This window comes from Roseixanthobacter pseudopolyaromaticivorans (genome assembly GCF_043195145.2).
Taxonomy (GTDB): domain Bacteria; phylum Pseudomonadota; class Alphaproteobacteria; order Rhizobiales; family Xanthobacteraceae; genus NCEH01.
Genome location: NZ_CM195539.1, coordinates 4,588,686 through 4,644,588, shown reverse-complemented (window position 1 = coordinate 4,644,588; position 55,903 = coordinate 4,588,686). Strand labels below are relative to the sequence as shown.

The 55,903-nt window shown below is 66.7% G+C and carries 54 protein-coding genes (2 of these 54 only partly in view); 44 read left to right on the top strand and 10 right to left on the bottom strand.

All coding sequences use genetic code 11. From position 1 onward, the window contains the following. The 6 genes from V5F68_RS21630 to V5F68_RS21605 form a co-directional block, all read left to right on the top strand. On the top strand, positions 1–802 hold the 3' end of the coding sequence (locus tag V5F68_RS21630) for a branched-chain amino acid ABC transporter ATP-binding protein/permease (protein WP_394015343.1). 953 nt of this gene lie to the left of the window's left edge; 802 of the gene's 1,755 nt are visible here — the last part of the coding sequence; its start codon lies off the left edge, out of view; it ends in the stop codon at positions 800–802. Beyond that, on the top strand, positions 789–1,520 hold the full coding sequence (locus V5F68_RS21625; protein ID WP_348845668.1) for an ABC transporter ATP-binding protein: 732 nt from the start codon (positions 789–791) through the stop codon (positions 1,518–1,520). Before V5F68_RS21630 ends, V5F68_RS21625 begins: the two co-directional genes overlap by 14 nt. Positions 1,521–1,599: 79 nt before the next feature. Then, positions 1,600–2,544 carry a 3-hydroxyacyl-CoA dehydrogenase gene (locus V5F68_RS21620; protein WP_394015344.1) on the top strand — a complete coding sequence of 315 codons (945 nt, stop codon included), beginning with the start codon at positions 1,600–1,602 and terminating at the stop codon, positions 2,542–2,544. Between the two features lie 54 nt (positions 2,545–2,598). Further along, positions 2,599–3,879, top strand: coding sequence for a 3-oxo-tetronate kinase (gene otnK, locus V5F68_RS21615; protein ID WP_394015345.1), 1,281 nt, complete (start codon positions 2,599–2,601; stop codon positions 3,877–3,879). Positions 3,880–3,882: 3 nt separating this feature from the next. Beyond that, positions 3,883–4,515: a 3-oxo-tetronate 4-phosphate decarboxylase gene (gene otnC / locus V5F68_RS21610; RefSeq protein ID WP_394015346.1), complete on the top strand. Its 633-nt coding sequence runs from the start codon at positions 3,883–3,885 to the stop codon at positions 4,513–4,515. Between the two features lie 16 nt (positions 4,516–4,531). Then, a complete protein-coding gene (locus tag V5F68_RS21605) occupies positions 4,532–5,215 on the top strand; it encodes an aspartate/glutamate racemase family protein (protein WP_394015347.1) in 684 nt (227 codons plus the stop codon). Between the two features lie 243 nt (positions 5,216–5,458). Here the strand turns inward: V5F68_RS21605 and V5F68_RS21600 are convergent, their stop codons facing one another. Beyond that, positions 5,459–6,421 carry a LysR family transcriptional regulator gene (locus tag V5F68_RS21600; protein ID WP_348845673.1) on the bottom strand — a complete coding sequence of 321 codons (963 nt, stop codon included), beginning with the start codon at positions 6,419–6,421 and terminating at the stop codon, positions 5,459–5,461. A gap of 346 nt (positions 6,422–6,767) precedes the next feature. On the opposite strand from V5F68_RS21600, the gene V5F68_RS21595 reads away from it, so the two are divergent. The 7 genes from V5F68_RS21595 (at position 6,768) to V5F68_RS21565 (ending at position 15,187) form a co-directional block, all read left to right on the top strand. Next, entirely contained in the window at positions 6,768–7,916 is a 1,149-nt protein-coding gene (locus V5F68_RS21595; RefSeq protein WP_394015532.1) for an ABC transporter substrate-binding protein, read from the top strand. 241 nt (positions 7,917–8,157) lie between these two features. Next, complete coding sequence (locus V5F68_RS21590; RefSeq protein WP_348845674.1) at positions 8,158–9,033, top strand: branched-chain amino acid ABC transporter permease; 876 nt, start codon at positions 8,158–8,160, stop codon at positions 9,031–9,033. Continuing rightward, positions 9,030–10,823, top strand: coding sequence for a branched-chain amino acid ABC transporter ATP-binding protein/permease (locus V5F68_RS21585; RefSeq protein ID WP_394015348.1), 1,794 nt, complete (start codon positions 9,030–9,032; stop codon positions 10,821–10,823). Before V5F68_RS21590 ends, V5F68_RS21585 begins: the two co-directional genes overlap by 4 nt. Next, positions 10,820–11,566: an ABC transporter ATP-binding protein gene (locus tag V5F68_RS21580; protein ID WP_394015349.1), complete on the top strand. Its 747-nt coding sequence runs from the start codon at positions 10,820–10,822 to the stop codon at positions 11,564–11,566. The genes V5F68_RS21585 and V5F68_RS21580 overlap by 4 nt, the downstream gene beginning before the upstream one ends. A gap of 55 nt (positions 11,567–11,621) precedes the next feature. Then, the gene (locus V5F68_RS21575) at positions 11,622–12,317 is read left to right on the top strand and encodes a cyclase family protein (protein ID WP_394015350.1); all 696 of its coding nucleotides are present in this window, start codon (positions 11,622–11,624) and stop codon (positions 12,315–12,317) included. Positions 12,318–12,465: 148 nt separating this feature from the next. Beyond that, positions 12,466–13,872, top strand: a complete 1,407-nt coding sequence (locus V5F68_RS21570) for an amidase family protein (RefSeq protein WP_394015351.1) — start codon at positions 12,466–12,468, stop codon at positions 13,870–13,872. Positions 13,873–14,122: 250 nt separating this feature from the next. Continuing rightward, entirely contained in the window at positions 14,123–15,187 is a 1,065-nt protein-coding gene (locus V5F68_RS21565; RefSeq protein ID WP_394015352.1) for a fumarylacetoacetate hydrolase family protein, read from the top strand. A 55-nt stretch (positions 15,188–15,242) separates the two neighbouring features. Here the strand turns inward: V5F68_RS21565 and V5F68_RS21560 are convergent, their stop codons facing one another. Together V5F68_RS21560 and V5F68_RS21555 are read right to left on the bottom strand one after the other, a co-directional pair. Then, positions 15,243–15,659 (bottom strand): VOC family protein, encoded by a 417-nt coding sequence (locus V5F68_RS21560; RefSeq protein ID WP_394015353.1) that lies wholly within the window; start codon positions 15,657–15,659, stop codon positions 15,243–15,245. A gap of 72 nt (positions 15,660–15,731) precedes the next feature. Continuing rightward, entirely contained in the window at positions 15,732–16,484 is a 753-nt protein-coding gene (locus V5F68_RS21555) for a GntR family transcriptional regulator (RefSeq protein ID WP_394015354.1), read from the bottom strand. A gap of 368 nt (positions 16,485–16,852) precedes the next feature. On the opposite strand from V5F68_RS21555, the gene V5F68_RS21550 reads away from it, so the two are divergent. The 18 genes from V5F68_RS21550 to V5F68_RS21465 all read left to right on the top strand — a co-directional run bounded on the left by V5F68_RS21550 (position 16,853) and on the right by V5F68_RS21465 (position 34,399). Then, positions 16,853–17,551 carry an HpcH/HpaI aldolase family protein gene (locus tag V5F68_RS21550; RefSeq protein WP_394015355.1) on the top strand — a complete coding sequence of 233 codons (699 nt, stop codon included), beginning with the start codon at positions 16,853–16,855 and terminating at the stop codon, positions 17,549–17,551. A gap of 45 nt (positions 17,552–17,596) precedes the next feature. Further along, a complete protein-coding gene (locus V5F68_RS21545; protein ID WP_394015356.1) occupies positions 17,597–18,478 on the top strand; it encodes a polysaccharide deacetylase family protein in 882 nt (293 codons plus the stop codon). An 8-nt stretch (positions 18,479–18,486) separates the two neighbouring features. Then, positions 18,487–19,194 (top strand): fumarylacetoacetate hydrolase family protein, encoded by a 708-nt coding sequence (locus V5F68_RS21540; RefSeq protein ID WP_394015357.1) that lies wholly within the window; start codon positions 18,487–18,489, stop codon positions 19,192–19,194. Positions 19,195–19,197: 3 nt separating this feature from the next. Next, on the top strand, positions 19,198–20,094 hold the full coding sequence (locus V5F68_RS21535) for a polysaccharide deacetylase family protein (protein WP_394015358.1): 897 nt from the start codon (positions 19,198–19,200) through the stop codon (positions 20,092–20,094). After that, complete coding sequence (locus tag V5F68_RS21530; protein WP_394015359.1) at positions 20,091–20,951, top strand: branched-chain amino acid ABC transporter permease; 861 nt, start codon at positions 20,091–20,093, stop codon at positions 20,949–20,951. Before V5F68_RS21535 ends, V5F68_RS21530 begins: the two co-directional genes overlap by 4 nt. A 50-nt stretch (positions 20,952–21,001) precedes the next feature. Continuing rightward, positions 21,002–21,925 (top strand): branched-chain amino acid ABC transporter permease, encoded by a 924-nt coding sequence (locus tag V5F68_RS21525; RefSeq protein ID WP_394015360.1) that lies wholly within the window; start codon positions 21,002–21,004, stop codon positions 21,923–21,925. A 37-nt stretch (positions 21,926–21,962) separates the two neighbouring features. Next, positions 21,963–23,219 carry an ABC transporter substrate-binding protein gene (locus V5F68_RS21520; RefSeq protein WP_394015361.1) on the top strand — a complete coding sequence of 419 codons (1,257 nt, stop codon included), beginning with the start codon at positions 21,963–21,965 and terminating at the stop codon, positions 23,217–23,219. Positions 23,220–23,359: 140 nt separating this feature from the next. Continuing rightward, on the top strand, positions 23,360–24,115 hold the full coding sequence (locus tag V5F68_RS21515; RefSeq protein ID WP_394015362.1) for an ABC transporter ATP-binding protein: 756 nt from the start codon (positions 23,360–23,362) through the stop codon (positions 24,113–24,115). Continuing rightward, entirely contained in the window at positions 24,108–24,812 is a 705-nt protein-coding gene (locus tag V5F68_RS21510) for an ABC transporter ATP-binding protein (RefSeq protein WP_394015363.1), read from the top strand. The genes V5F68_RS21515 and V5F68_RS21510 overlap by 8 nt, the downstream gene beginning before the upstream one ends. Positions 24,813–24,823: 11 nt before the next feature. Next, positions 24,824–25,042, top strand: coding sequence for a hypothetical protein (locus V5F68_RS21505; RefSeq protein ID WP_394015364.1), 219 nt, complete (start codon positions 24,824–24,826; stop codon positions 25,040–25,042). Then, positions 25,039–26,451, top strand: a complete 1,413-nt coding sequence (locus tag V5F68_RS21500) for an amidase (protein WP_394015365.1) — start codon at positions 25,039–25,041, stop codon at positions 26,449–26,451. The genes V5F68_RS21505 and V5F68_RS21500 overlap by 4 nt, the downstream gene beginning before the upstream one ends. Positions 26,452–26,706: 255 nt before the next feature. Next, positions 26,707–27,555: an ABC transporter ATP-binding protein gene (locus V5F68_RS21495; protein ID WP_394015366.1), complete on the top strand. Its 849-nt coding sequence runs from the start codon at positions 26,707–26,709 to the stop codon at positions 27,553–27,555. Further along, positions 27,542–28,393, top strand: coding sequence for an ABC transporter permease (locus V5F68_RS21490; protein ID WP_394015367.1), 852 nt, complete (start codon positions 27,542–27,544; stop codon positions 28,391–28,393). The genes V5F68_RS21495 and V5F68_RS21490 overlap by 14 nt, the downstream gene beginning before the upstream one ends. 34 nt (positions 28,394–28,427) lie before the next feature. After that, positions 28,428–29,408, top strand: coding sequence for an ABC transporter substrate-binding protein (locus V5F68_RS21485; protein ID WP_394015368.1), 981 nt, complete (start codon positions 28,428–28,430; stop codon positions 29,406–29,408). Positions 29,409–29,438: 30 nt separating this feature from the next. Beyond that, complete coding sequence (locus V5F68_RS21480) at positions 29,439–30,146, top strand: GntR family transcriptional regulator (RefSeq protein ID WP_394015369.1); 708 nt, start codon at positions 29,439–29,441, stop codon at positions 30,144–30,146. Positions 30,147–30,162: 16 nt separating this feature from the next. Continuing rightward, positions 30,163–31,866, top strand: coding sequence for a thiamine pyrophosphate-requiring protein (locus V5F68_RS21475; RefSeq protein WP_394015370.1), 1,704 nt, complete (start codon positions 30,163–30,165; stop codon positions 31,864–31,866). Positions 31,867–31,898: 32 nt separating this feature from the next. Next, entirely contained in the window at positions 31,899–33,407 is a 1,509-nt protein-coding gene (locus tag V5F68_RS21470; RefSeq protein WP_394015371.1) for an aldehyde dehydrogenase, read from the top strand. Then, positions 33,407–34,399, top strand: coding sequence for an amidohydrolase family protein (locus V5F68_RS21465; RefSeq protein ID WP_394015533.1), 993 nt, complete (start codon positions 33,407–33,409; stop codon positions 34,397–34,399). Before V5F68_RS21470 ends, V5F68_RS21465 begins: the two co-directional genes overlap by 1 nt. A 64-nt stretch (positions 34,400–34,463) precedes the next feature. Here the strand turns inward: V5F68_RS21465 and V5F68_RS21460 are convergent, their stop codons facing one another. From V5F68_RS21460 to V5F68_RS21445, 4 genes are all read right to left on the bottom strand, one after another. Then, a complete protein-coding gene (locus tag V5F68_RS21460) occupies positions 34,464–35,975 on the bottom strand; it encodes a tripartite tricarboxylate transporter permease (RefSeq protein WP_394015372.1) in 1,512 nt (503 codons plus the stop codon). Positions 35,976–35,986: 11 nt separating this feature from the next. Next, positions 35,987–36,505, bottom strand: a complete 519-nt coding sequence (locus V5F68_RS21455; RefSeq protein WP_394015373.1) for a tripartite tricarboxylate transporter TctB family protein — start codon at positions 36,503–36,505, stop codon at positions 35,987–35,989. 268 nt (positions 36,506–36,773) lie between these two features. Continuing rightward, entirely contained in the window at positions 36,774–37,781 is a 1,008-nt protein-coding gene (locus V5F68_RS21450) for a Bug family tripartite tricarboxylate transporter substrate binding protein (protein ID WP_394015374.1), read from the bottom strand. Between the two features lie 68 nt (positions 37,782–37,849). Further along, positions 37,850–40,816: an FAD-binding and (Fe-S)-binding domain-containing protein gene (locus V5F68_RS21445; RefSeq protein WP_394015375.1), complete on the bottom strand. Its 2,967-nt coding sequence runs from the start codon at positions 40,814–40,816 to the stop codon at positions 37,850–37,852. Between the two features lie 230 nt (positions 40,817–41,046). On the opposite strand from V5F68_RS21445, the gene V5F68_RS21440 reads away from it, so the two are divergent. Then, complete coding sequence (locus V5F68_RS21440) at positions 41,047–42,255, top strand: pyridoxal-phosphate-dependent aminotransferase family protein (protein WP_394015376.1); 1,209 nt, start codon at positions 41,047–41,049, stop codon at positions 42,253–42,255. A gap of 79 nt (positions 42,256–42,334) precedes the next feature. Further along, on the top strand, positions 42,335–43,177 hold the full coding sequence (locus V5F68_RS21435) for a GntR family transcriptional regulator (RefSeq protein ID WP_394015377.1): 843 nt from the start codon (positions 42,335–42,337) through the stop codon (positions 43,175–43,177). Here the strand turns inward: V5F68_RS21435 and V5F68_RS21430 are convergent. Further along, complete coding sequence (locus V5F68_RS21430; RefSeq protein ID WP_394015378.1) at positions 43,166–43,987, bottom strand: carbon-nitrogen hydrolase family protein; 822 nt, start codon at positions 43,985–43,987, stop codon at positions 43,166–43,168. The two genes, V5F68_RS21435 and V5F68_RS21430, sit on opposite strands and share 12 nt — an antisense overlap. A gap of 42 nt (positions 43,988–44,029) precedes the next feature. Beyond that, the gene (locus V5F68_RS21425) at positions 44,030–44,659 is read right to left on the bottom strand and encodes a TetR/AcrR family transcriptional regulator (protein WP_394015379.1); all 630 of its coding nucleotides are present in this window, start codon (positions 44,657–44,659) and stop codon (positions 44,030–44,032) included. A gap of 269 nt (positions 44,660–44,928) precedes the next feature. Between V5F68_RS21425 and V5F68_RS21420 the strand changes: the two genes are divergently transcribed. The 6 genes from V5F68_RS21420 (at position 44,929) to V5F68_RS21395 (ending at position 50,322) form a co-directional block, all read left to right on the top strand. Further along, complete coding sequence (locus tag V5F68_RS21420; RefSeq protein ID WP_394015380.1) at positions 44,929–46,014, top strand: putative urea ABC transporter substrate-binding protein; 1,086 nt, start codon at positions 44,929–44,931, stop codon at positions 46,012–46,014. A 30-nt stretch (positions 46,015–46,044) separates the two neighbouring features. Beyond that, complete coding sequence (locus V5F68_RS21415; RefSeq protein ID WP_394015381.1) at positions 46,045–46,863, top strand: ABC transporter permease; 819 nt, start codon at positions 46,045–46,047, stop codon at positions 46,861–46,863. A gap of 1 nt (position 46,864) precedes the next feature. Next, positions 46,865–47,713 (top strand): ABC transporter ATP-binding protein, encoded by an 849-nt coding sequence (locus V5F68_RS21410; protein WP_394015382.1) that lies wholly within the window; start codon positions 46,865–46,867, stop codon positions 47,711–47,713. A 44-nt stretch (positions 47,714–47,757) separates the two neighbouring features. Then, a complete protein-coding gene (locus V5F68_RS21405) occupies positions 47,758–49,071 on the top strand; it encodes an NtaA/DmoA family FMN-dependent monooxygenase (protein ID WP_394015383.1) in 1,314 nt (437 codons plus the stop codon). A 61-nt stretch (positions 49,072–49,132) separates the two neighbouring features. Continuing rightward, complete coding sequence (locus V5F68_RS21400) at positions 49,133–49,729, top strand: malonic semialdehyde reductase (protein WP_394015384.1); 597 nt, start codon at positions 49,133–49,135, stop codon at positions 49,727–49,729. Positions 49,730–49,779: 50 nt separating this feature from the next. Further along, entirely contained in the window at positions 49,780–50,322 is a 543-nt protein-coding gene (locus V5F68_RS21395) for a flavin reductase (protein WP_394015385.1), read from the top strand. Positions 50,323–50,371: 49 nt separating this feature from the next. On the opposite strand, the gene V5F68_RS21390 is transcribed toward V5F68_RS21395, so the two are convergent. Next, on the bottom strand, positions 50,372–51,382 hold the full coding sequence (locus V5F68_RS21390; RefSeq protein ID WP_394015386.1) for a 4-hydroxythreonine-4-phosphate dehydrogenase PdxA: 1,011 nt from the start codon (positions 51,380–51,382) through the stop codon (positions 50,372–50,374). 167 nt (positions 51,383–51,549) lie between these two features. On the opposite strand from V5F68_RS21390, the gene V5F68_RS21385 reads away from it, so the two are divergent. From V5F68_RS21385 to V5F68_RS21365, 5 genes are all read left to right on the top strand, one after another. Beyond that, positions 51,550–53,073, top strand: coding sequence for an aldehyde dehydrogenase family protein (locus V5F68_RS21385; RefSeq protein WP_394015387.1), 1,524 nt, complete (start codon positions 51,550–51,552; stop codon positions 53,071–53,073). Between the two features lie 10 nt (positions 53,074–53,083). Next, positions 53,084–54,025: a 3-hydroxyisobutyrate dehydrogenase gene (gene mmsB / locus V5F68_RS21380; protein WP_394015388.1), complete on the top strand. Its 942-nt coding sequence runs from the start codon at positions 53,084–53,086 to the stop codon at positions 54,023–54,025. A 197-nt stretch (positions 54,026–54,222) separates the two neighbouring features. Beyond that, positions 54,223–54,978 carry an ABC transporter ATP-binding protein gene (locus V5F68_RS21375; protein ID WP_394015389.1) on the top strand — a complete coding sequence of 252 codons (756 nt, stop codon included), beginning with the start codon at positions 54,223–54,225 and terminating at the stop codon, positions 54,976–54,978. Continuing rightward, complete coding sequence (locus V5F68_RS21370; protein ID WP_394015390.1) at positions 54,968–55,684, top strand: ABC transporter ATP-binding protein; 717 nt, start codon at positions 54,968–54,970, stop codon at positions 55,682–55,684. The genes V5F68_RS21375 and V5F68_RS21370 overlap by 11 nt, the downstream gene beginning before the upstream one ends. Positions 55,685–55,705: 21 nt before the next feature. Further along, positions 55,706–55,903: the start of a branched-chain amino acid ABC transporter permease gene (locus V5F68_RS21365; RefSeq protein WP_394015534.1), read on the top strand. The gene runs 690 nt beyond the window's last position; only the first 198 of its 888 coding nucleotides appear in the window; its start codon is at positions 55,706–55,708; the stop codon falls past the right edge of the window.

The following is a 55,903-nucleotide window of genomic DNA, read 5'->3' as shown; positions in this document are numbered from 1 at the left end:
CCCCGCCGACACCAGCCCGGTGACGCCCCTGCCCCTGCTCAGCCGCACCGGCACCATGTCGGCCGACGTGGTGCTGGATGTGACCGGGCTCGCCAAGCATTTCGGCGGCCTCAAGGCCCTGGACGGCGTGGACTTCAAGGTCCGCAAGGGCTCGGTGCATGCGCTGATCGGGCCCAACGGCTCGGGCAAGACCACAATGCTTAACGTCATCACCGGCCTCTATGTGGCGACGGCGGGCCGGGTGAAGCTGCTGGGTCAGGACATCACCGCCCTGCCGCCCCACGAGCGCACCAAGCGTGGCATGTGCCGCACCTACCAGAACATCCGCGTGTTCCGCGGCCTGTCGGTGCTGGAAAATGTCACCATCGGCGCCGAGCGGCCCGGAAACGACATCTCCGGCTCCGATGCCACGGTGGAGCGGGCGCTGGCCGCGCTCGACTTCGTCGGCTTGCGCAATGTGGCGCACCTGCCGGTGGGCGACCTGCCCTATGGCCACCAGCGCTATGTGGAGATCGCCCGCGCGCTCGCCGGCTCGCCGGAAATCCTGCTGCTGGACGAGCCCGCCGCCGGCCTCAACCTGACGGAAAAGGGCGAGATGGCGGAGCTGCTCAAGCGCCTGAAGGGCCATGGGCTGACCATCGTCATCATCGACCACGACATGAAGCTGATCGAGCAGGTGGCCGACCGCATCACGGTGCTGAATTTCGGCCGCGGCATCGCCGATGGCGATCCCAAGTCCGTGCTCAGCCATCCCGAAGTCATCGCCGCCTATCTGGGGGAGCCGCAAAATGAAGCTGCTTGAGATCAAGGGGCTCACCGCGCGCTACACCGCGAGCGACGTCCTCAAGGGGTTGAACCTCACCGTGAACGAGGGCGAGATCGTCGCCCTGCTCGGCTCCAACGGCGCCGGCAAGAGCACCACACTGCGCTCGATCTCCGGGCTGATGCCCAACACCTCCGGCGAAATCACCTTCGCCGGCACCTCGATCCTGGGCATGAAGACCGGCGCCATCGCCCGCCTCGGCATCGCCCATGTGCCGGAGGGCCGGCGCCTGTTTCCCGGCCTCACGGTGCGCGACAACATCCTGCTCGGCTCCTCGAACCGCTCAGGCGTCAGCCGCGCCCAGTTGGAGCGGGAGGCCGACGAGATGTTCGCCTTCTTCCCCGACCTGCAGCGCCTGGAACACGCCTATAGCTGGACCCTCTCCGGCGGGCAGATGCAGATGGTCGCGGTGGCGCGCGGCCTGATGGCCAAGCCCCGCCTGCTGCTGCTGGACGAGCCCTCGCTCGGCCTCGCGCCGAAGATCGTGCAGCAGGTGTTCCGCATCATCGCCCAGATCCGCGAGCGCGGCACCACCGTGCTGCTGGTGGAGCAGAACGCGAACATGGCGCTCTCCGTCGCCGACCGCGGCTATGTGCTGGAGGCGGGCGCTCTGCTGGTGTCCGGCAAGCCCGACGAATTGTGGAACAACGACCAGGTGCGCGCCGCCTATCTCGGCGGGTTCGCGGCCTCGGCGTAATGCCCGGCGGCTCGCCGCCTCTCCCGAACCGGCGGCGCCGTCCGCCGCCGGCTTCATCTTCCAACCGGGACATTCCCAGATGACGAAAATCGCTCTTGTCGGCTGTGGCCTTGTGGGAGGCTCCTGGGGCCTCGTATTCGCGCGCGCCGGCTTCGACGTGACGCTCTACGATCCCTCTCCCGCTTCCCTCCAGGCCGCGCTCGATTTTGCCGCCGGTGCCGCACCCGGCCTTGCCGAACAAGGCCTGCTGAACGGCGAGACCCCGGCCGCCGTGCTCGCCCGCCTAAAGCCCGCCAGCAGCCTCGCCGAGGCCGTGCGCGACGCCGACTATATCCAGGAAAGCGCGCCGGAGCGCCTTCCCATCAAGCAGGCGCTCTATAAGGAACTGGCCAAGCTGGTGAAGGCGGACGCGGTGATCGCCTCCTCCACCTCCGGCCTGCCCGCCTCCTCCTTCACCGCCGACATCGAGGGACGCGAGCGCTGCGTGGTGGCCCACCCCATCAACCCGCCGCACCTCATTCCGCTGGTGGAGATCATCCCAGCGCCCTGGACCGCCGTGAGCGTCGTCGAGCGCACCGATGCGCTGATGAAGCAGGTCGGCCAGGTGCCGATCCGCCTCAATCGCGAGATCGCCGGCTTCGTGGTCAACCGCCTGCAGAGCGCGGTGCTGGGCGAGGCGTTCCGCCTGGTGGAGGACGGCATCGTCTCCGCCACCGATGTGGATGCCGCCATTTCCGAAGGGCTCGGCCTGCGCTGGTTCTTCATGGGCCCGTTCGAAACCATCGATCTGAATGCCCAGGGTGGCGTCGCCGATTATTGCGCGAAGCTCGGACCCATGTATTACGATCTCGCCAAGGAACAGGCCGACCCGCGCCCGTGGAGCGAAGCGCTTGTCGCGCAGGTCGAGGCGCAGCGGCGCGAGAAGACTCCTGCGGACAAGCTCGATGCCCGCAAGGCGTGGCGCGACCGCTGCCTCGCCGCTCTGGTGAAGGCCAAGCGCGCGGTCCTGAAGGAAAACGCCTGACCGGCGGCGGAGAACCCTCCGCCGCCCCACGCCACCGCTCAGAGAGTGCCCGCCATGCTGCTTGGAGTTATCGCCGACGATTTCACCGGGGCGAGCGACATCGCCAACACCATCGCCAAGGGAATCGCGCCTGAAGGCGGCCTCAAGACGGTGCAATATCTCGGCATTCCCACCGTTCCGGCGGCGGATGACGTGGAAGCCTGCGTCATCTCGCTGAAGAGCCGCTCCATTCCGGCGGCCGAGGCGGTGGCGCAGTCGCTGGCGGCGCTCGACTGGCTGGAGGCCCAGGGCTGCCGCCAGGTGATCTTCAAATATTGCTCCACCTTCGATTCCACCCCCGAAGGCAATATCGGCCCGGTGGGCGAGGCTTTGGCGCAGCGGCTCGGCGAGAAGGGCGTAATCGCCTGCTCCGCTTTCCCCGATGCCGGGCGCACCATCTACAAGGGCCATCTGTTCGTCGGCGACCGGCTGCTGAACGATTCCGGCATGGAGCATCATCCGCTCAACCCCATGACCGACGCTGACCTGCGGCGCTGGCTGCAGCTTCAGTGCAAGGACCCGGTCGGGCTGGTGGACTGGACGGTGCTCCAGCGCGGCCCGGAAGCGATCCGCGCGGGCCTCGCGGCGGCGGCGGAGAAGGGCGAGCGGCTCGTCATTGTCGATGCCCTGACCAATGCCGATCTGCTCGCCATCGCCGCCGCCTGCGCCGATGCCCGCCTGATGACCGGCGGCTCGGGCATCGCCCTCGGCCTGCCGCGCAACTTCATCAAGGCCGGCCTCGCCAAGGGCGGCAACCCGGCGGTCGACCTGATCGGCGGGCCGGAAGCGGTGCTGGTGGGAAGCTGCTCGCGCGCCACGCTCCAGCAAATCGAGATCCATCGCAAGGACCACCCGGTGCTGGCCATCGACGTGGACAAGGTGATGGACGGCTCCATCACCGCCGGCGATCTGGTCGCCTTCATCCAGGCGAACCCCGGCAACGCGCCGCTGGTCTATTCCTCCTCGAAGCCCGAGCAGGTGGCGGCGCTGCAGGAAAAGTACGGCCGCACCGAGGTCGCCCACAAGCTGGACGGCATCTTCGCGCAGACCGCCAAGGCGCTCTACGACGCCGGCATGCGGCGCATCGTGGTCGGCGGCGGCGAGACCTCGGGCGCCGTGGTCTCCGCGCTCGGCGTCACCTCGTTCCGCATCGGCCCGGAGATCGACCCCGGCGTGCCGGTTCTGGTGGCGGAAGATGGCACCGGCCTTGGAATGGCTTTGAAATCCGGCAATTTCGGCGCGCCCGATTTCTTCGGCAAGGCGCTCGGCGCCATCTCCGGCACGGTGGGAGCCTGAGCCATGGATGAAGCCGCCACCCGCGATCTCTTGGTACGCCTCTCGCGCTCGCTGTTCGAGCGCGGCTATTCGGTGGGTTCGGCGGGGAACATCTCCGTCGCGGTTGAGGACGGGGTGCTCATCACCCCGACCAATTCCTGCCTCGGCTTTCTGGAGGCCGGCCGCATCTCCAAGCTCGATCGGGACTGGCAGCACGTTTCCGGCGACAAGCCCTCCAAGGAAGTGTTCCTGCATCGGGCCTTCTATGAAACGCGCCCCGGCACCGGCGCCGTGGTGCACCTGCATTCCACCTATGCGACCGCCCTCTCCTGCCTGCCGGAGATCGACCCCGCCGACTGCATCGCCCCGCTCACGCCCTATGTGGTGATGCGGGTCGGCAAGGTGCGCCTGCTGCCGTATGTGCGGCCAGGCGATCCGGCCATGGGCACCATGATCCGCGAACAGAACGGGGAATGCGCGGCGGTGCTGCTGGCCAATCATGGTCCGGTGGTCACCGCCAAGGACCTCCAGGGCGCCGTCTATGCCGCCGAGGAGCTGGAGGAGACCGCCAAGCTGCTCGTGCTGCTGCGCGATCGCAATCCGCGCCTGCTGACCCAGGCGCAGATCGACGAGCTGAACACCGCTTTCCCCAAATAGGCAGAGCCGCTTCACGATGACGATGCCGTCGCCCACCCCGCGCACCCTGGCGCTCATCCATACGGTCGCAGGCCTGGTGCCGGTGTTCGAGCACCTGACCCGCCAGCACCTGCCCGGCTGGGAAACCTTCAACATCGTGGATGAAAGCCTGCTGCGGAACACCATTCGCACGGGCGAGCTCTCCCGCCTCACCATGCGCCGTTTGGCAGGCACTGTGTGGTCGGCGGTCGATGGGGGCGCCGATGCGGTGCTGGTCACCTGCTCCTCCCTCGGGCCGGCGGTGGATGCGGCGATCCCGCTCTGCCCGGTGCCGCTGTTCCGGATCGACGACGGCATGGCCTTGGCGGCATTGGAGAAAGGCACCCGCATCGGGGTGCTGGCCACGCTCTCCACCACCCTCGTTCCCACCACCGACCTGTTGAAGCGCCATGCGGCGCAGGCGGGGGTGCGGGTGACGCTGACCAGCGGCGTGTGCGAGGGCGCGTTCGCCCGCCTGACGGCGGGAGACCGGGCCGGACACGACGCGCTGGTGCGGGCGGAACTCGCCGCCATCGCGCCGAAGGTGGACGTGGTGGTGCTGGCCCAGGCCTCCATGGCACGCGCCCTTGAGGACCAAGGGGATAACGGCTTTTCCCTCCCCATCCTCACCAGCCCGGAACTCGGGGTGCAGTATGTGCGGCGCGCCCTGGAGCGGGCCTGACACGGCGGTACCCGACGTTGCGGATGCGCCACCCGCCGCGCAAACGTTTCACGTGAAACCAAGGGCTTGCGGCGGACGAACCGCGGTTTAAAGACGCTTCTCCGCGCTTCTCGGGCCGACCACACCGCGATTTCGGGCGAACGTTCGCCCGACATTTCGGCGCACGCGGAATCCGTCCAGCAAACGTACCCTCGCCCACCGCGCCGCACGCACGGCCTGCGGCCGGCGCCTGTTTCCCGCTGCCTATTTCGCCAGCGCGCGGGACAGCTCCCCGCGGGTCTTCTCGGCCCGCAGGCGGGCGCGCCAGACGCCGGCCTCCACCATGCCGGCGATGACATCCGCCATCACCTGCGCCACCGCCTCGCTGCCGCGCACGTTCATGGTGCGCTGGGAGACCACCACCGAGAGCCGCCAGGAGGGGGTGGGATCGACGATCCGCACCGCCACCATCTCGCCGCGCGCCATCTCCTCGGTGAGCGCGAAATGCGGCATGATCGCGAACGCGGTGGACTGGCGCACCAGCTTGGCGATGGCCGGCAGGCTGTCGCAATCCATGGCGGCGGGCACGACATCGTGGCGAGCGGCGAACTGCTCCACCACTGTGCGCAGCACGTTGGGGCGGCCCGGCAGCACGATCGGCAATTCGAACATGCGCTTGAAGGAAACCTCGCCTTCCGCCGCGAGCGGATGGCCGGGCGGGACGAACAACATCAGGTCCTCGACCATCATCTCGGTCCAGGCCACATGCTCGAACGCCTTGTGGTCGTACAGCAGCGCCACATCCAGCCGGCCGAGCTGGAGGAATTCGTCCAGATAGCCGGTCATCGCCTCCACCACGTGCAAGGTGATGTTGGGCTGGTGCACGGCCAGGGCGTTGATGAGGGGAATGGACAGGCCCCGGCAGGCGGAGGTGGGCAGGCCCACGGAGACGCGGCCGGACGGGTTCGCCGATTGCGAGCGCACCACGTCCTTCACCCGGTCCACCTCCTGAAGGATGCGGCGGGCATGATCGTAGAGTTGCTGGCCGATTTCCGTAGGGGTCACGCCGCGCGCATGGCGCACCAGCAGGTCGACGCCCAGTTCATCCTCCAGATTTTTCATCTGCTGGCTTAGGGAGGGCTGGGCGACCCGCAGGATTTCCGCGGCACGCGAGAAATTTCCGCTTTCCGCAATCTGGACGAAGTATTTGAGCTGGCGAAGATCCATGTACCACCTTTGCAAGCCCAGAATTCTCACGAGCGAATTCGATTTGTCAAACGACTTCCCAAGCGCCAAGCTGCTTAAACTATGGGCATCAATTTAGAAAAAGATTATTTTTATCATTGGCTTATATGTTTTAAATGAGCATCGCTTCTGCCTATAAAATGCGTTCATAGGCCCTGCCTATATCGGCGATTGGAAAATCATCTTTGTCGGTGGGCGGCACTTGTCGGTAGCTTTATTGTGCAGATGGGAACAGGGGCGAAATGCCCACACATCCTGTAGACAGCAGGAGAATAAATACATGCCTTCACACAGCTTTTTACGTGGCCAGCTGCTGGCCGCGACGGTGATGCTCGGCCTGTCGTCCACGCTGGCGATGGCGCAGCAGCAGCCCTGCATCGGCAATTCCGCCGCCACCACCGGCCCCGCCGCGTTCGGCGGTGCCGCAATCAAGATGGGCGCCGAAATCGCCATCGACGAGATCAACGCCAAGGGCGGCGTGCTCGGCAAGAAGCTCAGCTTCGTGCAATATGACGATGCTGGCGCGCCGCCGCGCGGCGTGGACAACACCCGCCGCATCGCGCTCGCCGACAAGTGCGTCGCCATCCTCGGCGGCTATCATTCCACCGTCGCGGTCGCCCAGGCTGAGCCGGTGAACGAGATCGGCATTCCCTATGTGGGCGTGCTCGCCGCCAACACGAAGGCGATCGAGAACGGCGCCAATCCCAATTACATGTTCCGCGTCTCGGCGAAGGACAAATGGGTGGCGCGCTTCCTCGTCGAGCAGGCGCTGAAGGCCTCCAAGACCGGCAAGATCGCGTTCTTCTACGAGAACACCGGCTGGGGCAACGGCGCCCTGCCGGACGTGAAGGACGCCATGGCCAAGGCCGGCAAGGAGCTGGTGGCCGCCGAAACCTTCAACTGGAACGACCAGGACATGAGCCCGCAGGTGATCCGCGCCCGCGACGCCGGCGCGGACGTGGTGCTGTTCTGGGCGCTCGACCGCGAGGGCAACCAGATCCTGCGTTCCATGGACAAGGTCGGCTACAAGCCCACCGTCATTGGCGCCTGGGGCATCGCCGGCAATCTCGGCGAGCTGGCCGGCCCGCTGGCCGACGGCGTGGAAGTCATCCAGACCTACACCTTCATGGGCGACATGGACCCCAAGAAGAAGGCGCTGTGGGACAAGCTGCAGGCCAAGTACGGCCTGAAGCAGCCCTCCGACGTGAAGATGCCGTCGGGCGTCGCCAATGCCTATGACGCGGTCTACATCATCGCCGCCGCCATCGAGAAGGCCGGCGCCTTCGACTGGAAGAAGGTGCACGACGCCCTCTACACGGTGAACATGGACGGTCTGGTGGCCGAGTATAAGCCCGCCTTCGACGCCAAGGACCCGGAGCGCCAGGACGCGATCCTGCCGAAATACTACAAGCTGACGGTGTGGGTGGACGGCAAGCTGCTGCCCATCGAGCAGACCAAGTACGGCAAGACCAACTGAGGTCCTGCGGGTCCCTTGGTCGTTCTCCTGCGGAGGACTTGGTCCTCCCCGGCCTTCCCCTCCCTAGCCCTCCCCCGCAAGCGGGAGAGGGGACGTGGTGTGCAAGGCCTCAGGAGGTTTCGGAGGGATGCCGAAGCCAGGCGCGCCCTGCTCCCTCTCCCGCTTGCGGGGGAGGGGTGGGGAGGGGGCTCGCGCGGCACGTCCGGGACATCAGCAACAGCGGCCACCACAGGGCAGCGCAATGACCACCTTCATTCAATACACCCTCTCCGGCCTCGCCATCGGCGGCATCTATGCGCTCGTCGCGCTCGGCTTCCACATCATGTGGACCGCCGCCAAGGCGGTGAATTTCGCCCATGGCGACACGCTGATGATTGGGGCGGTGCTGGCCGTGCTCGGGGTCGATGCGGGCCTGCCGCTGTGGCTCGCCTGCGGGCTCGGGGTGGTTGCGGGCGCGGTGTTCGGCGTGCTGCTGGAACGCTTCGCGGTGCGCCCGTTCACCGGCGGCACCACCTCGATCGGCTGGATGCTGACGACCATCGCGGTCGGCATCATGATCGAGAGCCTCGCCACCATGCAGTTCGGCGGCTTCTCCCGGCCCCTGCCCTCGCCGGGGGTGGAAAAGGCCGTGCACATTCTCGGCGCCGGCGTCTATCCGCAGGAATTGCTGATCCCCCTGGTCGCGATCCTCGCCATGGTCGGCCTCAAATTCATGCAGAAGCACACGCTGGTCGGCCGCGCCATGCAGGCCGTGGCCCATGACAAGCGCGCCGCCGCCCTCATGGGCATCGACGTGAACCGCATCGTCGCCCTCTCCTTCGGACTCGCGGCGCTGTTCGGCGCGGCCGCCGGCATCCTGGTGGCGCCGGTGATCCAGGTCTCCGCCACCATGGGCACGCTGCTGGGGCTGAAGGGATTTGCGGTCGCCATCATCGGCGGCATCACCTCCGCGCCCGGCGTGGTGATCGCCGGCCTGCTGTTCGGCGTGATGGAGAAGTTCGTCGAGGGCTACATCTCCACCGCCGCCCGCGAAATCATCGGCTTTTCCTCCATGATCCTGGTTCTTCTCGTGTTTCCGCAGGGCCTGTTCGGCAAGCGGGAGGTGCTCAAGGTATGAGACACCTCACCGCGCTCGGCTTCCTCGTCTTCGCCGCGATCCTCGTCGCGGTGCCGCTCACCGCCGGCAACGAATACGAATTGCGCCTGTTCATGCTGTTCCTGATCTACGGCGTCATCGCCGTGGGGCTGAACGTGCTGGTGGGCCTCACCGGCCTCGTCTCCCTCGGCCAGGCGGGCCTGTTCGCGCTCGGCTCCTATACCGGCGCGATCCTCGCGGTGCGGCTCGGCTTCGACATGCTGAGCGCCAGCATCGCCGCCGCGATCGTCTCCGGGGTGTTCGGCGTGCTCTTGGCCTATCCCACGGTGCGGGTGCGCGGCGTCTATCTCGCCGTCGTCACCATCGCCTTCGGCATCATCGTGGAGAATGTCGCCATCGAATGGCAGTCGCTCACCGGCGGCACCACGGGCCTCTCCTCCATCCCGCGCCCCAACATCTTCGGCTATCGCATCTCCGGCTTCGCCTTCTACGGCGTGCTCGCGGTGACGCTGTTCCTGGCGACGCTCGCCACCCATAATCTCAAGCTCTCCCGCTACGGCCGGGCCATGCTCGCCGTCTCCCAGAGCGAGACGGCGGCACGGGCGCTCGGCGTCAACGCCACCGCCATGCGCACGCTCGCCTTCGTGGTGGCGTCGGTCACGGCGGGGATCGCGGGCAGCTTCTACGCCTTCCTCAATTCCTACATCTCGCCCGACATCTTCACTTTCTCCGACAGCGTGCGCTTTCTGCTGATGGTGATCCTGGGCGGGGCGGCCTCCACCTTCGGACCGGTAATCGGCGCCTATATCCTCACCTATCTCCCGGAATTCCTGCAGCAATTCCAGCTCTGGCAGAAGTTCGCCTATGGCGCGCTGCTGCTGGTGGTAATGTTCGCCTTGCCACGCGGGATCGTCGGCACGGCGTGGATGCTGGTCACCCGCCTCAACCCGCAGAAGCGCGAGGCCGATCCCGCGGAAGGCATTCCCGCCGAACAGAGCCTGCGCCACGACGTGCGCGCGGGCGAGGCGGAGCTGGTGGCGCGCGACCTCACGGTGCGCTTCGGCGGCCTGACCGCCCTCTCCAAAGCCTCGCTGCGGGTGAAGCCGGGCGAGGTGCATGCCCTCATCGGCCCCAACGGCGCCGGCAAGTCCACCTTCGTCAACACCATCTCCGGCTTCTACAAGCCCACGGAGGGCGAGTTCGAGCTGGACGGCATTCAGCTCACCGGCAAGCGCTCCCACGAGATCGCCCGCATCGGCCTTGCCCGCACGTTCCAGAACACCGAACTGTTCGGCGAGCTGACGGTGCTGGAAAACGTCATGGTCGGCTATCAGCAGCGCCTGACCTACGGCATTGCCGACGCGCTGCTGCGCACCCCGCGCCTGCGGCGCGAGGAAAGGGAGAGCCGGCGCGCCGCCATCGGCCTGCTCACCTTCGTCGGGCTCGATGCCTATGCCAACGAACAGGCCCGCTTCCTGCCCTTCGGCCTGCAGCGCCGCCTGGAGATCGCCCGCGCGCTGGCGGCGAAACCCCGCCTGCTGCTGCTGGACGAGCCGGCCGCCGGCCTCACCACCCAGGAGATCGACGAGCTGGAAGCCATGATCCGGCGCATCGCCGCGCTCGGCATCTCGGTGCTGCTCATTGAGCATCATGTGGAGCTGATCATGGCGGTCGCCGACACCGTCACCGTGCTCGACTACGGCCAGGTGATCGCCAGCGACACGCCCGCGATCGTGCAGGAGGACCCGCGCGTGATCGAGGCCTATTTCGGCGCCTCCCTCGACACCGGAACGGCGGAGGAAGTGGCATGAGCGAGAGCGACATCCTGCTCGACATCCGCAGCCTGGAACTGCGCTACGGCGCGGCGGTGGCGGTGCGCGACATCTCGCTGAGCGTGAAGCGCGGGCAATTGGTGGCCGTTATCGGCAATAACGGCGCCGGCAAATCCTCCATGGTGCGCGGCGCCACCGGCCTGGTGCGCCCCTCGGGCGGCCAGGTGCTGTTCAAGGGTGAGGACACCACCCGCCTCTCCTCCAACAAGAAGGTGGCGCGCGGGCTGGTGATGGTGCCGGAAGGGCGCCTGCTGTTTCCCGACCAGAGCGTGGAGGACAATCTCATCCTCGGCGCCTATGCCCATGGCGGGCTGAAATCCGAGCGCTCCAAGGCGACGCTCGAGAAGGTGCTCACTCTGTTCCCGCGCCTCAAGGAACGGCTGCCCCAGCAGGCCGGCTCCATGTCCGGCGGCGAGCAGCAGATGCTGGCCATCGCGCGCGGGCTGATGGCCGAGCCCGAGCTGCTCATCATCGACGAGCTTTCGCTCGGCCTCGCGCCCAAGATCGTGGACCAGCTGATGCGGGTCCTCGCCGACCTCAACGCGGCCGGCCTTACCATTCTGCTTGTCGAACAGCTTGCCTCCTACGCGCTCGCCATCGCCGACCACGCCTATGTGATCGCCAACGGGCGGGTGGCGCGCCACGGACCGAGCGCGGAGCTCGCGCGCGACCCGGAGGTGATGGAGGCCTTCCTCGGCAAGAAGAAGAAGGCGGCGGCCTGAACGCGTCCGACGCCCTGCGATTTCACCCGAAAACCAAGCCCGTCAAGGAGCGACCATGTCCAAAGTCATCGACCTCTCCCTCCTCATCGAGGACAATATGCCGGCCCACAAGCTGTTCCAGCGGCCGGTCCTCACCACGCACATGAGCCATGAGGGCTCCAAGGGCCTCAATCTGGGCGTGCCCGGCGACGCCATGACCTTCCAGACCAATTTCATCGCCATGCTCGACCATGTGGGCACCCATGTGGACGCCTATCGCCACGTGAACCCGAACGGCGCGCCGGTGGACGAGATGCCGCTGGAGATGTTCATGGGCAAGGCGGTGTGCTTCGACCTGCGCCACATTCCCGACCTCGGCGAAATCACCGTCGCCGACATGGAAGAGGCGGAGAAGAAGGCCGGCGTGAAGGTGGACGGACACATCGTTCTGCTGTGCACCGGCTTCCACAAGCGCAATTATCCGAGCCTGGATTCGGTCTGGAAAAACCCGCTGCTCACCGCCGAGGCCACGAAGTGGCTCTATGATCGCGGCTCCAAGATGCACGGCGTGGAAGGTCCTTCCACCGACAAGCCCACCGACAACATCTTCGCCCAGCACCGCCTGTGCCGCGACCTCGGGGTGAGCCATTGGGAATGGCTGGTGAACCTGGAAGAGCTGGTGGGCAAGGGCGAGTTCCAGTTCTTCGGCGCGCCGCTGAAGTTCAAGGGCGGCTCCGGCTCGCCGGTGCGCGCGTTCGCCATCCTGAACTGAACGTTTGCGCCTCACGCCCTGACGAGGCGCAAAAGGGCGCCGGGTGGCAGACTGCCACGCCACCCGGCGCCTTTCCCGATGATTTGGCGACGCGCTCCCTCCCCCGCAAGCGGGAGAGGGACTCCTTGTTGGCCTCCGGAGACTGCCCATGTCCGCCGAATTCGACACCATGAGCGCCCTGGACCTGCGCCGCCGCATCGGCGCGCGCGAAATCTCTCCGGTCGATCTCACGCGGCGCGCGCTCGAAAAGGCGCAGGCCACCCAGGGCACGCTCAACGCCTTCTTCCTGCTGATGGAGGACGAAGCCATGGCCGCCGCCCGTGTCGCCGAGGATGCGGTGATGAAGGGCGCGCCGCTGGGCGTGCTGCACGGCCTGCCGTTCTCGGCCAAGGACCTGATGGCGGTGAAGGGCCAGCGCTATGCCTCGGGCTCGCGCACCATGGCGCAGAACGTGGCCCAGGTGGACGCCCCCGCTGTGGAGCGCGCCAAGGCGGCGGGCGGCATTCTCATCGGCAAGACCACCACCAGCGAATTCGGCTGCAAGCCGGTGGGCGACAGCCCGCTGACGGGCATCACGCGCCACCCCTGGAACCTCGACAAGACGCCGGGCGGCTCCAGCGCGGGGGCGGCGTCCTCGGTGGCGGCCGGCATCACGCCGTTCGCCCTCGGCACGGACGGCGGCGGCTCGGTGCGCATTCCCTGCGCCTTCACCGGGCTTGCCGGCATCAAGGGACATTTCGGCCGGGTGCCGGTGTGGCCCACCTCCGCGACGCCCACGCTCGCCCATGTGGGACCCATCGCCCGTTCCATGGAAGACGCGGCGCTGCTGTTCTCGGCCATCGCCGGGCCCGACCGGCGCGATCCGTTCGGCGTCGCAGGCCCGGTGCCGGACGTGATGGGCGCGACAAAGGCTTCGGTGGCCGGCATGCGCGTTGCCTACAGCCCGACGCTTGGCTATGCCCGCCCCGCGCCGGAAGTGGTCGCGATCACCGATCGCGCGGCCAAGACCTTCGAAGCGCTCGGCTGCGAGGTGGACCTGGTCGAAAGCGTCTTCGACACCGACCCGGCGGACCTCTGGACGGCGGAATTCTACGCGGGCGTCGGCATCCGCCTGCGTGCCTTCATGGAGAACCAGCGCGATTTGCTAGACCCGGCGGTGGCCGAGGTGCTCGCCCCCGCGCTCGCCCAGGAGATGCGCAGCTATTATGCCAGCGTGTTCGAGCGCTATGCTTTGCGCGAAAAGCTGCGCACCTTCTTCGAGCGCTACGACATCCTGATCTCGCCGGTTTTGCCCGTGACCTCGCTCGACGCCGGCAAGAACATCCCCGACAGCCTGCCGGACCGCAACCTCGTGTCCTGGGTGTTCTACACCTATCCCTTCAACCTCACCGGCCAGCCCGCAGGGGCGGTGTGCGCGGGGATCGCCGACGACGGCATGCCGGTGGGCCTGCAGATCGTCGCCCGCGCCTATTGCGAAGAGGACGTGGTGCGCGCCGCCTGCGCCTATGCCCGCACCCAGCCGGCCGGCTACAACGTGCGGCCGTTCAACGCCTGACGTCCGTGCGCCGGCGGGGCCAGGCGGCGGGCGAACGCACCCGTCGCCTTGGCTTGCTTCGGGTGCGCGGGCACAGCGGGTGCAGCGAAAGCTTTGGCATGGACGATCATGCGGCTTTTGCTTTGCGATATACTTACCCAGCGTCATATATGCAGTGCACACCGGGCGTTTGACACTGTCATCTGCCGTCCATAACCTTCCTGTATAATAATGTAATTAAGAATTACATATAAATGCAGGGATGAACGCCATGGACAAGACCCGCCGATCTTTCATCACCTCGATGGCGGCTGCGGCCGCCACCACTCCGCTCATCCTCTCCGCCAATGCGCAGACAGCGGCCAGCCCGCAAGCCCCGGCCGCCAAGCCCGCGTCCGCCTCGGACGCCGACAGCGCCTTGAAGCTGCTGAGCTTCAAGCTTCAGAACGGATCGCCGGCGCGCATCGGCGTCGCCCTGGCGGACGGGACCGTGGTCGACCTGGTGGCGGAAGCGGCGCGGACGGGAAAGACATTATCCTTTAATCCGAGCGACATGGTCTCGCTGATCGCCGCCGGCGATGCGGGTCTCGTCGAGGTGCGCGAGCTGGTGCGCGGCGCCGCCGCCGGCCGGCCGAAGCTCACGGAAATCGTCTATCTCGCGCCCATCCCGGACCCGCGCCGCAACATCTACGCGGTGGGCTGGAATTATCTGGAGCATTTCGCCGAAGGCCAGGCCGTGCGCATGACCGACGTGAAATATCCCGAGCATCCGGTGTTCTTCACCAAGGGCACCCATTGCATCAACGGCCCCTACGATTCCATCCCGTTCGACCCCAAGGTTTCGACCATGATCGACTGGGAGGGCGAGCTGGCGGTGATCATCGGCAAGCACGGCCGCAATATTCCCGAGGCCGAGGCCATGGATTACGTGTTCGGCTATTCGGTGATCAACGACACCACCGCCCGCGATGTGCAGAACGCGCGCCACGGCGGGCAATGGTTCAAGGGCAAGAGTCTCGACGGGCACGGCCCCATGGGCCCATGGATCGTCACCAAGGGCGCGTTCGATCAGAACGACCTGCACCTCGTCACGCGGGTCAACGGCGTGGTGAAGCAGGACGCCAATACGGGCCAGATGTATTTCAAGGTGCCCCGCATCATCGCCGAACTCTCCCTCGGCCTCACCCTGGAGCCCGGCGACATCATCGCCAGCGGCACGCCTCCGGGCGTCGGATTTGCGCGCAAGCCCCAGGAATTCATGAAGCCGGGCGATGTCATGGAGACCGAGATTTCCGGCATCGGCATCATCCGCAACGAGATCAAGGCGGTCAGCTGACGCGAGCACGAAAACGCCCCTCGCCTCAAAGGGAGGGGCGCCACCGCGAAGGCTGTCAGAGGCCGGGCGCTGCCCCGGCCTCATCCTCCCAGCGCACGGAAATCTCGATCAGATTGGCATCGGGATCGCGGATGTAGACCGAGCGCAGCGGCATGGTCGCGCCGATGCGGCGCACGGGGCCGGCGGCGATGGGCACCTGGCACGCCGCGAGATGGGCGATCACCTCATCCAGCGGCACCGCCGAAAGCAGGCACAGATCCACCGAGCCGGGTGTCGGCTGGGCGGCGACGGCGACGATATCCTGCTTCGACCGGCCGTCCTGCAGGTTGAATTTCTGCGCGCCGAACGCGAGCGCGATACGGTTCTCGCCGAACACCTCTTTGCGCATGCCGAGAACGCGCGTGTAGAAATCCACGGTGGCTTCGATGTCCGTCACGGTCAGCACGATATGATCGATGGATGCGATCTGCACGCCTTGTCTCCGGCAAGTCAGTTACGGCCCCGGAAGGTAGAGCAAGCCGGTCCCCGCCGCCAGCGCGGCGCCTCAGCGGCGGCGGCTCGGCGCGCGGCCGCTGATGGAGCGCACGAGGCCGGTCTTCACGCTCGCCACATGCTCGCGCATCAGCATTTCCGCGCGATAGGCATCGCGCAGCAGAATGGCGTCATAGATGCGGTGATGATCCTCGTGCCGACGGCGCACTTCGAGATATTCGAACGACACCACGTTGCGGTGGGAGGATTGCGGCACGCTCTGGCACATGCGGATCATGTCGCCCAGCATGCGGCAGCGCGAGGCGGCGTGGATGGTGTCGTGGAAGGCGAAATTGACCGCGCCATAGCCGATGCGGTCGGATTCTTCCAATTCCTCCTTGGCGAGAATGGCGTCGCCATCGGCGAGCGCACCCTCAATCACCGCCCGCTCCGCATCGCTCAGGCCGCGCTCGGCGGCAAGCCGGGCCGCGAGCGATTCCAGCATGGTGCGGATCTCATAGGCATCGACGATCTCGGAGGTGAGGAAGCGGCGCACCGAATAGCCGCGGTTCGGCGCATATTCCAGCAGTCCCTCGCTGGCCAAGGATTGCAGCGCCGAGCGCACCGGCGTGCGCGACACGCCGAGCCGCTCGCTGAGGCGCACCTCGTGCAGCCGTGCGCCCGGCTCGAAATCCCCCGAGAGAATCGAGGCGCGAATCCGGTCGGCCACTGAGAGCGAACGGGTGGGCGCGCGTTCCGTATCCCCGCCGTCGGCAGAAAGGTCCGGGGCGGAATCGCTGAGCGCGTCGGAAACGGTCGCTGACATGCCGGGTGGTCGCTCCTTTTGATCAGCCATAGCCGCCATACCCGAACCCGTCCAGGGATACAATCCAGCCCCACCGCGAAGCCGGCCTCGGGAGCGGAACCTGTCCCAGCTAGGACCCGGAATTAAACGACTTCAAGCCTATAATGGCGGCAGAACCGGGTGAATTTTTGAGCAGAAATTGTATACATTAATTATTGACGGTGCGAAGATTGTACGCAATTTTTGCGTCTCCAGATCGCGCCAGGAAGGACTTCCGGCTCCATGTCCGCCCCCTTTGCCACCGCAGGATCGCCCGCGCCCCACGGGCGCGCATCGCGCGCGCTGCCGGGACGGGACGGCGTCTGTCTGCGCTTCGGTGGGGACGGCGCATGAGGGTCCGCGTCAGCCTCCCGCGCACCAAGGCGACGATCCTCGCGGGCCGGCCGATCCTGGCGGCGAACCCCGGCGGGGTCTCGTTGCCGGCCGTCGAGGCGCTCGCGGCCTGTGGCGCCGACTGCCTGTTCATCGATTGCGAGCGCACGGCAATTTCGGTGGAAAGCGTGCCCATGCTCGCCCGCGCCGCCCAGGCATGCGGCATGAGCGCGGTGGTGCGCTCGCCCTCCAAGGATCCCGCGATCCTCACCCGCTATTTCGATTGCGGCATCGATGGCCTCGTCCTGCCCCAGGTCGAAAGCGTCGAAGCCTGCGCGATGCTCCATGAGACGGCGCGCGCCGCCACCCGCGGGCGGGAAGGCGATCTCATGCTGATCGTCCAGATCGAGAGCGCCAAAGGCCACGCGAATCTCGACGCCATCGCCGCCGCCCCCGGCATCGACCTGATCCTGGTGGGGCCCAACGACCTCGCCCATTCCATGGGATTCCTCGGCGATACCAACCATCCCGATCTGATCGCGGCGGTGGACGACATCACCTTGCGCCTCGCCGCCGCCGGCCGCGCCTTCGGCTTGCCCGTCACCGGGCACACCACCGCGCACTGGGTCGGGCGCGGTGCCACGTTCCTCTATGCGACGCTGGAAACCCTGCTGCGCCCCGGCGTGGTCGCCATCCGGCAGGCGGCAGTCGCATGAGACACCTGCCTTTTCCCGCATCGCTGAATTTCGCGGAGAGTTTCGATGACCATGCTGCCACGTGAGCGCGCGCCCTATTCCGCCATTGTCGACCGCCCGCCGCTCAAGCTCCCCGGCACGGCCCGCGTGGTGCTGTGGACCATCGTGAATTTCGAAGTGTGGGACATCGCCCGCCCCATGGCGCGCCAAATTCTGCCCGCGCCCACCGGCCAGGTCCTGCTGCCCGACGTGCCGAACTGGAGCTGGCACGAATACGGCATGCGCGTCGGCGCCTGGCGCTTCTTCAAGCTGTACGAGAAGCTCGGCATCCGCCCCACGCTCTCCATCAATGCGCGCGTCACCGAGGATTATGAGCGCGTGGCCGCCCAGGCGCGCGATGCCGGCTGGGAATTCATGGGCCACGCCTATGACCAGGGGCCGATCCACAAGCAGGAAGACCAGCGCGGCATGATCTTCCGCTCCATGGACATCCTGGAGAAATTCACCGGTACGCGCCCCAAGGGCTGGCTGGGACCGGGCCTGACGCAGACCCTGGAAACCCCGGAAAACCTCGCCGAGGCCGGCGTGAAATATATCGGCGACTGGGTGTGGGACGACGAGCCCTGCGACATCACCACCGCCAAGGGCCCGCTGGTGACGCTGCCCTATACGGTGGAGCACAACGACATTCCCATGATGGCGGTGGCCCATCATGAATCGCCTTATTGGGTGCAGCGCTTCAAGGACAGCCTCGACCGCCTGCATGCCGAGGGCGAGGAGCGCGCCAAGGTGCTTGCGGTGGCGATCCACCCCTACATCTCCGGCCAGCCGCACCGCATCAAGTATCTGGAACAGATCTACGAATATGCCGCCAGCCTGGGCGACGTGCTGTTCTGGAACGGCGCGGAAATTCTGGATTGGTATCAGGGCACGAAGGCAAAGGCGTGAGCGCATCCATGAGCACCGCTTTCGCCGTTCCCGTCCCCGAGATCGTCGCGCTGCCCGTGGTCGGCAGCGCGGCGCGCTTCCCGGTGCGCCGCATCTATTGCGTCGGCCGCAATTATCTCGCCCATATCCGCGAGATGAAGGAAGCGGAAGACGAGCGCGACCCGCCGTTCTTCTTCCAGAAGCCGCGCGACAGCATCGTGGCGGACGGCGCCACCATTCCCTATCCGGCGGATACCAGCGATTTCCAATATGAGATCGAGCTGGTGGTCGCCATCGGCGCCACCGCGCGCACCATCTCCGTCGAACGCGCGCAGGACGCCATCTTCGGCTACGGCATCGGCATCGACCTCACCCGCCGCGACCGCCAGCGCGACTGCCGCGACAAGCGCCTGCCGTGGGAAGCGGGAAAAGCGTTCGATCTCTCCGCGCCGTGCGGTCCGCTTTATCCCGCCGGCACCGGCGGCGACCCTGCGCGCGGCGCCATCACGCTCAGCGTCAACGGCATCGAGCACCAGCGTGGCGATCTCGCGCAGATGATCTGGAACGTCCCGGAAATCGTCGCAAACCTCTCGCGCTCGTATAGTCTGGAGCCGGGCGACATCATCATGACCGGCACCCCGGCCGGGGTCGGTGAGATCCGCCCCGGCGATCGCATCGTCGGCGCCATCGCGGGGTTCGGCACGCTAACGCTGACCATCGGCGAACCGGAGGCCTGAGACATGCTGCCCACCGAACGCATCGCCTTTTCGCCGATCTCCCGCCGGCCCAAGCTGACGCTGCCGGGCGGCGCCCGCATGGCGGTGTGGGTGATCGTCAATATCGAGGAATGGAACCCGCGCGAGACCATGCCGCGCACCGTCCTCACCCCGCCGGCGGGCGGCTCCCCCACCCCGGACATTCCGAACTGGGCCTGGCACGAATACGGCAACCGCGTCGGCTTCTGGCGCATGCTGGAAGTCTTCGACGAGTTCGCTCTGCCGGCCGTGCTGGCCATCAACGGCTCGGCCATCTCCAGCTACGCGCCGATCGCGGAAGCGGCGCTGGAGCGCGAATGGGAATTCATGGGCCACGGCTTCTCGCAGAAGAACATGCAGAAGGTGCCCGACGAACGCGAGGACATCGCCAAGACCACCCAGGCGATTGAAGCCTTCACCGGCCGGCGCCCGCGCGGCTGGCTCGGGCCGGGCCTGACCGAGACCTGGGAAACCCCCGACATTCTGGTCGAGCAGGGCTATGATTATGTCTGCGACTGGGTGCTGGACGACCAGCCGGTGGTGCTGAAGACCCGCACCTCCCCCATCGTCAATATTCCCTACACCCAGGAATGCAACGACGTGGCGATGATGCTGATCCAGCATCATAAGGCGAGCGAATATTACGACCGCGCCATCGACCAGTTCGAGCAGATCCACCACGACAGCCGCGACAGCGCGCGCATCATGGCCCTGGTGGTCCATCCCTACATCATGGGCGCGCCGCATCGGCTCACGCATTTCCGCAAGATCTTCGAGACCATGAAGACGCGCGACGACGTCGCGTTCATGACCGGCGAACAGATCTACGATTGGTATCTCGGCCAGCGGCCCGACGCCCTCACCGAGGCGGCTGCGGGATGACCGGCCTCAACGCCTTCCAGCTCCTCAACGGGCTCACGTTCGCGGCCCTGCTGTTCATCGTGGCCTCGGGCTTCACGCTGATCTTCGGCCTGCTGCGGATCGTGAACCTCGCCCATGGCGCGCTGTATCTGCTGGGCGGCTACGCGGGCTATGCGGCGGCGAGCGCCACCGGCAACTTCTTCCTCGGCATCCTCGCCGCCATGGCCGCGGTGGCGGTGACCGGGCTGGTGCTCGACCAGGGGCTGCTGCGCTTTGTGCGCGGATACGAGCTGCGCCAGGTGCTGCTGACGCTGGGCGTCGCCTTCATCCTGAACGACATGACCCTGGTGATCTTCGGCGGCGATACCTACACCGTGCCGGCGCCGGAATTCCTGCGCGGCGCGGTGCGCTTCGCCGGGCTGTTCTATCCCAAGTATCGCCTGTTCGTGCTGGTGCTGGGCATCCTCATCTTCGTCGCGCTCTGGCTGCTGCTTAACAAGACCCGGCTCGGCGCCCTGATCCGCGCCGGCGTGGACGATCCCGAAACCATCGAGGCGATGGGCATCAACATCCGCCGCATCTTCCTTTTGACCTTCATGCTGGGCGCGGCGCTGGCCGGGCTCGGCGGGGCGGTGGGCGGCGCTTTTCTCACCCTCTATCCGAGCGCGGATGCGGAGATCCTGGTGTTCTCGCTGGCGGTGGTGATCATCGGTGGGCGCGGCAGCCTCGTCGGCGCGGCGGTGGGCGCGCTGATTGTCGGCCTGCTGAATACGGTGGGACAGGTCATGTTCCCGGAATTCGCGTATTTCGTCATCTTCGGCCCCATGGCGGCGATCCTCGCCTTCCGCCCGCTCGGCCTGTTCGGAAAGGCGGCGTGATGGCGTCCCCGGTTCCCAACCCCGCTCCGCTCCCCGCTCGGGACACCGGCATGTCCCGCCTCGCCATGGGCGCCATTGCCGTGGGCGCCTTGGTGTTCGCGGTACTGCCGCTGCTTCTGCCCACCTACCAGGTCAGCATCCTCACCGAGGTGCTGATCTTCGCAGTGCTGGCCATGGCGGTGGATATCCTCGCCGGCTACACCGGCCGCACGCCGCTGTGCCATGGCGCCATCTTCGGCGTCTCCACTTATGTGGTGGTCTATTGGACCGCCCATATGGGCGGCTCGCCCTATGTCGGCGCGATGGTGGGCATCCTCGCGGCGACCGGTGTCGCGGCGATCTTCGCCTTGCTGGCGATCCGCACGTCCGGGGTCTATTTCCTGCTGCTCACCCTCGCGCTCGGCATGATCGTATGGGGCGTGTGCCTGCGCTGGACCAGCGTCACCGGCGGGGAGAACGGCCTGCGCGGCGCGGTGCGGCCCGCCGCCCTCACGGATGGCTTTGCCTTTTATTATGCGGTGTTCGTGGCGGTTGCCCTGGTCGCGTTCGTGATGTGGCGGTTCGTGCGCTCGCCGTTCGGGCTGACGCTGCGCGGCATCCGCGACAGCGAGAGCCGCATGCGCTCGCTCGGCTACAATGTGCCGGCGCACCTGTTTCTCGCCTTCACCGTCTCCGGCTTCTTCGCGGGCATCGCCGGCGCGCTCTACGCCATGTTCAACGATTTCGTCAGCCCCTCCACGGTCGGCCTCTCCCAATCGGTGGAGGGCCTGCTGATGGCCATCACCGGCGGGGTGGGGACGCTGTTCGGCGCGTTCATCGGGTCGTTCGCGATCATCGGGCTGGAGAACCTCGTCAGCCTCTACACCGAGCGCTGGCAGAGCGTGCTCGGGGCGATGTTCGTCCTCATCATGATCTTCGCCCCCGAAGGCATTCTCGGGCGCATTCGCAGTTTCGTGGCGCAACGCCGCCGCTGAAGACGACAACAAACAATTCCAGACAGGAGCGGGACAGATGGATCGCAGGACGTTTCTGAAATCAAGCGCCGCGCTGGCCGCCGTCGGCACCGTGGCGATGCCCTATGTGGCCCGCGCCCAGGCGAGCGGGCCGATCAAGATCGGCGTCATGGCGCCGCTCACCGGAGTGGTCGCCGCCGGCGGCCGCGAGATGGTGGACGGCTTCAACATGTATTGGGAAGAGCGGGGCTTCCAGTCCGGCGGCCGCAAGGTGGAGATCGTCGTGGAAGACGACGCCTCCAACCCCGACACCGCGCTTCAGAAGGCCCGCCGCCTGGTGGAACAGGCGAATGTGGACATGCTGTTCGGCAATCTGCTGGCCAACACCGGCCTTGCGGTCGCCAATTACGTGAAGGGCAACGGCACGCCCTATTTCATCCCGATCATCGCCGCCGACGATCTCACCCAGCGCAACCGCATCAAGAACGTGATCCGGGTCGCCGGCTATACCGCGAGCCAGTTCCCGCGCCCGCTCGCCGACTGGTGCCTCAAGCAGGGCTATCGCAAGGTCGCGACCATCAGCCAGGACTACACGTTCGGCCACGAGCAGTGCGGCGGCTTCTGCCAGACCTTCACCGAGGGCGGCGGCAAGGTGCTGGGCCAGTTCTGGCATCCGCTCAACACCTCGGACTTCAGCCCCTATCTCGGCCAATTGGCCAATCTCGGCGCCGACGTGATCTTCTGCATGGAGACCGGCGCCGACGCCGCGCGCCTGATGCAGCAATATGCCAGCTTCGGCCTCAAGGGGCAGATCCCGCTGGTGGGCGCCATGAACGTCACCGACCAGTCGGTGATCCGCACCATGGGCGACGAGGTCGAGGGCGTGGTCGTCGCCGCGCATTTCGCCGAAGGCTCGGACAATCCGCGCACCAAGGAATTCGTGGCGGCGTACGGCAAGAAATTCTCCAAGCTGCCCTCGCTCTACGGCTTCTCCATGTATTCCGGCGCCATGTGGATCGACGAGGCGCTGAAGCCGCTCAACGGCGCCACGGCGGACCGCGAGGCGTTCCTCGCTTCGGTGATGAAGACCGACCTCGTCAACTCGCCGCTCGGCACCACCGTGAAGCTCGATGCCTTCGGCAATCCGATCTACGACGTCTCCATCCGCAAGGTGGTCAAGAACGCCGAGGGCAAATATTGGAACGTGCCGATTGCTTCTTATCCGCAGGTGTCGCAATTCTGGAAGTACGATCCGGAAACCTACATGAAGCAGCCGCCCTATTCGCGCGAGTTCCAGGGCATCAAGAAGAGCTGAGACGCCGCAGCGGAGCCACCCTCCCCCTTTGGAGGCTCCGCGTCGGCTGGCGAGAGGGGTGGGCTCAGCCCTGACGCCGACCCCTCTCGCTTCCCCTTTCGCCGGCAGGCTGACCGGCTAGAACCGAGGCGCCCCGCGTCGTGACCGATTTTCTGCAACTCGATTCCGTCACGGTCCAGTTCGGCGCATTGCGTGCCGTGGATGGCGTGTCGATCCGCGTCCGCGAAGGCGAGCGGCGGGCCATCATCGGGCCCAATGGCGCCGGCAAGACCACGCTGTTCAACGCCATAACCGGCGTCGTCGGCGCGACCTCCGGTCAGGTGATCTTCGCGGGCAAGGACGTGACGCGCGCCCCGGTGCACGAGCGCGCCCGGCGCGGCATGAGCCGCACCTTCCAGATCACCAATCTGTTTCCCAATCTCACGGTGGCAGAAAACATGCGCCTTGCCGTGCGGGGCCTCTCGCCGCGCAAGTTTTCCTTCTTCGGCCAGGATGCGCTGGATGCGGAGGAAACCCGCCGGGCGGGGGCGGCGCTGGAGATTTCCCGCCTGCACACGCGGCGCGACGCGGCGGTGAAGGAACTCTCCTATGGCGAACAACGCCAGCTGGAAATGGCCATGGCCCTGGTGGCTCAACCCAAGCTGCTGCTGCTGGACGAGCCCGCCGCCGGCCTCTCGCCGGCCGAGCGCGTCATCGTTTCCGACATCATTCGCGCCCTGCCGCGCGACCTGACCCTGGTGCTGATCGAGCACGACATGGACCTGATCCTCTCGCTGGTGGACTACGTCACCTGTCTCAACAACGGCAAGCTGCTGGTGGAGGCGCCGCCGTCGGAAATCCGTGGCAATAGCGACGTCCAGGACGTCTATCTCGGCAAGGCGCGCCACAATGCTTGAGGTTGAGGACATCCATTCCTATTACGGCGACGCCCATGTGCTGCATGGCGCCAGCCTGAATGTGGGCAAGAGCGAAGTGGTCGCCCTGCTCGGACGCAACGGCATGGGCAAGACCACGCTCATCCGCTCCATCATGGGCCTCTCGCCCCCCAATGTGCGGCAGGGCGCGGTGCGCTGGAAGGGCGAAAGCCTGCTTGGCGTCGCCCCGCATCGCATCGCCCGCGCCGGCATTGCCCTGGTGCCCCAGGGCCGGCGGCTGTTTCCCTCGCTCACCGTGACCGAGCACCTCACCGTGCTCAAGCCCGCCAGCGCCACCCATGGCTGGACGGTGGCCAAGGCGTTCGAATTCTTCCCCCGCCTCGCCGAGCGGCGCTCTCATCGCGGCAACCAGCTCTCCGGCGGCGAGCGGCAGATGCTCGCGGTGGCACGCGCGCTGATGATCGACCCCGAGCTGATCTTGATGGACGAGCCGTCCGAGGGCCTCGCGCCGGTGATGGTGCAGCATCTGGAAGGCATCATGATGGAGTTGAAGCGCGCCGGGCTCTCCATCCTGCTGGTGGAGCAGAACCTCTACAGCGCCCTGGCCGTGGCGGACCGGGTCTACATTCTGGAAACCGGACGCATGGTACACGAGGCGCCCGCCGCCGAGATCGCCGGCCAACCCGAAACCCTCACCCGCTTCCTCGGCGTGCACTGAAAGGCCTCACCATGACCGAAGATGATTGGACGAGCCGCATGCGCGCGCTCAACGGCGTAACCCTTGATGCCGCCCAGGCGGCGGCTGCGCGCGACGTGGCGCTGGGGATCAACACGACGATCGAAGCCGGCGCGCGCGAGCGGATCACGCTCGCCGATGCCCCGTGGAGCTTCGCGACCCTGTGCGCCAGCTTCACCGCGCCCGATACCGACACAAAGGCCAAGCCATGAGCGCCATGCACGAATGGGGCGTCGTCGCGACCGCCGACGCCATCGCGAAAGGTGAGGTTTCCGCCGAGCAGGTGGCCACCCATGCCCTCGACCGGCTGGAACGCATGGGCCCGCGCTTCAACGCCATCATGCTGATCACCCGCGACAGCGCGCTGGAAGCGGCGCGCGCGGTGGATCAGGCGCGATCGCGGGGCGAGACGCTCGGCCCGCTCGCCGGCGTGCCGCTCGCCCATAAGGATCTCTATTACCGCGCGGGGCGCGTGTGCACCGGCGGGTCGCTGATCCGCAAGGATTTCATGCCGGACGTCACGTCCACCGCCCTGGAACGGCTGGATGCGGCCGGCGCGCTGGATCTCGGCACGCTGCACCTCGCCGAGCTCGCGCTTTCGCCCACCGGCTTCAACGCCCAGTACGGCCACGGGCTGAACCCCTGGAACACCGCTTATGGTGCGGGCGGCTCGTCCTCCGGCTCCGGCGCAGCGGTGGCGGCGCGGCTGGTGCCGGCGGCGCTCGGCTCGGATACCGCAGGCTCCATCCGCCATCCCGCGGGCATGTGCGGCATCACCGGCATCAAGCCCACCCACGGCCTAGTGCCCCTGTATGGCGCCATGCCGCTCGCGCCCTCGCTGGACACGCTCGGGCCGCTCGCCACCAGCGCGCGGGACGCGGCGCGCCTCCTCTCCGTGATCGGCGGGCCGGATGCCCGCGACGCCTCCAGCGTGAACGCGCCGGTATGCGACTATGAAGCCGCGCTCACGGGCGATCTTGCTGGCCGCACCATTGCGGTGCCGCGGGCCTATTATCGCGAGGCGGCAACGCCGGAGATCAACGCCCTTCTGGACGAAAGCCTGCGCGTGATGAAGGACGCCGGCGCCCGCGTGATCGAGACCGCGGTGCCGGACATGGCCCTGGTCAATGCCCTCATCATGCTGGTGATGGCGGTGGAGGGCGCGACCCTGCATCGCAAGGCGCTAGTGGAGCGGCCGCAGGACATCGGCGCCCAGGTGCGCGCGCGCCTGATGCCCGGCCTCTCCTACCCCGCCACGCGCTATGCCGAGGCGCTGATGATGCGCGCGACCATCGCCCGCGAGTGGCTCGCCGCCGCCATGGGCGAGGCGGACATGGTGCATATCCCGACCTTCGCCATTCCGGTGCCGACGATCGCGGAGACCACCCAGGCCGATTTCGCGACCGTGCTCGGCAAGCTCACCCATTGCACGCGCGGCATCAATTATCTGGGCCTGCCGGCGGTGGCGGTGCCGTGCGGCTTCACGCAGAACGGCCTGCCCGCCTCGTTCCAGCTGGTGGGCCGCCCCTATGCCGAGGGCGTGCTGCTGCGCGCCGCCGACGCCTATCAGCGCCTGACGGATTTTCATAAGCGCCTGCCGCCGGATTGCGGCGCGCTCTGAGCCGACACGAGAGCATTTTCGAGCGAAGTGGACACCGGTTCGCGTGAAGAAAATGCACACACGGCGGGGACGCCTCCCCGCCGTTCGCGCCTGAAAAACGCCGCTCCAAACGGAGCCGGCGCGTTTCCGCGCGTCTGCGTTAAGGCAAATTCTATTTATTAATCAATGGTTTGCTCAAAATATGGGCTTGACCGGCACGGTGGCATTCCGTTTCATGTCCGCAGATATCTGATCCGATATATCGCTGAGGATGACATGTCCCGCGTTGAAATCCGCAATCTGCGAAAGACCTATTCGACTCCGGGGGGAAGCCAGGTGGTGGCCCTCCAGGACTTCAGCCTGGACATCGCCACGGGGGAGTTCATCTGCCTGCTCGGCCCATCCGGCTGCGGCAAGACCACCGCCCTCAACATTGTCGCCGGCCTGCTCAAGCAGTCGGGCGGCGAGGTGCGAGTGGATGAGCGCAAGGTCACCGGCCCCGGTCCCGACCGCGCCTATGTGTTCCAGGACTATGCGCTGTTTCCCTGGCTGACGGTGGCCGAGAACGTCGCCTTCGGCCTGGAATCCCAGGGTTGGCAGGCGACCCCGCGGCTGGAGCGGGCGCGCGCGATCCTCGCCGTCATGGGGCTCGAGAAATTCGCCGACGCGCATCCCAAGCAGCTCTCCGGCGGCATGCGCCAGCGCGTCTCCATCGCCCGCGCGCTGGCCGTCAATCCCAAGGTTCTGCTGATGGACGAGCCGTTCGCCGCGCTCGACGCCTTCACCCGCGCCCAGCTTCAGGACGAGCTGCTCTCGATCTGGGAGGCGCTCAACAAGACGGTGCTGTTCGTGACCCACAATATCGACGAGGCGGTTCAGCTCGCCGACCGCATCGTCGTCATGACCTCGCGGCCCGGCCGCATGAAGCTGGTGGTGGAGAACGACCTTCCCCGTCCGCGCGACATCACCTCGCCGGCCTATCTCGAACGCGTCAATCAGGTGCGCGCCTCGCTCGGCGAGGAGATGGGGCTCGGCCATCACAAAACCTATCGCGGCCTCGCCGAGATTCTCGGCGCCGACGTGCCGGCCCCGGCCAACGAGGGAGCAAGCCATGTCGCCAATTGATGCGACCCCTTCCACCGTCGCGGAGAGCGGCTCCCGCTCGTTTATCGACCGGCTGCGCGGCCCGCGCGCCACGCGCTTTGCCCACGCGGCCGTGGGATATCTGTTTCTGGTCGGCGTGATCCTGCTCTGGCACCTCGCCGCCACCAGCGGTTTCTATCCGCGCCATCTCCTGCCGACCCCCGGGGAAGTCGCCCAGGCGGTGCGCGAAGCGTTCGCCGACGGCGACCTGATCCACAACGTGGCGCGCTCGCTGGAGCGGCAGGTGGTCGGCTATGTGGCCTCCGTCATCGTGGGCCTGCCGCTGGGCCTCGTGGTCGGCTGGTCCCGCTGGACGCAGAGCGCGCTGCAGACCACGATCCGCATCATCTATCCCATTCCCGGCGTCGCCTGGGTGCCGCTGGCCATCTTGTGGTTCGGCCTCGGCTTCAAGTCGATCATCTTCGCCATCTTCATCACCGCCGTGTTCCCGATCCTGGTGAACACCGCGGCCGGCGTCGCCGCCATCGACGAGCAATATATCCGCGTGGTGAAGGTGTTCGGCACCGAGCCGCTGCGCGCCTTCCTGCGGGTGGTGATCCCGGCCGCCATGCCGTTCATCCTCACCGGCCTGCGGCTCAGCTACGGCACCGGCTGGCGCGTCATCATCTCCGCCGAGATCCTCGCCGCTACCGACGGGCTCGGCTTCATGATCGACAATGCCCGCTGGCAGTTGCGGCCGGACCTGGTGATCGGCGGCATGCTCATCATCGGCATCGTGGGATTGCTGGTGGAGACCGTGTTTTTCGATTGGCTCGAGCGCCGCACCATCGGGCGCTGGGGCATGCAACGCACCGACTGACCCCACCCTTCCAGAGCAGAACAGGAAAACCGACATGACACGGCACGGATTTTCGTTCCGACCCGGGCGGTTGATCGCGGCCCTTTCGCTGTGCGCCGCCACGCTGTTCGGCGTGGCGCAGGCGAGCGCCGAGCCCTATCGCCCCCGCATCTTCGCCGGCTATCCCGGCTGGGATCACCTCATGCCCTTCCTCGACGAGGAGCTGGGCATCTGGAAAGCCTACGGCATCGACCCGATCTTCGACAGCGGCTCCTCCCAGCGCGTGAGCCAGGTGCTCCAGACCGGGGAATGGGACGCGGCCTATACCCAGATCGCCACCGCCCTCACCTATCGGGCGCGCGGCCTGCCGATCGTCATCGCCGGCGCCTCCAGCTACGGCTCGGCGACCGTGGTGGCCCGCAAGGACCTCGGCTCCGACAAGGACATCAAGAATTTCGGCATCGTGCGCCAGCTAGATACCATGCATCTGCTGGCCGCGGAGCACATCCTGCCGAGCCACGGCATCGATCCCAAGGGCGTGAAATTCATCCAGGTGCCCCCGCCCGAGGCCGGCATCGCGCTCGAGCGCAAGGACATCGACGCCTATTACGTCTACGAGCCCTATGCTTCGCAGATGATCGAGAAGGGCCAGGCCAAGCTTCTGTGGGACTGGCGCGAGGTGTTCGCCAACGGCCAGATCTATCGCAACGCCCTGGTGCTGAACGAAGACTTCATCAAGGCGCACCCGGAAGAGGCGCGCAAGGTGGTATGGGCCCATCTCGCCGCGCTCGACATCATCCAGAAGGATCCCAAGCGCGCCGCCGAAGTGCTCGCCCGCCGCGCCAAGACCACCGTGGACGAAGCCATGCTCGGCTATACCAAGGCGGGCTGGGACCAGCGCACCATTCCCGAGGACTTCCTCAAGCTCACCGAGGATGATCTGATCAAATGGAAGGTGCTGCGGTCTCCGGTCGACCTGAAGGCGGCGGTGGATTTTTCGCTCCAGCAGGGATACCGCCCGCCGGACGCAAAGTGAGCGGATGACTTCCGAGCGAGGACGAACATCATGGCCCTGACGGACGGCGAAAAGCTGCTTCTTGGCAGCATTCCAAGCCGCAAGGACGCAGTGCTGCAGGTGCTGCGCAACGCCATCATCGAGGGGCGGCTGGGACCCGGCGCGCGCCTGGAACCGGACCGCATCGCGGCCGACCTCGGATGCAGCCGCATGCCGGTGCGCGAGGCGCTCAAGGTGCTGGAAGTGGAAGGCCTCGTCACCTGCTACCCGTTCCGCGGCACCGAGGTGTCGCAGCTGCGGGCCGAGGAGGTGGCGGAGCTGTTCGCCATGCGCACCGCCCTCGAATGCCTCGCGCTGACACGGTCCGTCCCCAACCTCACCGACCAGGAACTCGCCAAGATGGGCGAGATCCTCGCCACCATGGATGCGCCGCAGGACCGGGCGCGCTGGCGCGAGCTGAACCAGCGCTTCCATTCGATCATCAACGGCGCCAGCGGCTGGCCGCGCCTCGTGGAGCAGATCGACATCCTGCGCCGGAACGTGGAGCGCTACGTGCGGATATGGGTCGACACGCAAGGATACGAGACGCCCCAGCGCCAGCACTGGGCCTTGTACGAGGCCTGCCGCACCCGCGACGTGGGCGCGGCGCAACGGGTGCTGACGGAACATTTCCAAGACACCGCCGAGATGGTGCAGCGGGTGGCCGCGGAACGCGCGATTGCGTCCTCCGCCCCGCAGCACTCCGCCGAGACGAACTGACTTCAAAGGACCGAACATGCCGACAGTCGCGGAATGGTTTCTGCGGGGCCTCGCGCTCCATGATGTGGACGCCATCTTCATCAATCCCGGTACCGACACGCCGGCCTTGCAGGAGGCCTATGCCAGCCTCACGCACCAGCAGGTGAAGCTGCCCAAGCTCATCACCTGCCCGCACGAGGTCATCGCCTCGGCGGCCGCGCAAGGTGCCTATCTCACCACCGGCCGCGCCCAGGTGGCGCTGGTGCATGTGGACGTGGGCACCGCGAACGCCGCCGGCGCGCTCAACGATGCCCGCGCCTCGCAGATCCCGGTGCTGCTGTGCGCCGGCATGTCGCCGTCCGCGCTGGATTCCTCGGTACCCGGCGGACGCTCGAAATTCATCAACTGGCACCAGGACGTGCCGGACCAGCATGCGCTGGTGCGCAATTATACGAAGTGGACGCAGACCGTCTCCGTGCCCGCCGCCATCGGCCCTGCGGTGGACCGCGCCTTCCAGATCGCCAACAGCGAGCCGCAGGGGCCGGTCTATATGGCGTTCCCGCGCGAGACTCTGATGAGCGAGGTGGAGGACGGCGGGCTCATCGGCCCCGCGCGCATCCGCTCGGTGCGCCAGGGCACGCTGTCGCTGGACGAAGCGGAGGCGATCGTCGAACGCCTCATCGCCGCCCGCAACCCGCTGCTCGTGACCGCTTATGTCGGCCGCACGCCGGAGCTGCGCCGCGCCTTCGTGGAGCTGGCCGAGCTGACCGGCGCCGGCATCACCGAATATCGCGGCCGCTTCAACGCGCCCCTGGAGCACCCCCAGCACCTCGGCTTCAATCCCGAGCAGGAGGTGGTGGATGCCGACCTGATGCTGGTGGTGGATCACGACGTGCCGTTCGTGCCCGCGGACCTCAAGCTGCAGGACGACGTGCACATCATCCACATCGGCAATGATCCGATCATGCAGCGCTGGACCACCTGGGGCTTTCCCAGCGATACCGTGCACAGCGTGAACGTCGGCCGCGCGCTCGATGCCCTCATCGCCGTCGCCCGCACGCGGCAGGACGATCCGCGCATCGCGGCCCGCAAGGCCGCGCTTGCGGCGCGCCATGACAAGATGGTCGCCGACCGCGATCAGCGCCGCGCCGCCGCGCTTTCGGGCGGCGCCATCTCGCCCATGGAAGTCGGCGCGATCCTCGCGCGCGTCGCCCCCGAGGCGATGGTGATCGAGGAGGCAGTGACCTCCGGCAATCCCTTCGCCTATGGCTTCACGCCCGGCGAGGAGGGCAGCTATTTCCGCAATGGCGGCTCCTATCTGGGCTGGGCGCTCGGCGCATCGTTCGGCGCCCGGCTCGGCGATCCCGACCAACTCGTGGTCACCGTGGTCGGCGACGGCGCCTTCATGTTCGGCGCCCCGACGCCCGCCCTGTGGGCCGCGCGGCAGAACGGCGTGCCCCTGCTGGTGATCGTGCTGAACAACGAGAGCTACAATTCCGTGGTCCTCGCTTCGCGCCAGGATTTCCCGAATGGCGCACAGGAGCAGTTCGGCCATGTGGGCAGCCTGCTGCCCCAATCGCCCGCGTTCGAGACCCTGGCGGAAGCGTGCGGCGCGTTCGGGCGGCGCGTCACCCGCATGGAGGATGTCGAGCCGGCGCTCCTTGAAGCGCTCGCGGCGGTGCGCTCGGGCCGCAGCGCGGTGCTCAACATCATGACCGAAGCCTCGCGGCGGCCGCTCTGAGCCCGTCGCCATTCCTGATCGAGGAGAGTGCCATGTTCACCCCCGGTGGAGCGGAGCCGCTCGGCCTTTACATCAACGGCGCCTATGAGCCCTCAGCCTCCGGCCGTGTGCTCGACGTGCGCAACCCCAAGAACGGCACCCTGGTGGGCCGGGTCGCGGAAGGCGATGCCGCCGATATCGAGCGCGCGGTGCAGGCGGCGGAAGCCGCCTTCCCCATCTGGTCCGGCCTCACCGGGGCCGAGCGCGGCGACATCATGCATCGCGCCGCCGCGATCCTGAAGGCCCGCCTTCCCGAGATCGTCGGCATCGAAGTGGACCAGATCGGCCGCGCGCGGCGCGAGATGACCGCACAGCTGGCGCGCCTGCCGGAATGGTTCAGCTATTTCGGCGCCGTCGCCCGCACCCATGAGGATACGGTGCCGCCGTTCGGCGGCAGCTACCTCAATTACACGCGCCGGGTGCCGCTCGGCGTGGTGGGGCACGTCACGCCCTGGAACCACCCGCTGCTGATCCTGGTGAAGAAGGTCGCGCCCTCCATGGCCGCCGGCAACACCATGGTGGTCAAGCCGAGCGAGCTGGCGCCCATCACGCCGCTGCTGCTCGCCGAGGTGTTCAAGGAAGCCGGCGTGCCCGACGGCGTCTACAATGTGGTGCCGGGCTTCGGCGGCACCGCGGGCTATGCCCTGACCACCCATCCCCGCATCAAGAAGATCGACCTGACCGGCGGCACGGAGACCGGCAAGGCGGTGGCCGCGCTCGCCGCGCAGAACCTCACCAAGGTTTCCGCCGAGCTCGGTGGCAAGGCCTCGGTGGTCGTGTTCGGCGACACCGATGTGGACCGGGCGGTCTCCGCCACCCTGTTCGCCTCCTTCATTGCCGCTGGCCAGACCTGCGTCCAGGGCGCGCGGCTCGTGGTGCACCGCTCGATCCACGACGCGGTGGTGGAAAAGCTGGTGGCCCGCGCCAATGCGATCCGCATCGGCGATCCCCAGGATCCGGCAACCCAGATGGGTCCCCTGGTCTCCGAGAAGCAGCGGGCGCTGACCGAGCGCTATGTGAACATCGGCCTCGCCGAGGGCGCGACGCTTGCGGCCGGCGGCAAGCGGCCCGAGGGCGCGGCGTTCGACAACGGCTTCTTCTTCACGCCGACCATCTTCACCGACGTGACCAATGAGATGCGGATCGCCCAGGAGGAAATCTTCGGGCCGGTGGTGTGCGTGCTGCCGTTCGAGACCGAGGCCGAGGCGATCGCGCTCGCCAATGGCACCATCTTTGGTCTTGCGACCTCCATCTGGACCCGCGATCTCTCCCGCGCCCACCGTGTCGCCCACGCCATGCAGAGCGGCATCGTGTGGATCAACGACCACCACCGCATCGACCCCTCTTCGCCGTGGGGCGGGTTCAAGATGAGCGGCATCGGGCGCGAGAACGGCCTGATCGCCTACCAGGAATACACCCAGATCCAGAACGTGATCGTCAACCTCTCCGATGCGCCGTTCGACTGGTACGCGGAAGACGGTGTCGAAAAGAGGTATTCGTGATGCGTATCGACATCCACAGCCACGTCATTCCCCCGCGCATTCTCGACGCCATCGCCGCCGATCCCAAGGGATTTGCCGCGCGCGTCGAGGGCACGGGCGCGCAGCGGCGGATGGTGCACGAGCAGGGCTATGTCTATCCCCTGTTCGAGGAATTCATCGATCCCGCCACCAAGCTGAAAGTGATGGACCGCAAGGGGCTGGATCTCTCCATCGTTTCCACCGCCCCGCCCATGTTCTATTATTGGGCCGAGCCGGAGCTGGCCGCCACCGCCGCGCGGCTGGTCAATGACGGCATCGCCGAAATGGTCGCGACCGCGCCGGACCGCCTGCGCGGCATGGCGAGCGTGCCCATGCAGCATCCCGAGCTGGCGGTCGCGGAGCTGGAGCGCGCGGTGAAGACCCACGGCTTCCGCGCGGTCGAGATCGGCACCACCATCGAGGGCGTGCAACTCGCCGATCCGCGCTTCCGCCCATTCCTGCGCAAGGCCCGCGACCTCGGCGTGCTGGTGTTCATCCACCCCTATTATGTGGGTGCGAAAGCGGGGCTGGAGGCCTATTACCTCACCAATCTCGTGGGCAATCCCGTCGACACCACGGTGTCGCTGGCGAACCTGCTGTTCTCGGGCGCGCTCGACGAACTCGCTGGGCTGAAGATGCTGGTCGCCCATGGCGGGGGCTATCTGCCCTATCAGATCGGCCGCCTGGTGCACGGGCAGAAGGTGCGCGCCGAACCCAAGGCGCTCACCACCTCCTCGCCGCGCGACCTGCTGCGCACGCTCTATTTCGACACCATCCTGTTCGATCCGCAGGCGCTGCGCCATCTGGTGGACGTGGTGGGTGCCGATCACGTGGTGCTCGGCACCGACGCGCCGTTCGACATGGGCGACGAGACCCCGCTGGAGAGCCTCGCCGCCGTGCCCGGCCTTTCGGATGCGGAGCGCGAGCGGATCGGCGCCGGCACCGCCCTGGCCTTGCTGGACGGGGCGGCCTGACCCGGCCCGATCCTCGACGTCTGAACGAAAACGCGGCCCCGGTCACCGACCGGGGCCGTTCGCATCAGGCGGTGCGCGGCGCGCGATCCCCGCGCACCAGGCTCACCAGCTTCATGATCACCGGCCAGAACAGCATGAGCAGGGCGAGCGTGGTGATGGTGCCCACCAACCCGTTGGACCAGAACACCCCCATATTGCCACGCGCGCCGATCATGGCCTGGCGGAACGCATCCTCTGCCTTATCTCCCAGCACCAGGGCCAGCACCATGGGCGCCAGCGGGTAGTCCAGCTTCTTGAACACATAGCCCACCACGCCGAACGCCAGCATCAGCCAGATGTCGAACATGGCGTTCTGCACCGCGAACGCGCCCACCGCGCACGACACGATGATCATCGGCGCGATGGTGGCGAATGGCACGCGCAGCACCGCCGCGAACAGCGGCACGGTGGCGAGCACGATGATCAGCCCCGCGATATTGCCGAGATACATGGAGGCGATGAGGCCCCAGACGAAGTCCGCATGCTCGGTGAACAGCAGCGGACCGGGCTGGAGCCCCCACACCATCAGCCCGCCCAGCAGCACCGCCGCCGTGCCGGAGCCGGGAATGCCGAGCGCCAGCATGGGTAGCAGAGCGGAGGTTCCGGCGGCATGGGCGGCGGTCTCCGGCGCCAGCACGCCGTCGATGCGGCCCTGGCCGAAGCCCTCCTTGTCGCGGGCGAAGCGCTTGGCGAGATTGTAGCCCATGAAGGAGGCTGCGATCGCCCCGCCCGGCGTGATGCCGAGCCAACATCCAATCGCGGACGAGCGCAACAGCGTCACCCAATAGCGCGGCAGTGTCTTCCAGGTCTCCCACACCACCTTCATGCGGATGACCGCCTTCTGCCCCTTGAAGGCCAGCTGGTCCTCCATGGTGAGCAGGATTTCGCTGATGCCGAACAGGCCGATGACCGCCACCAGGAAATCGAACCCGCGCAGCAGCTCCACCGAGCCGTAGGTCATGCGCAGCTGGCCCGAGACCGTATCCATGCCCACCGCCGCCAGCAGGAAGCCGACGATCAGCGAAATGACGATCTTGTGCTTCGCCTCGCGGCCCAGGCCGACGAACGAACAGAAGGTGAGCAGATAGACCGCGAAGAATTCCGGCGGCCCGAACCAGATGGCGAATTCCGCAATGCTGGGCGCAAGAAACGTGATGAGCAGCACCGCCACCAGCGAGCCGACGAACGAGGCGGTGAAGGCTGCCGTGAGTGCTTCGGCCGCCTGCCCTTTCTGCGCCATGGGGTAGCCGTCGAATGTGGTCGCGACCGACCAGGCCTCGCCGGGAATATTGAACAGGATGGAGGTGATCGCCCCGCCGAACAGCGCGCCCCAATACAGGCACGACAGCATCACGATGGCCGAGGTCGGATCCATCGAGAAGGTAAGCGGCAGCAGGATGGCGACGCCGTTCGGCCCGCCGAGTCCGGGCAGTACGCCCACCAGGATGCCGAGCGTGATGCCCACCAGCATCAGCAACATCTTGTCGAAGGTCAGCAGGACTTCAAAACCGTGCATCAGGGAGAGGAGCGCGTCCATGTCGATACTCCTCAGAGCCCGAAGGCCGCTTCGAGCGGACCCTTGGGCATCAGGACGGTGAACTGGATGTCGAAGACGTAAAACATGAAGGCCGTGAAGATCGCCGCCGTCAGCACCGCCTTCCAGGCCGGGGCCTTGCCGAGCCAGATCATGAAGCCCGCCACCAAGGCGAAGCTCGCCACATAGATGCCGAGCACCTGGATCAGCGCGACGAAGATCAGCGTGGGCACGAACACCTGCATCACCCGCCGCGCCTGTCCGCGCGTGACGAAGCCGTCCCGCCCGTTCGCGTCGGTCAGGCTGCGCGCCACGCCGACCAGGGACGCCACCGCCATGATCATGCACAGGTAGAAGGGAAAATAGCCCGCCTCCGGCCCATCGGGGGCCCATGCGATGCCGACCTTCCAATTGTCGTAGGCCAAGGCGAGGGCGATCAGGAACAGAAGCACCGAAACCGAGAGATCGACGGCGCGGCGGGAGATCACGGCCCGGTCGTCGGGCGCGGCGGAAGGGTGAAGGTCGGCGGACATGGCGGACTCCGCAAATGACAAAGGCGTTCGGCCGGGACGATCTCGTGACGGGGCGGCGGCATCCCACCCTCCCGCAACGGGAGGGTGGGCGGGGCACCCGCCGTGACGACGGCGGATGTGCTGGGAGCACTGGCGTTGCCCTGACTTCACGCCAAGCCCGCAGCGGCCCCGGCGCCTTCCCCCGCACGTGGGAAGCGCTGTGGCGATGCGGCACGCCCGCACTTCAGGCGGCCGCACTCTTCCGCCCGGGATCGCCCCGGGGCGGCGCTCAGTTGGAGGCGATGAAGCCGGCTTCGGTCATCAGGGCCTTGTGGCGCGCCTCGTCCTCCTGGAGGAACTTGGTCATCGCCTCGCCCTCGATATAGGCGGCCTTCAGTGCCTGGTTCTTCAAGTAATCCTTGTATTCAGGCGTCTGCGCGATCTTGTGGAACAGATCTTGATAGAAGGCGACCTGATCGGGCGTGACCTTCCCCGGCAGGAAGATGCCGCGCAGCATCGTGTAGTCGATGTCGAGGCCAACTTCCTTGCAGGTGGGGATGTCCTTCCACGCCATGTCGGACGTGACCTTCTCGTCGTAGGGCAGGCGCGTGGTGTCGAACAGGCACAGCGCCCGCACCTGCCCGGCCCGCCATTGGGCAACGTTCTCGGACGGGTTGTTGACGTTGGCCTCGGTGTGGTTGCCCACCAGCTGGGTCGCCGCCTCGCCGCCGGACTTGTAGGGGATGTAGGCGAACTTCGCGCCGGTCGCCTTCTCGATGGCGGCGGTGAGGATCTGGTCCTCGCGCTTGGAGCCGGTGCCGCCCATGCGCAGGGTCTCGGTTCCGGCCTTCTTGGCGGCGGCGGTGAATTCCGCCGTGGTCTTGTAGGGCGCGCCCGAATTCACCCACAGCACGAATTCATCCAGCGCGATGATCGCCACCGGCGTCATGTCCTTCCAGGAGAAGGGCAGTTTCGCCGAGAACGGCAACGTATAGATCGACGACTGGGCGATGATGAACTTATAGGGATCGCCCGCGCTCGCCTTCATGTCCATGAGGCCTTCGCCGCCGGAGGCGCCGCCTTTCAGCGAGACCACGGTCGGCACCTTGAGCAGATTGTTCTTCTGCACGGCGGCCTGGATCATGCGCGCCATCTGGTCGGTGGCGCCGCCGGCGCCGGCCGGCACGATGATCTCGATGGGCTTGGTGGGCTCCCAGGCGAGAGCGGGGGCGGCGGCGCACAGGCCGCCGGCAAAGATGGCGGCGACGGCACCGCGTTTAAGCTCGGCACTCCACATGGCTTCCTCCTTGATGTCCGGCGCCTTTGCGGCGCTCGTTCGGGTGAGAGAGTTTTCGGTCGGCGCAGCTATTGCGCCGCCTCCTGCGCCTCCCGGTTCTGCTCCACGCCCGCCGCGAGGCTGCGGGAGAGGAGGCGGGCGACATGAATCGCGGAACGTTTGGCGCCGTCCGCGATCTGATGCCGGCAGGAAGTTCCGTCGGCGACGACGATGGTGTCCTCGCCCGCCGCGCGCACGGCCGGCAGAAGCGAGAGTTCCGCCATGGCCAATGACACGTCGATGGTATCGGCCCCATAGCCGAACGCCCCCGCCATGCCGCAGCAGCTGGATTCGATGGTTTCCACCTTCAGCCCCGGCACCAGGCGCAGCGTCTTCTCGACCGCGCCCATGGCGGCGAACGCCTTCTGGTGGCAATGGCCGTGCAGCAGCGCCGTGCCCTCCAGCGCCCCGAGCGGCAGGAAGAGCCGGCCCTGGTCGTGCTCGCGGGCGAGGAACTCCTCGAACAGCAGAGCATGGGCGGCGAGACGGTCCGCCGACGCGCTTTTCAGCAGCGCCGGCACTTCGTCGCGGAAGGTGAGCAGGCAGCTCGGCTCCAGCCCCACCACCGGCACGCCGCGCGACACGAAGGGATCGAGCGCGGCAACTACCCGCTCGGCCTCGGCTTTCGCGAGGTCCGGCCGTCCCACCGAGAGGAAGGTGCGGCCGCAGCACAGCGGGCGCCCGCCCTCCTGCGGGCGGGCGAGATGCACCCGGTATCCGCCGGCAACGAGCACCTCGAGCGCGGCGTCGAGATTCTCCTTCTCGAACGCCCGGTTGAACGTATCGGCGAACAGCACCACGTCGCGCCCGTCGGGATCGCCGAACATGCCGCCCTTGGGGGCGAACACATCGCGCCGCCAGCGCGGCAGGGTGCGGCGGGCACTGAAGCCGGTCAGTTTTTCCGACAGCTTCGCCACGCCCGGCAGGCGATCCCGCAGATTGAGCAGCGGCGCAATCTTCGCCGCGAGCGGCGCATAGCGCGGCAGCCAGCCCACGAGCCGGTCGCGCAGGGAATGGCCGTATTTCGCCGCCCGCGCCGCCAGCACCTCGATCTTCATGCGGGCCATGTCCACGCCGGTCGGGCATTCGCGCCGGCAGCCCTTGCAGGAGACGCACAGCTTCAGCGTCTCGGCCATCTCGTCGGAGGTGAAGGCATCCGGGCCCAATTGGCCGGTGACAGCGAGGCGCAGCGTATTGGCCCGGCCGCGCGTCACGTCCTTCTCGTCGCGGGTGACGCGATAGGAGGGACACATGGTGCCGCCCGCGAGCTTGCGGCAGGCGCCGTTGTTGTTGCACATCTCGACCGCGCCCTGGAACCCGCCGCCGGAGCCGGAATAGGCCGACCAGTCGAGCTGCGTTTCCATGGGCAGGCCAGCATAGCCGGGGCCGTAGCGCATCACGCTGCGGTCGTCGAACTTTGGCGCCCGCACGATCTTGCCGGGATTATAGAGCCCTTGCGGATCGAACCGGTCCTTCACCTCAGTGAAGGCGTTCACGAGGCGGGTGCCGAACATGGTCTCGTGGAATTCCGAGCGCACGATGCCGTCGCCGTGTTCGCCGGAATGGGACCCCTTGTAGGATTTCACCAGCGCGAACGCCTCCTCGGCGATGGCGCGCATGGCTTTCAGATCCTTGTCCTGGCGCAGGTTGAGCACCGGGCGCACATGCAGGCAACCTTCCGAGGCGTGGGCATACCAGGTGCCGCGCGTGCCGTGCTTCTCGAACACCTGGGTCAGCTGGCTCGTGTATGCCGCGAGGTGCTCCAGCGGCACCGCGCAATCCTCGACGAAAGACACCGGCTTTCCCGCTTCCTTCATGGACATCATGATGTTGAGGCCGGACGTGCGCACGTCGGCGATGGCCGCCTGGAGCGCCGGGTTCAGCACGTCCACCACCCCGCCCCATTTGGCGCCGGTGCGGTCCCAGCCGAAGCCGAGATCGCCCATCACCTGGTGCAGGCGCTCCAGGCGCACGGCGTTTTCCGCCTCGCTCTCCGCAAATTCCACCAGCAGGATCGCTTCCGGCGTGCCGCGCACGAACTGGCGCAGCGTCGGGCGGAACATGGCGATGTCGGAGGCGAGCGCGAGCAGGGTAGAATCCACCAGCTCCACCGCGATGGGCTTCAGCTTCACCAGATGCTGGGCCGCGTCCATCGCCTCGTAGAAGCTGCCGAAATGGCACGCCCCGAGCGCGCGCTTGCCGAGCACGGGCCACAGCTTCAATTCGATGCGGGTGGAGAAGGCGAGCGTGCCTTCCGAGCCCACCAGCAGATGGGCAAGGTTCAGCGGCTTGCCGGGCAGCAGGGCATCGAGATTATAGCCGCCGACGCGGCGCTGGACCTTGGGAAAGCGGGCCGCGACCTCGTCCGCCTCGCGGGCGCCGAGGGCGAGGAGATCCTGGGCCAGGGGAAGGAGCGGCGAGCCGGTCTCAATCTCGTGCAGATTGGGGGAGACGGCGCCGAAATGCGCGGGCGTTCCATCCGCCAGCACGGCATCGAGCGAGATCACATTGTCCCGCATGGTGCCGTAGCGCAGCGAGCGGCCACCGCAGGAATTATTGCCCGCCATGCCGCCGATGGTGGCGCGCGAGGCGGTGGAGACATCCACCGGAAACCACAGGCCGTGCGGCTTCAACTGGCGGTTCAATTCATCCAGCACGATGCCTGGCTCGACCACGCAGCGTCGCCCCTCCACGTCGAGGTCGAGGATACGCGTCAAATGCTTGGAGCAATCCACCACAAGGGCGTCGTTGAGGGTCTGGCCGCACTGGGAGGTGCCGCCGCCGCGCGGCAAGACGCGGGCGCCCTCGTCCCGCGCCAGGGCTATGGCGCGCTCGGCCTCATCCACCGAGCGGGGCACGACCACGCCCACGGGCATCATCTGGTAGACCGAGGCGTCGGTGGCATAGCGCCCGCGGCTGAAGCGATCGAACAGCACGTCGCCGGTGGTCTCGGCGCGGAGCCGACGTTCCAATCCGGGCATCAGGCGTGCCGCCATCCTCGCTTCTCCCACCCTGGCGCCTTCGCTTCCGGTCTGTTCGCCGGACTTGAAACTGATTTTGCATTCATAATTCATTTCATGCAAGATGCGTTTCGCGCGCTGCCGTCGCCGCGCCGCGTCCGGCTTACGGCCGGCGCTGGCCGACGAGGGCCAATGGCCTGAAACAGCGCGCTAAATCGCGGCGGGATTTTTCCGGTCGCCAAACGATCCAAGGGGAGCCAAACCCGATGGCCAGCAATTCCGCCCGCGTAGCGGGGCGCCATTTCCTGCAGATTCCCGGCCCCACGCCGGTGCCCGACCGCATCATGCGGGCCATGGACATGCCCGTGATCGACCATCGCGGACCGGATTTCCAGAAGCTCGGGCGCCGGGTGCTGGACGGCATCAAGACCATCTTCCGCACCAGCGCCCCGGTCATCATCTATCCCGCCTCGGGCACGGGCGCATGGGAAGCGGCGCTGGTGAACACGCTCTCCGCCGGCGACAAGGTGCTGATGTTCGAGACCGGGCATTTCGCCACCCTGTGGAAGAACATGGCGCTGAAGATCGGCATCCAGCCGGAATTCATCGCCTCCGACTGGCGCATCGGCGCGGACGCCGCCGCCATCGAGGCGCGGCTGAAGGAAGACAAGGCGCACGAGATCAAGGCCGTGTGCGTGGTGCACAACGAGACCTCCACCGGCTGCATCACCCTGGTGCCGGAGATCCGCCGCGCCATCGATGCCGCTGGCCACCCGGCGCTGCTGATGGTGGACACCATCTCCTCACTGGCCTCCATTGATTATCGCCACGACGAATGGGGCGTGGACGTCACGGTGGCGGGCTCGCAGAAGGGGCTGATGCTGCCGCCCGGTCTCTCCTTCACCGCCGTGAGCGATAAGGCGCTGGCCGCCACCAAGACCTCCAAGCTGCCCAAGCTGTTCTGGGCGTGGGAAGAGATGCTTGGCCCCAACCGCAACGGCTTCTTCCCCTATACGCCCGGCACAACCCTGCTCTACGGCCTCGCCGAGGCCATCGACATGCTGCACGAGGAGGGGCTGGAGAATGTCTTCGCCCGCCACGACCGCCATGCCGAAGCGACCCGCCGCGCCGTGCGCGCGTGGGGGCTGGAAGTGCTGTGCCGCGAGGCGAAATATTATTCCTCCTCGCTGACCGCGGTGCTGGTGCCGGAAGGCCATGATGCCGACCGCTTCCGCCAAGTGGCTCTGGAGCATTTCGACATTTCGCTCGGCACCGGGCTCACCAAGCTGCAAGGCCGCGTGTTCCGCATCGGCCATCTCGGCGATACCAATGACCTGACCATTCTGGGCGCGCTCGCGGGTGTGGAGATGGGCCTGGAGCTGGCCGGCATCCCGCACCGCAAGGGCGGCGTGCAGGCGGCCATGGACTATTTCGCCGCCGCCGCGCGCCACCAGGTGCCGGTCGCCGCCGAATAGCGCGCGTTCGACGCCGGCGCGGGCGGCCTCGCCCCGCGCCGGAGCGGAACCCTTCTCGCCTCAGGAGAGCGAGTGTTCCATGCCTGAAACCACGCAAAAGGCGCTCATTGCGCGACGCAGCCTGCACGGCGAGCTCGTGCCGCTGCTGCGCGACATGATCCTTGGCGATGAATTGCAGCCGGGCGACAAGATCCCCGAGCTGGCGCTCTGCGCCCGCTTCGGCGTCTCGCGCACGCCCTTGCGTGAAGCGCTGAAGGTGCTCGCGGCCGAGGGGTTGCTGGTCCTCACGCCCAATCGCGGGGCCATGGTAGCGCGCATCTCAGACGAGGAGATCGACGCCTATTTCCCCATCATGGGCGCGCTGGAAGCGCTCGCCGGGGAGATTGCCTGCACCCGTATCACGAAGGCGCAGTTCGCCAAGCTCAAGGCCATGCATGACGCCATGGTCGCGCATTACGAGGCGGGCGAAGTCGCGCCCTATCTCAACCTCAACAAGGCGATCCACGCCGCCTTCTTCGAGATCGCCAACAACCCGCCCCTGACGCAGCTCTACAATAATCTGATGGTGCGCATCCATGCGGTGCGCTTCGTCGCGAAGAAATCGCCGGCCCGCTGGCGCGAGGCGGTGGACGACCATGACCGCATGATGGAAGCGCTGGCGGAGCGCGACGGGCCCCGGCTCGGCCGCATCCTGCGGGACCACCTGCGCCACAAGGCCGGCATGGTGCATGAATCACTCGCCGGCCTCGATGCCCGGGGAAATCCCCTGCCGGAGACGCCCGTCGTGCGGGCGGCGGAAAAGCGCGCGGCCAAAGCCGGCGGCAAGGCGAGCGCGCCGGGCCCAAGCGGAACAGCGTCGGCGCGCAGCAAGGCCGCCGGCCGCGTGTCGCGCCCCAAGACCGGCGCCGAATCAGCGACCTGACGTCTCCTCGCTGGGAACGGCGCGGCGCGTGGCGTAAAGCGCCGGCCGGCGCTCCTCCTGATAGGGATTTTCCGCCCGCGCGGCGTCGTAGGCGCGCGGATCGATCCGCGCCATCAGCAGCGCCTCGGCCTCGCCGGCCCGCGCCAGATCCTCGCCGTCCGGCGCCGCGATCACCGAGCAGCCCTGATAGGTCAGCCCGCGCTCGCTGCCGCAGAGATCCGCATAGGCGATGAAGACGTGGTTCTCCAGCGCCCGCGCCGGCACGATGCTGAGCGCGATGCGCCGGCAAGAGGGGGTCGCCGCCAGCGCCGTCGGCACCACCACCAGATCCGCCCCCGCCAGGGCAAGCCCCTGCACCATCTCGGGAAATTCCACGTCGTAGCAGATCAGGAAGCCCACCTTGAGGCCGGCGATCTCGACGATCTCGGAGAAGGTGCCGGCGGGGGTGAAGGCCGCCTTCTCGTCCGGCCCGTAGAGATGGCATTTGCGATAGACGAAGGGGCTGCCCTGCGGCCGCACCAGGACCAGGCTGTTATAGATTTCGCCGCTCGTGCGTTCGGGAAAGCCGGCGACCAGGGCCAGCCCGGCGCGCGCCGCGATCTCCCCCAGACGGGCAACCAGCGGGCCGTCGCGCGGCTCAGCAAGGCGCGCGATGTCGGCGCCGATATTGTAGCCGGTGACGCCCATTTCCGGGGTGACCAGCAGATCGCAGCCGAACGCCCCCGCCGCCAGGGCGGCCTGCTCGATGCGGGCCAGATTGGCTGCCGGGTCGGCGGCGGCCGGCGTCATCTGCAATAAGGCGATCAGCATGAACGCTCCGTCGGAAGGCCGTGCGGGGAGTGGAATTAAAGGTCAGGCCGCGGCCGGCCCCGGCCGCACGCCCAGGAAATGAAGAATGAACTCGCGCAATTCCTCGATGTCCGTCGCTATGCGATCATCACCGCGGCTGGCGGAGGCATGAAAGATGCCGTCGAGATGCAGGCCGATCAGCCGGGCCATCCTGGCCGTGTCCACGGGCCGGTACAGGCCGGCGGCAATGCCCCGCGCCAGCGTCTCCTGCACGAGGACGCGCTCGTCGCGATAGAAATCCGCGATCAGCTGGTCGACTTGCGCGTCGCGGGCATTGAGGGCCGCATAGTCGGCCATGATCTTCACCATGCGCGTCACCGTGGGGGCGATCTCGATCTGGATATCGAGCCAGGCACCGATATCGGAGAGCGGATCGTTGTCGCGCGCACCGCGCCGCGCCTCGTAGCCGGCCATGATCTGGTTCAGCGCGTGGGCGAGCACGCTGCGGAACAAATGGTCCTTGTTCTCGAAATAATGGTAGATCAGCCCGACATTGATCCCGCAGGCCAGCGCGATGTCGCGCACCGTGACGATGCTGTAATGGGACGTGCCGAACAACTTCAGCGCTTCATCCAGGATGAGTTCTGACCGCTTGGCCGGATCCAGGCGCTGGCGCACCGCCTTCACGTTCATTCAAAACTCTCCCTTCGGGCGAAGCATCGCATGCCCCGCCTGCCGCGGCCACTTCGGGTTATCCCGTAGGTCATAGGGCGAAAACCCGCTTTTCGCTGCCGATATCTCAGGCAATACCCGCTCGCAATTGCACAAGATAGGGCTTTTAAGGCCTTGCGGCATAAGGTTTTGCATAAATGTTGTGCGGTGCAAAAATCTCTCTTGCAGGTGCGTATTAAACGCTCGCTTAATAGCGTCGTCTTGTCGCATTCGACCGTCGGAGTTCGCCTATGAACCGCATTTTCCGCGCCGTGGTCCTGCTCGCCCTCCTCTGTAGCGCCCTGTTCGGCGCCGGCCCGAATCGCGCCGAGGCCGCCGAGAAGAAATCGTTCAAGATGGGCTATTCCATCTATGTCGGCTTCATGCCGCTCGCCTACATGAAGCAATCCGGTATCCTCAAGAAGTGGGCCGACAAATACGGCATCGATATCGATATCGTGCTGGTGAACGATTACGTCGGCTCCATCAACCAATTCATTGCCGGGGATCTGGACGCGGTGGGCGTCGCGGGCATGGACGGGCTCACCATGCCGGCCGCCGGCGGCGTGGATACCTCAATCTTCCTCATCACCGATTTCTCGAACGGCAATGACGCGCTGCTGTCCAAGTCCGCGAAATCCGTCGCCGATCTGAAGGGCCAGGATGTCTATCTGCTGGAATTCAGCGTCTCCCATTATCTGCTCGACCGCGCGCTGGTGATGAACGGCCTGCACGGCGTCGGCGCGGTGAAGACCATCAATATCTCGGACGCCGATATCGCTTCCGCCTACCTCACCAAGCCGGAACTGAAGCACGCCGTTTCCTGGAAGCCGATGACCGCCGACATGCTCGCGGGCAGCAAGGACACCAAGATCCTGTTCGACAGCTCCAAGATCCCCGGCGAGATCATGGATGTCTTCATCGGCAAGACCGAGGTGCTGAAGGACAATCCGAACTTCGCCAAGGCGATCACCGGGGCCTGGTATGAGGCGCTCGCCACGCTGAAGGCCGGCGGCGATGCGGCCAAGCCCATCAATGAAATCATGGCCAGCGCCATGGGCACCGATGTTCCCGGCCTCCAGTCGCAGGTGGAGACCACCCATTTCTTCTACACGCCCGGCGAGGCCGCGGCCTTCCTCACCGCCGCCAGCACCAAGAAGGCCTGGGACTATATCCGCACCTTCTGCTTCGACCGCGGCCTGTTCGGCCAGGGCGCGACCAGCGTGGACGCCATCGGCATCATGATGCCCGACGGCAGCGTGCTCGGCGATACGAAGAACGTGAAGATGCGCGTCAACGCCTCGTTCGCCCAGGCCGCGGCCGACGGCAAGCTCTGATACCCCAGCGAGAGAAGGGAGGGCTGATCCTTGCGACGCATCATCAATTATCCGCCCGCGCGCGGCCAGAAGCTGATCCTGGGCATCCTTCCCTTCCTCGCCATCCTGCTGATCTATCTGATGGCCTCCGAGGCACGCCTCGCGGCCAATCCGGGGGACAAGCTCATCCCCGGCTTCGCGTCCTTCTATGCCGCCATGGAGCGCCTGATGGCGCAGCCGGACCGGTCCAGCGGCCAATATCTGTTCTGGTGGGATACCTATCTCAGCCTCTGGCGCCTGTGCGTCGGGCTCGGCATCTCGGCCCTGTTGGGCTGCGTGCTCGGCATCCTCATCGGCTTCATTCCCCATCTGCGCGCCATGTTCGAGCCGGTTCTGGCCGCGCTCTCCCTGGTGCCGCCGCTGGCGGTGCTGCCGATCCTGTTCATCATCTTCGGCCTCGGCGAAGTGTCGAAGATCGTGCTGATCGTGTTCGGCGTCGCCCCGTTCCTGATCCGCGACGTGGTGCTGCGGGTGGAAAGCCTGCCGCGCGAGCAGATCATCAAGGCGCAGACGCTCGGCGGTTCGACCTGGCAGATGATGACCCACGTGGTGCTGCCGCAGGTGATGCCGAACCTGATCAATTCGGTCCGCCTCTCGCTCGGCGCCACCTGGCTGTTCGTCATCGCGGCGGAAGCCATCACGGCGGAAGGCGGGCTCGGCTATCGCATCTTCCTGGTGCGCCGCTATCTCGCGATGGACGTCATCCTGCCGTACGTCGCCTGGATCACTTTGCTGGCCTTCCTGATGGATTACGGCCTGCGCCGCCTCAACACCCGTGCCTTTCCCTGGGCCGCGCTGAAGGAGAGCTGAGGTGACGGCGATCAAGATCGACAAGGTCTGGAAGGAATACGGCGACACCATCGTGCTGGAAAACATCAGCCTGGAGCTGCCGGACCACGAGTTCCTGGTCATCATCGGGCCGAGCGGTGTCGGCAAGACCACCCTGCTGCGCCTGCTGCTGAGCCAGGAGACTCCGACGCGCGGGGAAATCCTGATCGACGGCAAGCCGATCGCGAGCGAGCCGACCGCCGATCGCGGCGTGGTGTTCCAGCGCTATTCGGTGTTTCCCCACAAGACCGTGCTGGGCAATGTGATGCTCGGCCCGCAATGGGCGCAGGCGCCCCTGCTTGGCCGATTGTTCGGCCGCAAGCACCGTGCACTCAAGGAACGGGCCCTCGCCCTGCTCGATCGCGTCGGCCTTGGTGCGGCGGCGGACAAATATCCCCAGCAGCTCTCCGGCGGCATGCAGCAGCGCCTGGCCATCGCCCAGGCGTTGATCATGGAGCCCAAGGTGCTGCTGCTGGACGAGCCGTTCGGCGCGCTCGATCCCGGCACGCGCAAGGCGATGCATGTGCTGGTGCGCGACCTGTGGGAAGAGCACGCCATGACCATCGTCATGGTCACCCACGATCTCGCCGAGGCGTTCGCCCTCGGCACCCGCGTGATCGCGGTGGACCGTCCGCGCCGTGATCCCCAGGCGCCCGGGCGCTATGGGGCGACGATCACCTCCGATTTCGAAGCCAAGTGCCGGATCGTCCGCGAATCCGAGCGCTTCGAAGCCGCCCGCGCCAAGGCGCGGCAGGACCACGGCCAGAGCGGGGCCTCGCCTCCGTCCGCGGCGGTGATCCACCCCTTCCCCCTCAAGGCCGGCGCCGCCTAACAGCCTCGCCCGCCTTCAACATCAAACGCCTAGGAGCACGCCACATGGTCGCGCAACCCTTTCACTTGGCCTGGTTCATGAACTTCACGCCCGACGAATGGCGCGAGCCGTTCGGCAATGGCGGGTATCCCTGGGACGGCCGTTTCTACATGGAAATGGCGCAGACGCTGGAGCGCGCCTGCTTCGATTACATCATGATCGAAGACAAGCTCATGGTGCCGGAGACCTTCGGCGGCTCGCGCGACTTCGCGCTGAAGAATGCCATGATGGTGCCGAAGCACGACCCCGCGCCCCTCGCCACCGCCATGGGCATGGCCACCAGCCGGCTCGGCGTGGTCGCCACCATGTCCACCCTCGCCTATCCGCCCTATCTGCTGGCGCGGCTATGCTCCACCATCGACAGCCTGACGCGCGGGCGCTTCGGCTGGAACATCGTCACCTCGGCGGAGGATCTCGCCGCGCAGAACTTCGGCATGGACAAGCTGCCCCTGCGCGAAATTCGCTACGAGATGGCGGACGAATACATGGAAGTGGTCAGCAAGCTGTTCGACAGCTGGGATGCCGACGCGATCGTCCTCGACCGGGAGAACGGCATCTATGCCGATCCCTCCAAAGTTCGCACCATCGACCACAAAGGCAAGTATTTCCAGGTGCGCGGCCCGCTCAATACGGTGCCCTCGCCCCAGGGCCGGCCGGTCTATGTGCAGGCCGGCGCCTCGCCGCGCGGCCGCGACTTCGCGGCGCTCCACGCGGATTCCATCATCTCGGTCGCCAGCGGCGTCGCCGAGATGAAGAAATTCCGCGATGACATCCGCGCCCGCGCCGTAAAGCTCGGCCGCGACCCCAACGCCATCAAGGTGCTGTTCTGCATCACCCCGACGCTGGGCGAGACCGAGGAGGAAGCAAAGGCCAAGTATCAGCGCCTGGTTTCCTCGCCCCATTTCATCAACGACACCTTGTCCTCGCTCTCCGCCATCACCGAGATCGACTTCTCCAAATACGACGTGGACAAGCCGCTGCCGGAAAAGCTCGTCACCAATGGCGAGTCGGGCACGCTCGACAAGTTCCAGCAATGGGGCTCGGGCAAGACCGTGCGCGAACTGGTGGTGGACGGCGGCGGCGGCCTCGTCTCCTCGGTGGAGCTGATCGGCACGCCGGACCAGGTGGCGGATCGCATGGGCGAGGTGATGGAAGAGGTGGGCGGCGACGGCTTCCTCATCACCACGCCGGTGCTGCGCGTCTCGCGCCGCTACATCATGGAGGTGGCCGACGGCCTCGTTCCCGCGCTCCAGCGCCGGGGCCTGACCCGCACCGCCTACTCCCACGAGAAGCTGCGCGACAATCTGCTGGAATTCTGAGGCCGGCGCGGCGGCCGCCCCCGCGCGCCGCCGCCGCCACCCGCACCCTGGAGAGACACTCATGAGCGAAGCAGCGCAAACCGGCGCGGATATCCTGGACACTTTGTTCCGCACCGCCCGCTCGCACAATAAATGGCGCGACGGCAAAATCTCCGATGAAACGCTGGTCGAGCTCTACGACCTGCTGAAGATGGGCCCCACCTCGGCCAATTGTTCGCCCGGCCGCTTCGTCTTCGTGCGCACGCCAGAGGGCAAGGAAAAGCTGCGCCCGGCGCTCTCCAAGGGCAATCTCGACAAGACCATGGCCGCGCCCGTCACGGTCATCGTGGCGCAGGATGAAGCTTTCTACGAGCATTTGCCGAAGCTGTTCCCCCACGCGGACGCCAAGTCCTGGTTCACCTCGAGCCCCGACGCGGCCCGGGAAACCGCATTCCGCAACAGCACGCTGCAGGGCGGCTATCTGATCCTCGCCGCGCGTGCGCTCGGGCTGGACGCCGGGCCCATGTCCGGCTTCGACAAGGCCAAAGTGAACGAGGCCTTCTTCGCTGGCACGCGGTGGACCGCGAACTTCCTGGTCAATCTCGGCCATGGCGACCCGTCCGGGGTGTTCGGCCGGTTGCCGCGCTTCGATTTCGCGGACGCCTGCGTGCTGGCATGAGCCCGGCCGCGCATTCCGTCACGCCCTACCATCCCGGAGGGATCACCCCCATGAACCTCGGCCACACCCCGCCGGCGGACGCCGGCCCCCACGGCGCACCCGCCGTGACCCAGCAGAGCTATCGCGATGCCATGTCCCGCGTCGGCGCGGCGGTGAATGTCGTCACCACCGATGGCCCGGGCGGAAAGGCGGGCTTCACCGCCTCCGCCGTGTGCAGCGTCACCGACAGCCCGCCCACCTTGCTGGTGTGCCTCAATCGCGGCTCCTCCGTCAGCGCAGCCTTCCAGGCCAATGGGGTGCTGTGCGTCAACACGCTGGCGCCGAGCCACAAGGGTCTGTCCAACCTGTTCGGCGGCAAGACGCCCATGGAAGAGCGCTTCGCGGCCGCGCAATGGGCGCCTTGCGCCACCGGCGCGCCCATGCTGGCGGACGCGGTAGCGGCGTTCGATTGCCGGGTGGCCCGCACCGTGGATGTGGGCACCCATTGCGTGCTGTTCTGCGAGGTGGTCGGCATCGCCGCCGGCGGAACGCCGGAGGCGCTGATCTATTTCGGCCGGCGCTATCACGCGGTGCACGACGGCACCTCGCAATGAGCGCGCCGGCTGCCTTCCCGAAAGCCTGAACCGGGAAAACGCCCGGCGATCAGGCCGCGACCTGTTCTCCCCGCCAGGCTGCGCCGACGCCCGCCAAGCGCACCACGAGATCGAAGGCGTGCTGCAGCGCCGAGGGATCGGCCTTGTTCTGGCCGACGATGTCGAACGCCGTGCCTTGCGACGACGTCACGATGGGCACCGGCATGCCGCCGAGAACGGTGACGTTTTCGCCGAACGCGACGGTCTTCAGGGCGATCTGGCCCTGGTCGTGATACATGGTGACGATCAGGTCGGCATCGCCGCGCAGGGCGGTGCGGAAGATGGTATCGGCGGGGAACGGGCCTTCCACGTCGAGCCCGTCCGCCTTCATCCGCGCGACGGCGGGGGTGAGAACCTCGATCTCCTCCAGCCCCATCGCCCCGCCTTCGCCCGCATGGGGATTGAGCGCGGCCACGCGGATGCGCGGCTTGGCAATGCCGCCGGCACGCGCCGCGCGCACGCCGATCTGCGTCGCCTCCAGGATCCGCTCGACCGTGATCGCGCCCGCGACGTCCTTCATGGGAATATGGGAGGTGACGCGAGTGGTCCAGAGCGGACCACGGTTGATCAGCTCGAAACAGGTCTCGCGCCAGTTCAGCAATTCCTGGAAATAGTGCATCTCGTCGAGCGCGTGATGCCCGGCGAGCTTCATCGCCTGTTTGTTCAGCGGCCCGTAGAGGATGCCGTTCACATGCCCCGCGGCCGCGGCCGCCGCCACCGCCTGGAGGCTCGCGAGCGTATGGCGCCCGGCCTGCGCCGAGGCGATGCCGGGGCGCAGGCTCTCGCCGTCGGCGAGGGGCACGTCGATCAGCGTCACGAGGGCATCGGAGGCGGCGCTGGCGGCACTGTCGGCGACCGGCTCGACATCTATGCGGACACCGGCGATCGCCTGCGCGCGTGCGAAGACCTCAGCATCCGCGAACAGGGCGACCGGCACCTTGCGGTTGGCGGAAAGTACCTTGGCGACCACTTCCGGTCCCACGCCGGCGGGGTCGCCGAGCATCATCCCAATACGAGCCATTTGCGTCTCCGATCACCTGATTGACTTCTTGTTAGCCGTCGATTAGCACTAGTGCATACGTATGCGCAAGCAGAGCAGGGACCCTCGTCCAGCCGCGCGGAAGTGCAACGGAATGGCCCGCCGGCACACTCAAAGAGCGGAGCCAGGGCGGAAACGAGAGGAAGCCAATGCTCGATATCAGCGAAGCGATATCGCCCGTCCAGCGCGCCGAAGCGGCCGCTGCGGAAGCGAAGCGTCTTTCCGGCATGGTGGTTTGCGAGGGCCGGCTCCAGGCCGCGCTGACCGACCACACGTTCGAGGTCGATAATCCCGCCACCGGCCGCATCATCGGCCACGCGCCCCGCTGCGGCAGCGCCGATGTCGACCGCGCCGTTGCCTCCGCCCAATCCGCCTTCGCGGGCTGGCGCCACCTCACCGCCCGCGACCGCGCGGCCTTCCTGGTGAAGGCCGCGGCGCGGCTGGAGAGCGAGGCGGAAGCGATCGCCCAACTTTCCGCATTCGAGACCGGCAACGCGCTCGCGACCCAGACCCGCGGCGAAGCCGCCACCATGGTGGACATCCTGCGTTTCTTTGCCGGCCTCGCCGGCGAGGTGAAGGGGCAGACCATTCCCTATCTGGACGGCCGCCTGCTGTTCACCAAGCGCGAGCCGCTTGGCGTGGTCGCCGCCATCATTCCCTGGAATGCCCCGCTGATGCAACTCGCATCCAAGATCGGCCCGGCGCTCGCAGCCGGCAACACGGTGGTGCTGAAGACCGCCGAACAGGCGCCGCTCGCCGTGCTGCGGTGTTTCGAGCTTATGCAGGAAGTGCTGCCGCCGGGCGTCACCAATTGCATCTCGGGCCTTGGCGAGGAGGCCGGGCGCCTGCTGTGCGAGCATCCCCAGGTGCGCAAGGTCACCTTCACCGGGTCGAGCGCCGTGGGCGTGAAAATCCTGCATTACGCGGCCGATAAGATCGCCCCGGTCACGGCTGAACTCGGCGGCAAGAACCCGAGCGTCTTCCTGCCCGACATGGATCCGGCGGCCGCCGCCGACGGCGTGGTGCGCGGCCTGCGGCTGCAGCGCCAGGGGCAGTCCTGCACCGCCGGCACGCGGGTCTATATCCACGATTCCATCTATGACGAAGTGGTGGAGCGGGTGCTTGCAATTATCCCCACCTTCCGCGTCGGCGACCCGCTGGACGAGCGCACGCAGGTGGGTTCCATCATCTCCAAGTCCCAGTTCGACCGCGTGGAGCGCTATGTGCAGATGGCGCGCCAGACCGAGGGCGCGCGCATTCTCACCGGCGGCGCGCGCCCACAGGACCCGGCCCTGAAGGACGGCTATTTCTACCAGACCACCCTCATCGAAGGCATCCCGCATTCGTCGCAGGTGTGCCAGGACGAGATCTTCGGACCGGTGGCGACGCTCGCGCGCTGGACCGATTTCGCGGCGGTGATCGAGGAAGCCAACGATGTCAAGTTCGGCCTCGCCGCCACGGTATGGACCAACGATCTGTCCAAGGCCTTCCAGTTCATCGAGCAGGTGGACGCCGGCTTCGTGCAGGTGAACCAATATGCGGTGGCCGAAGCGAACATCGAATACGGCGGCACCAAGATGAGCGGCATGGGGAAAGAGCTTTCGCTCGAAAGCATGCTGCATCATTTCACCTGGTCGAAGACCGCCATCATCAATCCGAATATTTCGGCCTAGGGAGCCCGTCATGCGTGTAGCATTCATCGGCATCGGAAACATGGGGCGCCCCATGGTCCGCAATCTGATCCATGCCGGTCACACCGTCTTCGCCTACGACCTTTCGGTGGCCGCCCTCGACGAGGCCGTGCGGCTCGGCGCCCATGCGGCGGTCTCGCCCCACGGCGCCGCGACCGAGGCGGACGTGGTGATCTCCATGCTGCCCACCGGGCAGAATGTGCGCGACCTCTATCTCGGGCCTGACGGCCTCGTGGCGAAAACGCGCGCAGGCACTTTGCTGATCGATTCCAGCACCATTTCGAGCACCGTATCGTCCGAGATCGCCGTCGAGGCCCGCGCCGCTGGCAAGAGCATGATCGATGCCCCGGTTTCCGGCGGCACTCCGGGGGCGGAGGCGGGCACCCTCACCTTCATGGTGGGCGGCAGCGCCGAGGACCTGGAGCGCGCGCGCCCGCTGCTGGAAGCCATGGGAAAGCGCATCTTCCATGTGGGCGGCAACGGCGCCGGCCACACGGCGAAGCTCTGCAACAACATGCTCTCCGGCGTCTGCATGGCCGCCACCGCCGAGGCGCTCGCGCTCGGCGTCGCCAATGGCCTGGACCCGGCGGTGCTCTCGGAAGTGATGCGCAATTCCTCGGGCACGAACTATGCGCTGGAGCGCTATCATCCCTATCCCGGCATCATGCCGAACGTGCCCTCCTCCCATGGCTACCAGGGCGGCTTCCGCTCCGAGTTCCAGCTCAAGGACATGCGTTTGGCCAAGCAGCTCTCGGCGGAATACAAATCCCTGAGCCCGCTCGGCGATCTCGCGTGCGATCTGTTCGCGCTGCATTGCCAGAGCGGCAACGGCCATCTCGATTACGGCAGCATCATCAAGATGATGATGAAGGTGCCCGAGGGCGCGGCGCCCGGTGCCGCGAGCGCAGACGACCAGATGAGGCGCGCAGTCTAGACCGGACGAGGTCTCCCACCGCCATAAAACAAAACGGCGGGGGAGGAGGGAACGCACAACGCCAAGGACGACTCGCGTGGCGCGATGGAGGCGGCATTCCGTTGGAGGAATCCTGCTGTCCCCGCGCCCCGCCGCCGGCTCCCACATGGCGCCGGAGGACGGACCGCGCCGAGTCGCCTCACCACCGGAGGAGGGACATGGGCTACGCGATCGAAGCGCGTGACCTGAGCAAGCAGTTCAACGGCTTTTTCGCCGTAAAGGACGTCAGCCTGCAGGTTGCGGAAAATACCATACACGGCATCATCGGCCCCAACGGGGCCGGCAAGACCACGCTGTTCAACCTGTTGACCAGCTTCCTGAAGCCGACCCACGGCTCGATCCATTATCGCGGGCGCAACATCACCCATTTGGAGCCGGCCGCCGTGTCGCGGCTCGGCCTGGTGCGCTCGTTCCAGATCTCCTCAGTGTTCGACCAGCTCTCGGCGCGGGACAATGTGCGCGTCGCGCTCCAGGGGAAAGAGGGCGGAAGCTATTGCTTTTGGCGCTCCACCGCCGCGCTCGCCCGCTTCGACGACCGCGCCGACGAACTGCTGGAGATGGTCGGCCTCACCGCCTATGCCGACACCGCCTCCGGGTCCCTCGCCTATGGCCGCAAGCGGGCGCTGGAGCTTGCCACCACCCTCGCGCTGGAACCGGAAACCCTGCTGCTGGACGAGCCCATGTCCGGCCTTGGCCCGGAGGATATCGGCCCGATCACCGAGCTGATCCGCACCGTGGCGAAGGGGCGGACCGTGGTGATGGTGGAACACAATCTCCCGGTCGTCGCGACCCTTTCCGACACCATAACGGTGCTGGCGCGCGGCCAGCTCCTCGCCAGCGGCACCTATGCGGAAGTCACGGCCAATCCCGAAGTCATCACCGCCTATCTCGGGGAGGACGACGATGACGAATGAGGCGACTCCCGCCGTGCTCTGCGTGCGCGACCTGCATGGCTGGTACGGTGATTCCCACGTGCTGCACGCGGTCTCCTTCGACGTGCGGCCCGGCCAGCTCGTGACGCTGCTGGGCCGCAACGGCGCCGGCAAGAGCACCACGCTCAAAGCCATGATGGGCCTGCTGGACAAGCGCCGCGGCTCGATCCTGTTTCGCGGCAAGGAGACCATCGCGGCACAGGCCAACCAGATCGCCCGCCAGGGCCTCGCCTATTGCCCGGAAGATCGCGGCATCTTCGCCACCCTCTCGGTGGAGGAGAATCTGCGCCTTCCCCCGAAAATCCGAGACGGCGGCATGGGGATCGACGCCATCTACCGCCTGTTTCCCAACCTCAAGGACCGCGCCAAGAGCGTCGGCACCAAGCTCTCCGGCGGCGAGCAGCAGATGCTCGCCATCGCCCGCATCCTGCGCACCGGCGCCGACACGCTCCTGCTGGATGAGCCGACCGAAGGGCTCGCCCCGGTCATCGTCAAGCAGATCGGGGCGGTGATCCGTGAGCTGAAGGGGCTCGGCTACACCATCCTTCTGGTGGAACAGAACATCAAGTTCGCCGCCAAGGTCGCCGATCAGCATTACGTCCTGGAGAACGGTCGCGTGGTGGAACACATCCCCCATGCCGCTCATGCCGACGAAGTGCGCGGCATCGCCAACTATCTGCACGCATAGGAGGGCGATATGCAAAATTTAATGGATACTCTCTCCAACCTGTCGATTGATGCATTCATGGGCCAGCTGATGCTTGGCCTCATCAACGGCGCCTTCTATGCCATGCTGAGTCTTGGCCTCGCCTTGATCTTCGGCATGTTGAACATCGTCAACTTTGTGCATGGCGCGCAATACATGCTGGGCGCCATGCTGGCCTGGATCCTGCTCCAGACCCTCGGC

What these genes read in the sequence shown, in the direction of transcription:
- V5F68_RS21625 (WP_348845668.1), top strand. Translation starts at nt 789, where the DNA reads ATGAAGCTGCTTGAGATCAAGGGGCTCACCGCGCGCTACACCGCGAGC.
- V5F68_RS21620 (WP_394015344.1), top strand. Translation starts at nt 1,600, where the DNA reads ATGACGAAAATCGCTCTTGTCGGCTGTGGCCTTGTGGGAGGCTCCTGG.
- otnK (WP_394015345.1), top strand. Translation starts at nt 2,599, where the DNA reads ATGCTGCTTGGAGTTATCGCCGACGATTTCACCGGGGCGAGCGACATC.
- otnC (WP_394015346.1), top strand. Translation starts at nt 3,883, where the DNA reads ATGGATGAAGCCGCCACCCGCGATCTCTTGGTACGCCTCTCGCGCTCG.
- V5F68_RS21605 (WP_394015347.1), top strand. Translation starts at nt 4,532, where the DNA reads ATGACGATGCCGTCGCCCACCCCGCGCACCCTGGCGCTCATCCATACG.
- V5F68_RS21600 (WP_348845673.1), bottom strand. Translation starts at nt 6,421, where the DNA reads ATGGATCTTCGCCAGCTCAAATACTTCGTCCAGATTGCGGAAAGCGGA.
- V5F68_RS21595 (WP_394015532.1), top strand. Translation starts at nt 6,768, where the DNA reads ATGCTCGGCCTGTCGTCCACGCTGGCGATGGCGCAGCAGCAGCCCTGC.
- V5F68_RS21590 (WP_348845674.1), top strand. Translation starts at nt 8,158, where the DNA reads ATGACCACCTTCATTCAATACACCCTCTCCGGCCTCGCCATCGGCGGC.
- V5F68_RS21585 (WP_394015348.1), top strand. Translation starts at nt 9,030, where the DNA reads ATGAGACACCTCACCGCGCTCGGCTTCCTCGTCTTCGCCGCGATCCTC.
- V5F68_RS21580 (WP_394015349.1), top strand. Translation starts at nt 10,820, where the DNA reads ATGAGCGAGAGCGACATCCTGCTCGACATCCGCAGCCTGGAACTGCGC.
- V5F68_RS21575 (WP_394015350.1), top strand. Translation starts at nt 11,622, where the DNA reads ATGTCCAAAGTCATCGACCTCTCCCTCCTCATCGAGGACAATATGCCG.
- V5F68_RS21570 (WP_394015351.1), top strand. Translation starts at nt 12,466, where the DNA reads ATGTCCGCCGAATTCGACACCATGAGCGCCCTGGACCTGCGCCGCCGC.
- V5F68_RS21565 (WP_394015352.1), top strand. Translation starts at nt 14,123, where the DNA reads ATGGACAAGACCCGCCGATCTTTCATCACCTCGATGGCGGCTGCGGCC.
- V5F68_RS21555 (WP_394015354.1), bottom strand. Translation starts at nt 16,484, where the DNA reads ATGTCAGCGACCGTTTCCGACGCGCTCAGCGATTCCGCCCCGGACCTT.
- V5F68_RS21550 (WP_394015355.1), top strand. Translation starts at nt 16,853, where the DNA reads ATGAGGGTCCGCGTCAGCCTCCCGCGCACCAAGGCGACGATCCTCGCG.
- V5F68_RS21545 (WP_394015356.1), top strand. Translation starts at nt 17,597, where the DNA reads ATGACCATGCTGCCACGTGAGCGCGCGCCCTATTCCGCCATTGTCGAC.
- V5F68_RS21540 (WP_394015357.1), top strand. Translation starts at nt 18,487, where the DNA reads ATGAGCACCGCTTTCGCCGTTCCCGTCCCCGAGATCGTCGCGCTGCCC.
- V5F68_RS21535 (WP_394015358.1), top strand. Translation starts at nt 19,198, where the DNA reads ATGCTGCCCACCGAACGCATCGCCTTTTCGCCGATCTCCCGCCGGCCC.
- V5F68_RS21530 (WP_394015359.1), top strand. Translation starts at nt 20,091, where the DNA reads ATGACCGGCCTCAACGCCTTCCAGCTCCTCAACGGGCTCACGTTCGCG.
- V5F68_RS21525 (WP_394015360.1), top strand. Translation starts at nt 21,002, where the DNA reads ATGTCCCGCCTCGCCATGGGCGCCATTGCCGTGGGCGCCTTGGTGTTC.
- V5F68_RS21520 (WP_394015361.1), top strand. Translation starts at nt 21,963, where the DNA reads ATGGATCGCAGGACGTTTCTGAAATCAAGCGCCGCGCTGGCCGCCGTC.
- V5F68_RS21510 (WP_394015363.1), top strand. Translation starts at nt 24,108, where the DNA reads ATGCTTGAGGTTGAGGACATCCATTCCTATTACGGCGACGCCCATGTG.
- V5F68_RS21505 (WP_394015364.1), top strand. Translation starts at nt 24,824, where the DNA reads ATGACCGAAGATGATTGGACGAGCCGCATGCGCGCGCTCAACGGCGTA.
- V5F68_RS21500 (WP_394015365.1), top strand. Translation starts at nt 25,039, where the DNA reads ATGAGCGCCATGCACGAATGGGGCGTCGTCGCGACCGCCGACGCCATC.
- V5F68_RS21495 (WP_394015366.1), top strand. Translation starts at nt 26,707, where the DNA reads ATGTCCCGCGTTGAAATCCGCAATCTGCGAAAGACCTATTCGACTCCG.
- V5F68_RS21490 (WP_394015367.1), top strand. Translation starts at nt 27,542, where the DNA reads ATGTCGCCAATTGATGCGACCCCTTCCACCGTCGCGGAGAGCGGCTCC.
- V5F68_RS21485 (WP_394015368.1), top strand. Translation starts at nt 28,428, where the DNA reads ATGACACGGCACGGATTTTCGTTCCGACCCGGGCGGTTGATCGCGGCC.
- V5F68_RS21480 (WP_394015369.1), top strand. Translation starts at nt 29,439, where the DNA reads ATGGCCCTGACGGACGGCGAAAAGCTGCTTCTTGGCAGCATTCCAAGC.
- V5F68_RS21475 (WP_394015370.1), top strand. Translation starts at nt 30,163, where the DNA reads ATGCCGACAGTCGCGGAATGGTTTCTGCGGGGCCTCGCGCTCCATGAT.
- V5F68_RS21470 (WP_394015371.1), top strand. Translation starts at nt 31,899, where the DNA reads ATGTTCACCCCCGGTGGAGCGGAGCCGCTCGGCCTTTACATCAACGGC.
- V5F68_RS21465 (WP_394015533.1), top strand. Translation starts at nt 33,407, where the DNA reads ATGCGTATCGACATCCACAGCCACGTCATTCCCCCGCGCATTCTCGAC.
- V5F68_RS21460 (WP_394015372.1), bottom strand. Translation starts at nt 35,975, where the DNA reads ATGGACGCGCTCCTCTCCCTGATGCACGGTTTTGAAGTCCTGCTGACC.
- V5F68_RS21455 (WP_394015373.1), bottom strand. Translation starts at nt 36,505, where the DNA reads ATGTCCGCCGACCTTCACCCTTCCGCCGCGCCCGACGACCGGGCCGTG.
- V5F68_RS21450 (WP_394015374.1), bottom strand. Translation starts at nt 37,781, where the DNA reads ATGTGGAGTGCCGAGCTTAAACGCGGTGCCGTCGCCGCCATCTTTGCC.
- V5F68_RS21445 (WP_394015375.1), bottom strand. Translation starts at nt 40,816, where the DNA reads ATGGCGGCACGCCTGATGCCCGGATTGGAACGTCGGCTCCGCGCCGAG.
- V5F68_RS21440 (WP_394015376.1), top strand. Translation starts at nt 41,047, where the DNA reads ATGGCCAGCAATTCCGCCCGCGTAGCGGGGCGCCATTTCCTGCAGATT.
- V5F68_RS21435 (WP_394015377.1), top strand. Translation starts at nt 42,335, where the DNA reads ATGCCTGAAACCACGCAAAAGGCGCTCATTGCGCGACGCAGCCTGCAC.
- V5F68_RS21430 (WP_394015378.1), bottom strand. Translation starts at nt 43,987, where the DNA reads ATGCTGATCGCCTTATTGCAGATGACGCCGGCCGCCGCCGACCCGGCA.
- V5F68_RS21425 (WP_394015379.1), bottom strand. Translation starts at nt 44,659, where the DNA reads ATGAACGTGAAGGCGGTGCGCCAGCGCCTGGATCCGGCCAAGCGGTCA.
- V5F68_RS21420 (WP_394015380.1), top strand. Translation starts at nt 44,929, where the DNA reads ATGAACCGCATTTTCCGCGCCGTGGTCCTGCTCGCCCTCCTCTGTAGC.
- V5F68_RS21405 (WP_394015383.1), top strand. Translation starts at nt 47,758, where the DNA reads ATGGTCGCGCAACCCTTTCACTTGGCCTGGTTCATGAACTTCACGCCC.
- V5F68_RS21400 (WP_394015384.1), top strand. Translation starts at nt 49,133, where the DNA reads ATGAGCGAAGCAGCGCAAACCGGCGCGGATATCCTGGACACTTTGTTC.
- V5F68_RS21395 (WP_394015385.1), top strand. Translation starts at nt 49,780, where the DNA reads ATGAACCTCGGCCACACCCCGCCGGCGGACGCCGGCCCCCACGGCGCA.
- V5F68_RS21390 (WP_394015386.1), bottom strand. Translation starts at nt 51,382, where the DNA reads ATGGCTCGTATTGGGATGATGCTCGGCGACCCCGCCGGCGTGGGACCG.
- V5F68_RS21385 (WP_394015387.1), top strand. Translation starts at nt 51,550, where the DNA reads ATGCTCGATATCAGCGAAGCGATATCGCCCGTCCAGCGCGCCGAAGCG.
- mmsB (WP_394015388.1), top strand. Translation starts at nt 53,084, where the DNA reads ATGCGTGTAGCATTCATCGGCATCGGAAACATGGGGCGCCCCATGGTC.
- V5F68_RS21375 (WP_394015389.1), top strand. Translation starts at nt 54,223, where the DNA reads ATGGGCTACGCGATCGAAGCGCGTGACCTGAGCAAGCAGTTCAACGGC.
- V5F68_RS21370 (WP_394015390.1), top strand. Translation starts at nt 54,968, where the DNA reads ATGACGAATGAGGCGACTCCCGCCGTGCTCTGCGTGCGCGACCTGCAT.